The organism is Noviherbaspirillum galbum (assembly GCF_010974945.1).
Classification (GTDB): Bacteria; Pseudomonadota; Gammaproteobacteria; order Burkholderiales; family Burkholderiaceae_D; genus Noviherbaspirillum; species Noviherbaspirillum galbum.
In genome coordinates this window covers 166880-223546 of the sequence record NZ_JAAIVB010000079.1, presented here as the reverse complement: position 1 = coordinate 223546, position 56667 = coordinate 166880, and the positions used below count along the sequence as shown (strand labels likewise).

The 56667-nt window shown below is 64.7% G+C and carries 51 protein-coding genes and 1 tRNA gene (2 of these 52 only partly in view); 27 read left to right on the top strand and 25 right to left on the bottom strand.

Annotation, left to right across the window (positions count from 1 at the left end):
- The 5 genes from accC to G3574_RS25465 all read left to right on the top strand — a co-directional run.
- Nucleotides 1-1010, top strand: partial view of an acetyl-CoA carboxylase biotin carboxylase subunit gene (gene accC, locus G3574_RS25485; RefSeq protein ID WP_163968369.1) — the 3' portion only. Its footprint begins 361 nt before the window's first position; the window shows 1010 of its 1371 coding nt (coding positions 362-1371); the start codon falls outside the window, past its left edge; it ends in the stop codon at nt 1008-1010.
- Between the two features lie 100 nt (nt 1011-1110).
- Nucleotides 1111-2034, top strand: a complete 924-nt coding sequence (prmA, locus tag G3574_RS25480; protein WP_163968368.1) for a 50S ribosomal protein L11 methyltransferase — start codon at nt 1111-1113, stop codon at nt 2032-2034.
- Between the two features lie 3 nt (nt 2035-2037).
- Entirely contained in the window at nt 2038-3378 is a 1341-nt protein-coding gene (locus tag G3574_RS25475) for a DUF3426 domain-containing protein (protein WP_163968367.1), read from the top strand.
- Between the two features lie 59 nt (nt 3379-3437).
- Nucleotides 3438-4370 carry a carbohydrate kinase family protein gene (locus G3574_RS25470; RefSeq protein ID WP_163968366.1) on the top strand — a complete coding sequence of 311 codons (933 nt, stop codon included), beginning with the start codon at nt 3438-3440 and terminating at the stop codon, nt 4368-4370.
- A 36-nt stretch (nt 4371-4406) separates the two neighbouring features.
- Nucleotides 4407-4865 (top strand): glycine zipper 2TM domain-containing protein, encoded by a 459-nt coding sequence (locus tag G3574_RS25465; protein WP_163968365.1) that lies wholly within the window; start codon nt 4407-4409, stop codon nt 4863-4865.
- Nucleotides 4866-4877: 12 nt separating this feature from the next.
- On the opposite strand, the gene G3574_RS25460 is transcribed toward G3574_RS25465, so the two are convergent.
- From G3574_RS25460 to G3574_RS25415, 10 genes are all read right to left on the bottom strand, one after another.
- Nucleotides 4878-5189, bottom strand: coding sequence for a DUF167 domain-containing protein (locus G3574_RS25460; RefSeq protein WP_163968364.1), 312 nt, complete (start codon nt 5187-5189; stop codon nt 4878-4880).
- Complete coding sequence (locus tag G3574_RS25455; protein WP_163968363.1) at nt 5186-5728, bottom strand: YggT family protein; 543 nt, start codon at nt 5726-5728, stop codon at nt 5186-5188. Before G3574_RS25455 ends, G3574_RS25460 begins: the two co-directional genes overlap by 4 nt.
- 102 nt (nt 5729-5830) lie before the next feature.
- Nucleotides 5831-6481, bottom strand: a complete 651-nt coding sequence (locus G3574_RS25450) for a histone H1-like DNA-binding protein (RefSeq protein ID WP_163968362.1) — start codon at nt 6479-6481, stop codon at nt 5831-5833.
- Between the two features lie 652 nt (nt 6482-7133).
- Nucleotides 7134-8327 carry a ribonucleotide-diphosphate reductase subunit beta gene (locus G3574_RS25445; protein WP_163968361.1) on the bottom strand — a complete coding sequence of 398 codons (1194 nt, stop codon included), beginning with the start codon at nt 8325-8327 and terminating at the stop codon, nt 7134-7136.
- Between the two features lie 90 nt (nt 8328-8417).
- Nucleotides 8418-11246 (bottom strand): ribonucleoside-diphosphate reductase subunit alpha, encoded by a 2829-nt coding sequence (locus G3574_RS25440; RefSeq protein WP_407941705.1) that lies wholly within the window; start codon nt 11244-11246, stop codon nt 8418-8420.
- 496 nt (nt 11247-11742) lie between these two features.
- Nucleotides 11743-12360 carry a 1,6-anhydro-N-acetylmuramyl-L-alanine amidase AmpD gene (gene ampD / locus G3574_RS25435; RefSeq protein ID WP_163968359.1) on the bottom strand — a complete coding sequence of 206 codons (618 nt, stop codon included), beginning with the start codon at nt 12358-12360 and terminating at the stop codon, nt 11743-11745.
- Between the two features lie 146 nt (nt 12361-12506).
- On the bottom strand, nt 12507-13979 hold the full coding sequence (locus G3574_RS25430; protein WP_163968358.1) for a sigma-54-dependent transcriptional regulator: 1473 nt from the start codon (nt 13977-13979) through the stop codon (nt 12507-12509).
- 22 nt (nt 13980-14001) lie between these two features.
- Nucleotides 14002-15660: a sensor histidine kinase gene (locus G3574_RS25425; RefSeq protein WP_163968357.1), complete on the bottom strand. Its 1659-nt coding sequence runs from the start codon at nt 15658-15660 to the stop codon at nt 14002-14004.
- Between the two features lie 27 nt (nt 15661-15687).
- A complete protein-coding gene (locus G3574_RS25420; RefSeq protein WP_163968356.1) occupies nt 15688-15909 on the bottom strand; it encodes a PP0621 family protein in 222 nt (73 codons plus the stop codon).
- Nucleotides 15906-16718 (bottom strand): cytochrome C assembly family protein, encoded by an 813-nt coding sequence (locus G3574_RS25415; protein WP_163968355.1) that lies wholly within the window; start codon nt 16716-16718, stop codon nt 15906-15908. The genes G3574_RS25420 and G3574_RS25415 overlap by 4 nt, the downstream gene beginning before the upstream one ends.
- Nucleotides 16719-16961: 243 nt before the next feature.
- On the opposite strand from G3574_RS25415, the gene ffh reads away from it, so the two are divergent.
- The gene (gene ffh, locus G3574_RS25410) at nt 16962-18329 is read left to right on the top strand and encodes a signal recognition particle protein (protein WP_163968354.1); all 1368 of its coding nucleotides are present in this window, start codon (nt 16962-16964) and stop codon (nt 18327-18329) included.
- Between the two features lie 411 nt (nt 18330-18740).
- Nucleotides 18741-19235: an SWIB/MDM2 domain-containing protein gene (locus G3574_RS25405; RefSeq protein WP_163968353.1), complete on the top strand. Its 495-nt coding sequence runs from the start codon at nt 18741-18743 to the stop codon at nt 19233-19235.
- A gap of 78 nt (nt 19236-19313) precedes the next feature.
- On the opposite strand, the gene G3574_RS25400 is transcribed toward G3574_RS25405, so the two are convergent.
- Nucleotides 19314-19931: a lytic transglycosylase domain-containing protein gene (locus G3574_RS25400; RefSeq protein WP_407941702.1), complete on the bottom strand. Its 618-nt coding sequence runs from the start codon at nt 19929-19931 to the stop codon at nt 19314-19316.
- Nucleotides 19932-19941: 10 nt separating this feature from the next.
- Nucleotides 19942-21663: a proline--tRNA ligase gene (locus G3574_RS25395; RefSeq protein WP_163968352.1), complete on the bottom strand. Its 1722-nt coding sequence runs from the start codon at nt 21661-21663 to the stop codon at nt 19942-19944.
- 198 nt (nt 21664-21861) lie between these two features.
- Between G3574_RS25395 and G3574_RS25390 the strand changes: the two genes are divergently transcribed.
- On the top strand, nt 21862-22464 hold the full coding sequence (locus G3574_RS25390; protein WP_163968351.1) for an RNA pyrophosphohydrolase: 603 nt from the start codon (nt 21862-21864) through the stop codon (nt 22462-22464).
- An 8-nt stretch (nt 22465-22472) separates the two neighbouring features.
- Entirely contained in the window at nt 22473-23033 is a 561-nt protein-coding gene (locus tag G3574_RS25385; protein ID WP_163968350.1) for a CNP1-like family protein, read from the top strand.
- Between the two features lie 48 nt (nt 23034-23081).
- On the opposite strand, the gene proB is transcribed toward G3574_RS25385, so the two are convergent.
- From proB to rplU, 4 genes are all read right to left on the bottom strand, one after another.
- Entirely contained in the window at nt 23082-24200 is a 1119-nt protein-coding gene (gene proB, locus G3574_RS25380; RefSeq protein WP_163968349.1) for a glutamate 5-kinase, read from the bottom strand.
- Between the two features lie 132 nt (nt 24201-24332).
- The gene (gene cgtA / locus G3574_RS25375; protein ID WP_163968348.1) at nt 24333-25442 is read right to left on the bottom strand and encodes an Obg family GTPase CgtA; all 1110 of its coding nucleotides are present in this window, start codon (nt 25440-25442) and stop codon (nt 24333-24335) included.
- Nucleotides 25443-25593: 151 nt separating this feature from the next.
- Nucleotides 25594-25851, bottom strand: coding sequence for a 50S ribosomal protein L27 (rpmA, locus tag G3574_RS25370; RefSeq protein ID WP_163968347.1), 258 nt, complete (start codon nt 25849-25851; stop codon nt 25594-25596).
- 40 nt (nt 25852-25891) lie between these two features.
- Nucleotides 25892-26203, bottom strand: coding sequence for a 50S ribosomal protein L21 (rplU, locus tag G3574_RS25365; protein WP_040040654.1), 312 nt, complete (start codon nt 26201-26203; stop codon nt 25892-25894).
- 248 nt (nt 26204-26451) lie between these two features.
- On the opposite strand from rplU, the gene ispB reads away from it, so the two are divergent.
- The 9 genes from ispB to yacG all read left to right on the top strand — a co-directional run bounded on the left by ispB (nt 26452) and on the right by yacG (nt 34566).
- A complete protein-coding gene (gene ispB / locus G3574_RS25360) occupies nt 26452-27441 on the top strand; it encodes an octaprenyl diphosphate synthase (RefSeq protein WP_163968346.1) in 990 nt (329 codons plus the stop codon).
- Between the two features lie 29 nt (nt 27442-27470).
- Nucleotides 27471-27547: transfer RNA gene (locus tag G3574_RS25355), tRNA-Pro, on the top strand.
- A gap of 39 nt (nt 27548-27586) precedes the next feature.
- On the top strand, nt 27587-28885 hold the full coding sequence (locus G3574_RS25350) for an HlyC/CorC family transporter (RefSeq protein ID WP_163968345.1): 1299 nt from the start codon (nt 27587-27589) through the stop codon (nt 28883-28885).
- A 126-nt stretch (nt 28886-29011) separates the two neighbouring features.
- Nucleotides 29012-30742, top strand: a complete 1731-nt coding sequence (gene pilB, locus G3574_RS25345; protein WP_163968344.1) for a type IV-A pilus assembly ATPase PilB — start codon at nt 29012-29014, stop codon at nt 30740-30742.
- Between the two features lie 12 nt (nt 30743-30754).
- Nucleotides 30755-31978, top strand: coding sequence for a type II secretion system F family protein (locus G3574_RS25340; RefSeq protein WP_163968343.1), 1224 nt, complete (start codon nt 30755-30757; stop codon nt 31976-31978).
- Entirely contained in the window at nt 31978-32844 is an 867-nt protein-coding gene (locus tag G3574_RS25335; RefSeq protein WP_163968342.1) for a prepilin peptidase, read from the top strand. The genes G3574_RS25340 and G3574_RS25335 overlap by 1 nt, the downstream gene beginning before the upstream one ends.
- Before the next feature lie 10 nt (nt 32845-32854).
- Nucleotides 32855-33481: a dephospho-CoA kinase gene (coaE, locus tag G3574_RS25330; protein ID WP_163968341.1), complete on the top strand. Its 627-nt coding sequence runs from the start codon at nt 32855-32857 to the stop codon at nt 33479-33481.
- A gap of 135 nt (nt 33482-33616) precedes the next feature.
- Complete coding sequence (gene zapD, locus G3574_RS25325; RefSeq protein ID WP_163968340.1) at nt 33617-34372, top strand: cell division protein ZapD; 756 nt, start codon at nt 33617-33619, stop codon at nt 34370-34372.
- A gap of 17 nt (nt 34373-34389) precedes the next feature.
- The gene (yacG, locus tag G3574_RS25320; protein ID WP_163968339.1) at nt 34390-34566 is read left to right on the top strand and encodes a DNA gyrase inhibitor YacG; all 177 of its coding nucleotides are present in this window, start codon (nt 34390-34392) and stop codon (nt 34564-34566) included.
- 143 nt (nt 34567-34709) lie between these two features.
- On the opposite strand, the gene G3574_RS25315 is transcribed toward yacG, so the two are convergent.
- The 5 genes from G3574_RS25315 to G3574_RS25295 all read right to left on the bottom strand — a co-directional run bounded on the left by G3574_RS25315 (nt 34710) and on the right by G3574_RS25295 (nt 39198).
- The gene (locus G3574_RS25315) at nt 34710-34946 is read right to left on the bottom strand and encodes a hypothetical protein (RefSeq protein ID WP_163968338.1); all 237 of its coding nucleotides are present in this window, start codon (nt 34944-34946) and stop codon (nt 34710-34712) included.
- A gap of 160 nt (nt 34947-35106) precedes the next feature.
- Nucleotides 35107-35526, bottom strand: a complete 420-nt coding sequence (locus tag G3574_RS25310; protein ID WP_163968337.1) for a hypothetical protein — start codon at nt 35524-35526, stop codon at nt 35107-35109.
- Nucleotides 35527-35687: 161 nt separating this feature from the next.
- Nucleotides 35688-36602 (bottom strand): ABC transporter permease, encoded by a 915-nt coding sequence (locus G3574_RS25305; RefSeq protein ID WP_163968336.1) that lies wholly within the window; start codon nt 36600-36602, stop codon nt 35688-35690.
- A complete protein-coding gene (locus G3574_RS25300; protein WP_163968335.1) occupies nt 36603-37664 on the bottom strand; it encodes an ABC transporter permease in 1062 nt (353 codons plus the stop codon).
- On the bottom strand, nt 37657-39198 hold the full coding sequence (locus G3574_RS25295) for an ABC transporter ATP-binding protein (protein WP_163968334.1): 1542 nt from the start codon (nt 39196-39198) through the stop codon (nt 37657-37659). Before G3574_RS25295 ends, G3574_RS25300 begins: the two co-directional genes overlap by 8 nt.
- Before the next feature lie 472 nt (nt 39199-39670).
- On the opposite strand from G3574_RS25295, the gene G3574_RS25290 reads away from it, so the two are divergent.
- Complete coding sequence (locus tag G3574_RS25290) at nt 39671-40972, top strand: NCS2 family permease (RefSeq protein ID WP_205609914.1); 1302 nt, start codon at nt 39671-39673, stop codon at nt 40970-40972.
- 15 nt (nt 40973-40987) lie between these two features.
- Here G3574_RS25290 and G3574_RS25285 read toward each other — a convergent pair whose 3' ends face one another.
- On the bottom strand, nt 40988-42142 hold the full coding sequence (locus G3574_RS25285; protein ID WP_163968332.1) for an ankyrin repeat domain-containing protein: 1155 nt from the start codon (nt 42140-42142) through the stop codon (nt 40988-40990).
- 328 nt (nt 42143-42470) lie between these two features.
- Between G3574_RS25285 and xdhA the strand changes: the two genes are divergently transcribed.
- The 5 genes from xdhA (at nt 42471) to G3574_RS25260 (ending at nt 50022) form a co-directional block, all read left to right on the top strand.
- Nucleotides 42471-43973: a xanthine dehydrogenase small subunit gene (gene xdhA / locus G3574_RS25280; RefSeq protein WP_163968331.1), complete on the top strand. Its 1503-nt coding sequence runs from the start codon at nt 42471-42473 to the stop codon at nt 43971-43973.
- A 37-nt stretch (nt 43974-44010) separates the two neighbouring features.
- A complete protein-coding gene (gene xdhB, locus G3574_RS25275) occupies nt 44011-46374 on the top strand; it encodes a xanthine dehydrogenase molybdopterin binding subunit (protein WP_163968330.1) in 2364 nt (787 codons plus the stop codon).
- 1 nt (nt 46375) lies between these two features.
- Complete coding sequence (gene xdhC, locus G3574_RS25270; protein ID WP_163968329.1) at nt 46376-47404, top strand: xanthine dehydrogenase accessory protein XdhC; 1029 nt, start codon at nt 46376-46378, stop codon at nt 47402-47404.
- Between the two features lie 55 nt (nt 47405-47459).
- Complete coding sequence (guaD, locus tag G3574_RS25265) at nt 47460-48797, top strand: guanine deaminase (RefSeq protein WP_163968328.1); 1338 nt, start codon at nt 47460-47462, stop codon at nt 48795-48797.
- 127 nt (nt 48798-48924) lie between these two features.
- Nucleotides 48925-50022 carry a porin gene (locus G3574_RS25260; protein ID WP_163968327.1) on the top strand — a complete coding sequence of 366 codons (1098 nt, stop codon included), beginning with the start codon at nt 48925-48927 and terminating at the stop codon, nt 50020-50022.
- Nucleotides 50023-50107: 85 nt separating this feature from the next.
- Here the strand turns inward: G3574_RS25260 and G3574_RS25255 are convergent, their stop codons facing one another.
- The 3 genes from G3574_RS25255 to G3574_RS28985 form a co-directional block, all read right to left on the bottom strand.
- Nucleotides 50108-50578, bottom strand: a complete 471-nt coding sequence (locus G3574_RS25255; RefSeq protein WP_163968326.1) for a hypothetical protein — start codon at nt 50576-50578, stop codon at nt 50108-50110.
- A gap of 31 nt (nt 50579-50609) precedes the next feature.
- Nucleotides 50610-51239, bottom strand: coding sequence for an FABP family protein (locus G3574_RS25250; protein WP_163968325.1), 630 nt, complete (start codon nt 51237-51239; stop codon nt 50610-50612).
- Between the two features lie 118 nt (nt 51240-51357).
- A complete protein-coding gene (locus G3574_RS28985; RefSeq protein ID WP_163968324.1) occupies nt 51358-51651 on the bottom strand; it encodes a DUF2269 family protein in 294 nt (97 codons plus the stop codon).
- 346 nt (nt 51652-51997) lie between these two features.
- Here G3574_RS28985 and G3574_RS25240 point away from each other — a divergent pair, with 346 nt between their 5' ends.
- The 3 genes from G3574_RS25240 to G3574_RS25230 all read left to right on the top strand — a co-directional run.
- The gene (locus G3574_RS25240) at nt 51998-52936 is read left to right on the top strand and encodes a LysR family transcriptional regulator (RefSeq protein ID WP_163968323.1); all 939 of its coding nucleotides are present in this window, start codon (nt 51998-52000) and stop codon (nt 52934-52936) included.
- Nucleotides 52937-53065: 129 nt separating this feature from the next.
- Nucleotides 53066-54835, top strand: a complete 1770-nt coding sequence (locus tag G3574_RS25235) for an allantoate amidohydrolase (protein WP_163968322.1) — start codon at nt 53066-53068, stop codon at nt 54833-54835.
- Between the two features lie 293 nt (nt 54836-55128).
- Nucleotides 55129-56667, top strand: the 5' portion of a protein-coding gene (locus G3574_RS25230; protein WP_163968321.1) for a type IV pilus assembly protein FimV. It continues 471 nt past the right edge of the window; 1539 of the gene's 2010 nt are visible here — the first part of the coding sequence; it begins with the start codon at nt 55129-55131; its stop codon lies off the right edge, out of view.

The window sequence follows — 56667 nt, the reverse complement described above, 5'->3', positions numbered from 1 at the left end:
ACGCCATGATCAAGGCCGGCGTGCCCTGCGTTCCCGGCTCCGAAGGCGCCCTTCCCGACGACCCCAAGGAAATCGTGCGCATCGCGCGCAAGATCGGCTACCCGGTCATCATCAAGGCGGCCGGCGGCGGCGGCGGACGCGGCATGCGCGTGGTGCATACCGAAGCGGCCCTGCTCAACGCCGTGACCATGACAAAGTCGGAAGCCGGTGCAGCCTTCGGCAATCCCGAGGTCTACATGGAGAAGTTCCTGGAAAATCCGCGGCACGTGGAGATCCAGGTCCTCGCCGACGAATTCAAGAACGCCGTCTGGCTGGGCGAACGCGACTGCTCCATGCAGCGCCGCCACCAGAAGGTCATCGAAGAGGCGCCGGCGCCCGGCATCCCGCGCAAGCTGATCGAGCGCATCGGCGACCGCTGCGCCGAAGCCTGCCGCAAGATCGGCTACCGCGGCGCGGGCACCTTCGAGTTTCTGTATGAAAACGGCGAGTTTTACTTCATCGAGATGAACACCCGCATCCAGGTCGAGCATCCGGTGACCGAGATGATCACCGGCGTCGACCTCGTGCAGGAACAGATCCGCGTGGCGGCCGGCGAAAAGCTGCGCTTCCGCCAGCGCGACATCGAACTCGCGGGCCACGCCATCGAGTGCCGCATCAACGCGGAAGACCCGTTCAAGTTCACGCCCTCCCCCGGCCGCATCGTGTCATGGCATCCGCCCGGCGGCCCCGGGATCCGCGTGGACTCGCACGCCTACGCCGGCTACTTCGTGCCGCCGACCTACGACTCCATGGTCGGCAAGGTCATTGCCTACGGCGCCACGCGCGAGCAGGCGATCCGCCGCATGCAGATTGCCCTGTCGGAAATGGTGGTCGAAGGCATCCAGACCAACATTCCCCTGCACCGGGAGCTGATGGTCGACGCCCGCTTCATCGAAGGCGGCACCAACATCCATTATCTCGAGCATAAGCTGGCCGCCATGCCGGACATGGCCAAGAAATCGGCCAAGTAAGCCGGTCGGGCCAAGTACAATAGGCACGTTTCCCTGCTGCGCCGGAATGCATCCGGCGCAGCAGGGCGTCAGCACGCTGCCACCGACCAAGCACCTAATCATGAGCTGGACTGAAATCGTTATCGAAGTCGCGCGCGAACAGGCGGAAGCCTTGTCCGACGCCCTGATGGAAGCGGGCGCCCTGTCCGTTTCCGTGGAAGACGCCGATGAAGGCACCGACGCCGAGCGCCCGCTGTTCGGCGAGCCCGGAATGGAACCGACCGAAGCGGCGTGGGACCACAGCCGCGTGATCGCGCTGGCCGACACCGGCGCCGACCATGCCGCTCTGGTGGGCGAAGCGGCGCAAGCCTGCGGCATCGCCACACCCACGTTCAGCCTGCGCGCCGTCGCCGAGCAAGACTGGGTGCGCCTGACCCAGTCGCAATTCGAGCCCATCCACATCGGCAAGAACATCTGGGTGGTGCCGAGCTGGCATGACGCGCCGGATCCCGACGCCCTCATCCTCGAACTCGACCCGGGCCTTGCCTTCGGCACCGGCAGCCATCCCACCACCCGACTCTGCATGGAATGGCTGGAGTCGCATCCGCCCGCCGGCAAGACGGTGCTCGACTACGGCTGCGGCTCGGGCATCCTGGCGATGGTCGCCAGCAAGCTCGGCGCGGACGCGGTGGCGGGCGTGGACATCGACCCGCAAGCCATCGAATCCGCGCGCTACAACGGTGAGCGCAACCGCTGCGAGATCGCCTACTTCCTGCCCGAGGCATTCGGCGACGCCCATCCCGACGACCGCTTCGACCTGGTGGTGGCCAACATCCTGTCCAGTCCGCTGAAGCTGATGGCGCCGATGCTGGCGTCGCGCGTCTCGCCCGGCGGCGCGCTGGTACTGTCCGGCATCCTCGAGCGCCAGGCCGACGAAGTCATCGCCGCCTATGCGCCCTTCATCGACATGCAGGTCTGGGCTCGGCACGAAGGCTGGGTCTGCATCGCCGGACAGGCGCGGCAGCAGCCTGGCGCGACGGGCTGACCCATGGCGCTCGCCACCCAGTGTCCGCATTGCCAGACGACATTCCGGGTCGCGCACGACCAATTGAAGCTTCGCGCCGGCCTGGTCCGGTGCGGCGCCTGCAAGCAGATCTTCAACGGCATCGAGAATCTCCTGCGCCCGGAACAGGTCGAGCAAGTCTTGCCTTCCGCCGTGCCGATCGCCGTATCCTCAACCGACGCCGCCTGGACAGGCGGCACGCAATTCCCTGATACCCGCTCGCACGCGCCGGCCGAATCGGCGCTCGCGGAGCCGCCTCCTCCGGTGCGCCCTGCCAACGATCCGCTCCTGCGCATGACCTTGCTGGACGTGGCGCAACGCGGATCGGCGCAAGCCATCGACGCGGCCCGGCAAGCTCCCGCGCACACCGAAGACATGGCGCTCGCGGAAGAAAGTGCGCATCCGCCGGCAGAGGCTGGCGACGCCTCATCCGCCACGCCGGAAAGCACGTACGCCGACGCGCCCGCGGATGAGCAGGCGGTCGAAAATGCGGCGCTGGTCGATGGACCGTCGGCACCGGAACGCACGCAAGAACCTGCCCAGGAACGTGAGCACGAACCCGAGATGCCGGCGCTGGCCGGCGAGCCCGACGTGCCATCACAGGTGCAACCGGCGCCGGAAGCCCCGCGCGACGTCCCCCCGGCCAGCGACGAGGCGACGCCTGACTCGAACGCTTCCGGCGACGACCAGCTCGAACAGACCATCGACGATCTGCGCGCGAAGCCCTGGCGCAATCCGGAAGCGCAGGTCGATGCCGCCGACCACGACGCCCTCGACGAAGCCGACATCCGCGAATACGAAGAACCGGCGTTCGTCCGCCAGGGACGGCGCAGGCAGAGGCTGGGCAAGGCTGGCCGCATCCTGATGCTGGTCCTGACGCCGCTGCTGCTGCTGGCCCTGCTGCTGCAGGCGGCCTACGTTTTCCGCGCGCAGATCGCGGCGCGCTGGCCCCAGGCCCGCCCCCTGCTCGCGGCCGCATGCCAGCCGCTCGGCTGCCGGGTCGGCCTGCCGGCGCAGATCGACCAGGTCGCCCTGGAATCGCCCGAGCTGCAGACGGCCGCCGACGAAAACGGCGCGCTGAGCCTGACCGCCCTGCTGCGCAACCAGTCGGCCCTGCCGCAGACCTGGCCGCACATCGAACTGACGCTTAATGATGCGAACGAGAAACCGATCGCGCGGCGCGTGTTCACGCCATCCGACTACCTGCCCGCAGGCGCCGACGCCGGCAAGGGCTTTCCCGCCAGGTCCGAGCAGGTGGTGAAGATGCGGCTGGCGCTGGCCGGGCTGAAGGCCTCGGGATACCGCGTGTATGTGTTTTATCCGTAGTCCTTTTGCCGGCACGCCCGGCGTCATTCCAACCCGACTTACTTGACTGGCAGGCCTTCATGACTTCTCTTATTTGCGGCTCCATCGCGTTCGATACCATCATGCTGTTTCAGGGGCGCTTTTCCGAAGCCCTGCTGGCCGACCAGCTGCACAAGATCAATGTCGCTTTCCTGGTGCCGGAAATCCGCCGGGAGTTTGGCGGCTGCGCGGGCAACATCGCCTACAACCTGAAGCTGCTGGACGGGGATCCGCTCATCATGGCGACGATCGGCATGGATGGCGCGCCCTACTTCGAGCGCCTGGACCGGCTGGGCATTTCGCGCCGCTGCATCCGCACGATGGACGACTCGTACACCGCGCAGGCTTTCATCACCACCGACGCGGGCAACAACCAGATCACCGCCTTCCATCCGGGCGCGATGACCTACTCCCATGAGAACAAGATCGCCGACGCTGGGCCGGTCAAGCTGGCGATCGTCGCGCCCGACGGCCGGGACGGCATGCTGCAGCACGCAGAGGATTGCGCCAGGCTGAAGGTGCCGTTCATCTTCGATCCGGGCCAGGGCCTGCCGATGTTCAACGGCACGGAGCTGGAGCACTTCATTGAACTCGCGACATACGTGGCGGTCAATGATTATGAAGCGGAATTGTTGACCCAGCGCACCGGGTTGAGCCTCGCGCAGATCGCGCAGCGCGTGTCGGCGCTGATCGTGACCCGCGGCGAACAGGGCGCCGACATTTTCACCGGCGGCAAGACGCTGCAGATTCCCTGCGTGCCGGCCGACCGCGTGGTCGACCCGACCGGTTGCGGCGACGCCTTCCGCGCCGGCCTGCTCCACGGCCTGACCACCGGCATGGACTGGGAAACCACCGGCCGGCTGTCCAGCCTGATGGGTTCGATCAAGATCGCGCACCAGGGAGCGCAGAATCATGCGCCGGCCCGCGCCGAGATCGAGGACCGCTTCCAGAAGGCTTTCGGTTATCGTCTATAAACCTGATCCATCTGATTCACTGATCCACAGCCCGCCATGCGCAACCGGTTCCTGATCATGACGCTCGCCTCTTCCCTGCTCGCCGCCTGCGCCAGCCAGCAAGCTGCCCAAGCGCCCGCGCAGGGCGTCACCATGTCGACGCAGGGGGCGACGCTGGTGCAGGGCGGCGTCGTCACCGACGTGCGCGACGTGACGGTGCGCGGCGGCGGCTCCGGGCTGGGATCGGTGGTGGGCGGCATCCTCGGCGGCATCGCGGGCAGCCAGATCGGCGGCGGCACCGGCAGCGCGGTTGCCAGCGTGGGCGGCGCGCTCGCCGGCGGCGTGGCGGGGCAGCGGGTCGAGCAGGACCGGGTCCAGAACACCGCCACCGAGGTCACCGTCCGCCTCGACAGCGGCGAGGAACGCAACTACCGCACCGAACCGGGCGACACCTTCCGCATCGGCGAACCCGTGAGGATCGTCACTTCCCAAGGCATCGCGCGCGTCACGCGCTGACCCGCCTTCCTCCTACCCTTCCAGGTTGATGCCCAGCATGTGGGCAGCCTGCTCCGCGCTCAGCGATGTCGAACGCACGTCGACGGTCTTGCGCCGGCTGGACTGGCCGTGGGTGATCGTGATCGCGCTGCGCGGCACCTGCAGGGTGTCGGCGAGGAAGCGCAGCAAGGCATCGTTGGCGCGGCCCTCGATCGGCTGCGCCTGCAGCCGGATCTTGATCGCGTCCTGCACCAGGCCCATTGCCTCGCTGCGCCGGGCGTTGGGCGCCACCTGCACCGTCAGGCGCAGGCCGTGCGGCAGGACGCCGCACCATGGATGGTTCATGCCAGGGACAGGATGATGGAACGGATGACCTGCAGGCCGATCTGCAGCAGCAGGAGCACCACCAGGGGGCTCAGGTCGATGTTGCCGACCAGGGGAATGATCCGGCGGACCGGCCGCATCAGCGGATCGTTAAGCGCATGGACGAAGGGCGCGAGCGGCGCATTCGGATTGACCCAGCTGAAGATGACTTCGATGATGATGAAGCCGATGAAGCCGTAGATCACCCATTCGAAGAAGCGCAGCAGCGAGAGCACCACGAGATGGTGCACGTTGAATCCGGACAGCAGGGCGAGGTCGAGCGATACGGCGGCAACGATGACCAGGATGGCGCCGATCATGCTGGCCCAGTCGTAGCCGGCGATGCCGGGGAGGATGCGGCGCAGGGGCTTCACCAGCCAGTCGGTGAGCTGGAAGGTGAACTGCCCGATGGAGGACGGCGGCCGGACGCGGACGACCTGCATCCAGAATCGCAGCAGAAGCACGCCGCCCAGGACCGCTGCCACGGTATCGATAATCAAGGTAAGTATGCTGGTCAGCACTATCCAATCTCCAAAAGAAATGCCCGTTGCGCGAGCGATTCGCACAACGGGCATTTTGCCTGAGTTTAATCAGGCGTCCAAGCCAGGTTGACTGGCGACTGCTTACGGACGGCTGCCGGTCGGAAACGGCCAGGCCGCTGCCGGGTTCAGCACGGTCTTGACAGCAGGGGCAGGCGAAGAGGCGGCAGCGGCAGGCGCAGCGGCTGCAGCAGCGGCAGGCTTGGATGCTGCCTTCTTGGCGCTGGCCTTCTTGGGAGCGGCAGCCTTCTTCGGAGCTGCAGCTTTCTTGGGGGCTGCTGCTTTCTTGGCAGAGGCCTTCTTAGGAGCTGCAGCCTTCTTGGCGGCTGCCTTCTTCGGAGCTGCAGCTTTCTTGGCGACGGTCTTCTTGGCGGCTGCCTTCTTCGGAGCTGCAGCTTTCTTGGCGACGGTCTTCTTGGCGGCTGCCTTCTTCGGAGCTGCAGCTTTCTTGGCGACGGTCTTCTTGGCGGCTGCCTTCTTCGGAGCTGCGGCTTTCTTGGCGACGGTCTTCTTGGCGGCTGCCTTCTTCGGAGCTGCAGCTTTCTTGGCGACGGTCTTCTTGGCGGCTGCCTTCTTCGGAGCTGCGGCTTTCTTGGCTGCCGGCTTGGCGGCCTTCTTCGCCGGAGCTGCCTTCTTGGCGGCGGCTGCCTTCTTCGGTGCCGCTTCCTTCTTCGCAGCGGCGGCCTTCTTCGCCGGAGCTGCCTTCTTAGCAGCTGCTTTCTTTGCTGTTGCCATTTGTTTCTCCTTCACGTGATGAGAAAGTTCAAAACTACGAGGTTGGAAACCCGCATGGGCCATCGCGATGACTCAGGCGGATTATTCATCGGCGCAAGCAAGCTTCTGCTTGCGCTAATGAATACGGCACCAGCTGAACTGCTGCATCACCTCTTCATGCAGCACTTCAGCCTCATCTGGCTGCGCCTCTCTTGTTCGGATCACGCCGGCGCGGGCATGGCGCGCGCCGGGAGTGACGGAGGTCGTTTGTCGCGCGCTCAAGCGGCAGCGCGATTTCCGCAGCCAAAAAAAACGCCGGCAACAATGCCGGCGTCGGAATGCAGTTTCCCAAAAACCAACAGGTTTTTCAGGGAATACGCTGCCTTGCCCGACTTTGTCGGGTTCGGCAGCAACAACAGTGATGATCTGTACGTTCGTCTACTGTCCATTAACTTGGGTGTTCAACCTTCAGTGTTACGGTCTTTCGCATCGTGTCGGCGGGTGACTGGCTGGTCGCCTGGTCCGCTTCTGGATGAGTGGCGAACCGCCTGTCTCTCCATCTTCACCTGGCATGCGTCGCGATGTTCGCCACGCGCATGCCGCTGTTTGATTCGCTTTTGGATCGCCGGGCTCGAGGCACCTGAAGCCATCCATCTACTTGATCGTTCCTGCTTCAGTCCCAGCTCAATGCGCCGCCGGTCTGGTATTCGATCACGCGAGTCTCGAAGAAGTTGCGTTCTTTTTTCAGATCGATCATTTCGCTCATCCACGGGAAGGGATTTTCTTCCTGGGGGAACAGCGGCTCGAGACCGATCTGCTGCGCGCGGCGGTTAGCGATGAATCGCAGGTAGCCTTTGAACATCGGCGCATTCAATCCGAGTACTCCACGCGGCATTGTATCTTCTGCATAACGATATTCCAACTCTACCGCACGCAAAAACAACGATTTAATCTCTTCGCGGAATTCGGCGGTCCACAGATGCGGGTTCTCGAGCTTGATCGTGTTGATGAGATCGATCCCGAAATTGCAGTGCATGGACTCGTCGCGCAGGATGTACTGGTACTGCTCGGCCGCGCCCATCATCTTGTTCTGGCGGCCCAGCGCGAGGATCTGCGTGAAGCCGACGTAGAAGAACAAACCTTCCATCAGGCATGCAAACACGATCAGCGAACGCAGCAGCGTCTGGTCCGCTTCCATCGTGCCGGTCTTGAACTCGGGATTGGTCAGCACGTCGATGAAGGGGATGAGGAACTCGTCCTTGTCGCGGATGGAAGCGACCTCGTGGTACGCGTTGAAGATCTCTCCCTCGTCCAGGCCGAGCGACTCCACGATGTACTGGTAGGCGTGGGTGTGGATCGCTTCCTCGAAGGCCTGGCGCAGCAGGTACTGGCGGCACTCCGGCGCGGTGATGTGGCGATAGGTGCCGAGCACGATGTTGTTGGCGGCGAGCGAATCGGCGGTGACGAAGAAGCCGAGGTTGCGCTTGATGAGGCGGCGCTCGTCCTCGGTCAGGCCGTTGGGATTCTTCCACAGCTCGATGTCGCGCTGCATGTTGATTTCCTGCGGCATCCAGTGGTTGGCGCAGCCGGCGAGGTATTTGTCCCAGGCCCACTTGTACTTGAAGGGCACGAGCTGGTTGACGTCGGTCTGGCCGTTGATGATGCGCTTGTCGGCGACGTTCACGCGGCGCGCTTCGCCGCCCTCGTCTGCTGCGGCGGCATTCGCGGAAGCGGTAGCCGCCTTGAGGCCCATGTCGCCGAATTGTGCGTGGAGGGAACGGCCCGCAGGCATGGCGGGAGCGATTCCCGGTTGAGGCATCGGTGCGGGTTTCGCGGCAGGAGTCACATCGTCGTCCCAGCTGAGCATATCGGTCTTCCTTTATTGCTTGTCGTTGTCGTCATGCACTGTACGCGCTATCGCAGCGGAAATCGCTGCGATAGCTCAGTGCTCATCTTCTTATTGGCAGGCTTCGCATTCATCGAAGCCCGGATCGCCCGGACGGAGCATGCAGGCCGGTCCGGCCGGCTCTTCGGCGGCGGGCATCGCTGCCACCGGCGACGCTGCGCTGGCGGCGGCAACGTTCATCGCATTGGCGGAGACCGCGTTGAGGGCGCCGGCCTTGGTGGTCGACTTCTCGGCATGCGTCGCGCCGATGGTGCGCAGGTAGTAGGTGGTCTTCAGGCCGCGCAGCCAGGCCAGCTTGTAGGTCTCGTCGAGCTTCTTGCCCGAGGCGCCGGCCATGTAGATGTTGAGCGATTGCGCCTGGTCAATCCACTTCTGGCGGCGCGACGCGGCTTCGACCAGCCACTTCGGCTCGACCTCGAAGGCGGTGGCGTAGAGTTCGCGCAGGTCCTGCGGGATGCGGTCGATCTTCGCCAGGCTGCCGTCGAAGTACTTCAGGTCGGCGACCATCACTTCGTCCCACAGGCCGCGGGCCTTCAGGTCGCGCACCAGGTGCTCGTTGATTTCCGTAAATTCGCCCGACAGGTTCGACTTCACGTAGAGGTTCTGGTAGGTCGGCTCGATGCAGGCGGAGACGTCGATGATGTTGGAGATCGTCGCCGTCGGCGCGATCGCCACGCAGTTCGAGTTGCGCATGCCGTGGCTCTTGATGCGGTCGCGCAGCGAAGCCCAGTCCATGGACTCGGAGGCGTCGACTTCCAGGTAGCCGCCGCGCTCCTCGGCCAGCAGGCGCAGGGAATCCTGGGGCAGAATGCCGCGGTCCCACAGCGAACCCTTGTAGGAGCTGTAGCGGCCGCGTTCCTCGGCCAGCTCGGTCGAGGCCCAGTAGGCGTAGTAGCAGACCGCTTCCATGGAACGGTCGGCGAATTCCACCGCTTCCATCGAGGCGTAGGGCACGCGCATCATGTGCAGGCAGTCCTGGAAGCCCATGATGCCCATGCCGACCGGACGGTGGCGCAGGTTGGAGTCGCGGGCCTTCTTGACGGCGTAATAGTTGATGTCGATCACGTTGTCCAGCATGCGCATCGCGGTGCGGATGGTCTTTTGCAGCTTGGCGTGGTCGAGCTTGCCGTCCTTCATGTGGGCCGGCAGGTTGACCGAGCCGAGGTTGCAGACCGCGATCTCCGAGTCATTGGTGTTGAGCGTGATCTCGGTGCACAGGTTGGAGCTGTGGACGACGCCGACGTGCTGCTGCGGAGAACGGATGTTGCAGGGATCCTTGAAGGTGATCCAGGGATGGCCAGTCTCGAACAGCATGGACAGCATCTTGCGCCACAGGTCCATGGCCTGCACTTTCTTGAACAGCTTGAGCTCGCCGCGGGCGGCGCGGGCTTCGTAGCCTGTGTAGGCTTCCTCGAAGGCGCGGCCGAACTTGTCGTGCAGGTCGGGCACGTCGGACGGCGAGAACAGGGTCCACTCGCCCTTTTCCATCACGCGCTTCATGAACAGGTCGGGAATCCAGTTCGCGGTGTTCATGTCGTGGGTGCGGCGGCGGTCGTCGCCGGTGTTCTTGCGCAGGTCGAGGAATTCCTCGATGTCCATGTGCCAGGTTTCCAGGTAGGCACAGACCGCGCCCTTGCGCTTGCCGCCCTGATTGACCGCGACGGCGGTATCGTTGACCACCTTCAGGAAGGGCACCACGCCCTGTGACTTGCCGTTCGTGCCCTTGATGTGGGCGCCAAGCGCGCGCACCGGGGTCCAGTCGTTGCCCAGGCCGCCGGCGAACTTCGCCAGCAGGGCGTTTTCCTTGATCGCCTCGTAGATGCCATCGAGGTCATCGGAGACCGTGGTCAGGTAGCAGGACGAGAGCTGGGAACGCTGGGTGCCGGAGTTGAACAGCGTCGGCGTCGAGCTCATGAAGTCGAAGGACGACAGCAGGTTGTAGAACTCGATGGCGCGGGCTTCGCGGTTGATCTCGTTGAGCGCCAGGCCCATGGCCACGCGCATGTAGAAAGCCTGCGGCATCTCGATGCGGGTGCCGTCGATGTGCAGGAAGTAGCGGTCATACAGGGTCTGCAGGCCGAGGTAGCCGAACTGCAGGTCGCGCTCGGGCACGAGGGCCTCGCCCAGCTTCTCCAGGTCGAACTGGGCCAGCTTGGGGTCGAGCAGGTCGGCCTCGATGCCCTTCTTGATGAAGCGCGGGAAATAATCGATGTAGTGCTGGCGCGCCTCGGCCTGGGCGACTTCGGTGCCGAACACTTCCTTGCGGATGGTGTGCATCAGCAGGCGGGCGGTGACCTTGGAATAGGCCGGATCCTTTTCCATGAGCGCGCGCGCGGCGAGGATCACAGACTTGTGCAGCTCGTCGACCGGCACGCCGTCGTACAGGTTCTTGACGGTTTCGGTCAGGATGGCTTCGGCGTCGACATGCTTCTCGAGGCCGACGCAGGCGGCGGTGATGAGGGCGCGCACCTGCTCGATGTCGAGCAGGCGGAGCTGGCCGTTGTCGTTCACGTGCAGCTGGGGGGCATCGACCTGGCGGGAGGCGGCCTGCTGCGCGCGCTCTTCCATGCGCTTGGCGCGGTAGAGCACGTAGGCGCGTGCTACGTCGTGTTCGCCGGAGCGCATCAGGGCGAGCTCGACCTGGTCCTGCACGTCTTCGATATGGAAGGTGCCGCCGGCCGGCTGGCGGCGCATCAGCGCGCCCACCACGCCCGCGGTCAGCTGCTCGACCAATTCGCGCACGCGCGCGGAGGCGGCGCCCTGGCCGCCGTTGACCGCGAGGAATGCCTTGGTCATGGCGATGGAAATCTTCGACGGCTCAAAGTTCACCACTGCGCCGTTGCGGCGGATGACCTTGTAGTCGGAGAGGCCGACCGTCATCCCGGTGGTGGTCGAGGCGGATGCCTCGGCGCGCGGCGTGATGGCGCCGATCTGGCCGGGGTTGTTCAAAGAGAGTTCCTGAGGTGATTGCAATCTAGCCTCCTAAGACTTGTTGACCGCAGCTTCGCTGCTTGTGGTTATGAATGACGAACCCTGCTCGTGGCCCGGTTCGCTTTCCTTGATTTGCCCTGCCGAAGGACGCCCTCTCCTGCGTCCTGCCTCGTCTCCATCCTGGCGCGCTCGGCGCGGCCTGCGGGACGGATCGGATGAGGCACGGGACCTTGCTGCCCTCCGCGCTCGCGGCTTCGAGAGGTTCCCTTCAAAATGCACGATTTTTGAGGAGAATCACGTCTATTTCCGTCAAGCTAAACCCTCAAAGGGAAAATCGCGCACCACTATATGTAGTGGTTTGTCGCGCGATCTGAACTAATTCTAGTGGAGAGCTAGTCGGGTTTGCAACAGCTTTTTTATGATCAACCTCAGTTGACAAGCGTGTTCAAATGTGAGGAAAAATGAGGCTTGAAACGGTCCCGGACGAAGAGGAGCCGGGGGCGTTGTTTTGAATCAATGACTTGCGGAAATGTGCCCAGTCGAAATGCGGTCCGGGGTCGGTCTTGCGGCCGGGGGCGATGTGTTCATGCCCTGCCACGGCAACGATCGGGTAGCGTGCAACGAGGGCGCGCGTGAGTGCGCCGAGCACGGTGTACTGCGCCGGTTCGAAGGGGTCGAAGTCGGTCCCTTCGAGTTCGACGCCGACTGAAAAATCATTGCAGCGCTCGCGCCCGCAATGGTTCGACACGCCCGCATGCCACGCCCGGTCGTTCGCCGAGACGAACTGCATGAGGTGGCCATCGCGCCGGACCAGGAAGTGCGCGGAGACGCGCAGCTCGCGCAACTGATCGAAATAGGGATGCGCGTCGCAGTCCAGTGTATTAGTAAACAGGTTGGCGATCTCGGGACCGCCGAACTGCGATGGCGGCAGGCTGATGTTGTGAATGACGAGCAGGTCGATCGCCATGCCCGGCGCACGGGGATCGAAGTTCGGCGATGGCAGTTTCTCGGCCTGGAGGCACCAGCCGTTGGCGTCGATCTGGAAGTCGGGAATGTGATGCATGGTTGGTCCTAAAGTGGCTGGGCCTTCGCTCGTACCTGTCCTTCCCGCGCAGGCGGGAATGCCATCGGGAGCCGCGAGAACGACATGCTGGAACACATGCTGGAACTCAAGGCCCGTTGACGATGGCGGTTTGCATCGGCTCCCGCCTAGTCCGCGAGCTTCAGGCGACGCAGGCGGAAGGCAAGCTGGCGCGGCGTCAGCCCGAGAGCGCGCGCCGCGTCTTCCCGGCTGCCGGTGGACAGCGCGGCGGCGAGCATCTCGCGTTCGACGCGATCGAGAAAATCCGTGAAACATGCCGTGGCGGCGGGACTGACCTCCTCGGCTGTCGCTTGCGCTGGCGCTGCCGGCGATGTCGATGCCGCCGTCACCGGCCCGGCTGCTGCAGGAGTGACCGGCACCGCCGTTGCCGGCTCAGGCGCGTGGGAAGGCACCGCCGGCTGAGCGTCTGCAAGGCCGGGCGCCACCGGCTTGAGCGCGAGGTCGGGGACGTCGATCAGGCCGTCCGCGGCAAAGGCGAGCGCGCGCTCGAGGATGTTTTCCAGCTCGCGCACGTTGCCGGGGAAGGAATAGGATTGCAGCGCCTGCTCGGCCGTCGGCGTCAGTTCCGCCCGCTGTCCCGGCGGCGAGAGCTTGTCGAGCAGCGCGCGGCTGAGCAGGCCGATGTCGTCGCGCCGCTCGCGCAGGGGCGGCAGGCGAAGCTCGATCACGTTCAGGCGGTAATACAGATCCTGGCGGAAGCGGCCCTTCTCGACGCATTCGGCGAGATTCTGGTGGGTCGCGCTGACCAGGCGCACGTCGACCGGTTCTTCCACCGTGGCGCCCACCTTGCGCACCCGCCGTTCCTGGATCGCGCGCAGCAGCTTCACCTGCATGGGCAGCGGCAGGTCGGCCACCTCGTCGAGCAGGAGCGTTCCGCCGTTGGCGGCCTGGAAGAAGCCGTCGCGGTCATCGCTCGCGCCGGTGAACGCGCCTTTCCGGTAACCGAAGAATTCGGCCTCCATCAGCGCCTCGGGAATCGCGCCGCAGTTGACGGCAATGAAGGGCTTGTCGGCGCGGGCGCTGTGGGCATGAATGTCGCGGGCGGCGAGTTCCTTGCCGCTGCCCGACTCGCCGGTGATCGCCACCGGGGCCATGCTGCGCGCCAGGCGGGCGATCTGCGCGCGGAGATCGCGCATGGCTGCGGATTCGCCGATGAGGCGAGGCACCGGCCTCCCGGCCTGCACGCTCGGCTGGGAAGAATCCGGCGCCGGCCGCTGGATGCGCAGCGCGGACTGCACCATCAGGCGGAGCTGGTCGAGTCCGACCGGCTTGGACAGGTAGTCGAAGGCGCCGGCTTTCAGGGCGGCAACCGCGTTGTCGGCGCTGCCGTAGGCGGTGATCACCGCGATCGGCGTGTTGCGCTGCGCTGCATTCACCTCGCGCACGAGCTCGATGCCCATGCCGTCCGGCAGCCGCATGTCGGTGAGGACCAGGTCGTACTCGCGCGCCGCGAGGCAGTCGCGCGCCGCCCCGACGGATGCCGCGCAGTCGACGTCGAGCCCCATCTTCAGGAGCGTGATTTCCAGCAGTTCCCTCAGGTCGGCTTCGTCGTCGACAACCAGGATTCTTGGGGCGGTCATGGCGGGTCAGTGATGTCGTGAATCAGGATTGCTCGGTTGCCGCGAAGCTGATGACGAAGCGGCCGCTGCGGGCGCCGCCGGCCGCCGGATCGGCGCGGTATTCATAGTCCAGCATCGCGCCATTATTGAGACACAATTCCCGCGCCACGTACAGTCCCAGGCCGGTGCCCTTGCTGGACGTGGTGTAGAACGGTTCGAACAGGTGGGCGCGCACCGCCGGCGTGATGGCCGGCCCGTCGTCGCGGACGTGCAGTTCGAGCATCCCCGGCTTGGGCGCCTGCACCAGCAGCTGGATGGAACCGTCGCGGCCGCTGGCGTAGCGCAGGGCGTTGGACAGCAGGTTGACTACCACCTCGCGCAGATGCAGGGGATCGAAGCGCGCCGCCTGTCCGGCCGCCACCTGCAAGGCGATCCTTGCCGGTGCGACCTGGTGGGTGCCGGTGAATTCTTCCAGCAGTTCCCGCAGGAAGGGTTCGAGCTGGAGCGGTTCGGCATTGGCATGCGCCTTGCGCGACAGCTTCAGGATGTCTTCGATCATGCGGTTCAGGCGCACCACGTTGTCGCCGACGATGTCGAGCAGGCGGACCTGCGTGCGCTCGGTGGCATCTTCCTTCAAGAGGGAAGCCGCATGGCCGATGGCGGACAAGGGATTGCGCACCTCGTGCGCGATGCTCGCCGTCAGCCGTCCCATGGAGGCGAGCTTCAGCTGCTGGGCGCGGTTCTCGATCTCGGTGACGTCCTGCACGAAGATGACGGTACGTTCCGCGCCGGGCTCGCCGGTGTCCACCGGCACGAAGCGCAGCTTCAGGTGAGCCACGACGTGGCGCTCCTCGACGTCCGGGCCGGCATCTTCGTCGGCCTTGAGCATCACGTAGCCCGACGCCGACGCCTGGGTGCGCTCGCTCGACCAGCGCTGGAAGGCCTCGGCGATCGGCGCGAGCAGCGGCGCCTCGGTCAGGCGAATCGCGGCGTCGTTTTCCGGCAGGGCCAGCCCCAGCATGCGCGCGGCCGCCGGATTGCTGGCCAGCACCTCCGCCGCCGGATTCACCACTAGGATGCCGTCGCCCATGTCGGCGATCACCAGCCGGTTGATGGCTTCCTGCATCAGCAGGTCCCGTCCGCGCTGGGCGGCGAGCTCTTCCTGGCGGATCAGCTTGGCGGCCAGGCGGTTGACGACGAAACTCGCCGCGAAGAAGGACGCCCCGTACAGACCCGCCCGCGACAGCGAGGCGTCCGGCAGGAAATGCAGCAGCTGGTAGCCGCTTTCTCCGAGCATGAACAGCGTGACCATGGCATCGAAGAACAGGGCCGACACCATCGGCAGCAGGATGGCCGATCCGGCGAGCGGGAAGAGGTACAGGATGGCAATCCCGCTGCGCACGCCGCCCGAGTCGATGTACAAGAGCGAAATGGCAAGCAGGTCGATCACGATCTGCGCCAGCAGCTGCAACTTGAAATGGCGCTTGGCGTAGACGGAAAGCAAGGCGAAGCCGGCCGCGCTGATCAGGTAGACCAGGCAGTTTCGCCAATCCGCCGCGAGGATGTCCGCGCCCTTCTCCCACAGCAGGTTGATGAAGAGATAGCCGAGGATGACGAAGGCGATGGCGACGCGGGTGACGGCGAAGGTCTGCAGGGAACGCCAGAAGGTTTCCCGCGTACCCGGCGCTGGTTGTGCGTTCATGAGCGGATCGGGGTGGAGCGGGCGCGCTCAGCCGGCATGCCGGAGGCGGTGCTCGTCGCTGCAGAAGCAGGCGCCGCCGGGTCCGGCCACCGATTCGGAGACCGGCACGTGCACACCGCAGTGCCGGCACTGCACCATGCTTTCGATGGCATTGGCGCCGGGCGCGGCGCGCCTGCCCGGCACCGCCTTTTTGCCGCGCATCATCCAGATGATCAGCAGGATGAACAGTGCCCAGAGCGCGAACTTCATGCGATTCCCCTGTGGAGCACCACTTCCAGGACGAACCGGGTGCCGACATAGGCCAGCAGCAGGGTGGCGAATCCGGTCAGGGTGAAGCGCAGCGCCAGCTTGCCGCGCCAGCCGCGCCAGAAGCGTCCCGCGAGCAGCGCCCCGAAGAGCACCCAGGACAGCAGCGTGAAGACCGTCTTGTGGTCCCACTTGATGGGCTTGCCGAACAAATATTCAGAGAACACGATGCCGGACAGGACGGTCAGCGTCAGCAGGATGAAGCCGAAGCTGATCAGGCGGAAAAGCAGGCGTTCCATGGTGAGCAGGGCCGGCAGGCGGTCGATGGCGGCGTTGAGCCAGCCGGCGGAACGCAATGAATCATGCGGCGAATGCAGCCGCGATTCCTGCAGCGCCATCAGCACCGCGTGGAAGGCGGCGATGGTGAGGGTGCTGTAGGCGAGGATGGCGATCGCGACATGCCAGGGAAACAAGGCGGTCTGTCCCTGCAGCGGCACCAGCACGCCGGGGAACGCCATCGGCAGCAAGGCGGCCAGCGCCGCGCTCGGCAGGACCAGCACGCGCAGGCCGTCGAGGGTGAGGTTGCGGTTTTCCAGCCAGTAGGCCGCGACCGAGATCCAGAGCGTGGCCGACAGCACGCTGGCAAAGCCGATGCGCAGGCTGTCGCTCCCGACCATGTCCGCGGCAAGCGCGCTGCCATGCAGCAGCCAGGCAACGGCGGTCGCGACCGCGCTGGCCGTGCGCTGCGTGAGGGGCAGGCAGGCGGACACCAGGTAGAGCGCAGCGGCGAGCAGGGAAAGGATGATGAACATCGAGGTCGAGGGTAAACGCCGGATCCCTGAGTTTACACCATGTCGACCGGCAATCGGGCCGCCGTGAAGCAGGAATGGACAAGGTGAAAACGCGCCGGGCCGGCGGGCGGGCTTGCCTGCCGACACCGTCCCGGCGGAGCGTGCCCGCGGGCCGGAGCGCCGGTGCACATCGGGTAGAATGGGGGCTTGTTCCGGGCGCCCCCCCGCTCCGCGCCCCTCCTCCTTCTAGATACCGGTCCATCCATGCTCGACAACCTGACCCAACGGCTTGCCAAAGTCGTCAAAACCATGCGCGGGGAAGCCCGCCTGACCGAGTCCAACACCGCCGAGATGCTGCGTGAAGTGCGTCTCGCGCTGCTGGAGGCGGACGTCGCCCTGCCGGCGGTACGCGAATTCATTGCCAAGGTGAAGGAAAAGGCCCTCGGCGAAGAAGTCATTTCCTCTCTCACGCCCGGCCAGGCGCTGGTCGGCGTGGTGCAGCGCGAGCTCGCCGCCATCATGGGCGCGGACCTCGGCCCCGAGGCCTACGAACTCAATTTCGCCACCCAGCCGCCGGCGATCATCCTCATGGCCGGCCTGCAGGGCGCCGGCAAGACCACCACCGTCGGCAAGCTGGCCAAGTACCTGAAGGAAGAGAAGCGCAAGAAGGTGCTGACGGTGTCGGCCGACGTCTACCGCCCGGCGGCGATCGGCCAGCTCGAGACCGTCACCAAGCAGGTCGGCGCCGACTTCTTCCCCTCGTCGGCCAACGACAAGCCGGTGGACATCGCCCTGGCCGCCGTCGACTACGCGAAGAAGCATTACCACGACGTCCTGATCATCGATACCGCCGGCCGGCTTGGCATCGACGAAGCGATGATGCAGGAAATCGCCGCCCTGCACGCCGCGGTCAAGCCAATCGAGACGCTGTTCGTGGTCGACGCGATGCTCGGCCAGGATGCGATCAACACCGCCAAGGCCTTCAATGACGCCTTGCCCCTGACGGGCGTGGTGCTGACCAAGCTCGACGGCGATTCGCGCGGCGGCGCCGCCCTCTCGGTGCGCCACATCACCGGCAAGCCGGTGAAGTTCGCCGGCGTGGCGGAGAAGCTCGATGGCCTCGAAGCCTTCGACCCGAACCGCATGGCCAACCGCATCCTCGGCATGGGCGACATCCTCGCCCTCGTGGAGGAAGCGCGCAAGGGCGTCGACGTTGCTGCCGCGAAAGACCTCGCCGACAAGATCAAGGGCGGCGGCAAGTTCGACCTGAACGACTTCAAGGCCCAGATCTCGCAGATGAAGAAGATGGGCGGACTCTCCGGCCTGCTCGACAAGCTGCCGGCGCAATTCCAGCAGGCGGCCGGCAGCGCCGACATGGGCCAGGCCGAGAAGCAGGTGCGCCGCATGGAAGGCATCATCAATGCGATGACCCCGCAGGAGCGGGCCAAGCCGGAGCTGATCAAGGCGTCGCGCAAGCGCCGCATCGCCACCGGCGCCGGCGTGCAGGTGCAGGAAGTGAACCGCATGCTGTCCCAGTTCGAACAGATGCAGTCCATGATGAAGAAGCTCAAGGGCGGCGGCATGATGAAAATGATGCGCAGCATGAAGGGCATGATGCCCGGGATGCGATAGACCTCATCGTTACCTGACACGCAGTCCCCGCCATGTCCGGGCGGGGACGATTCTCCCCGGCGGATGCGGCGGCACGCCGCTCCCTCCCCCTCTTCCTTCTCCTCCATTCCCCAAACACCCAGTCGTGGCGCGGCCCTGCGCGGATTGGCGCTTGCCGGAAGGCGCGCTTCGGGCGGACCGGCGGCTCGCAGCCGCGCGTCCCCTCATGCACCAAGGAGGCGCACGCTCCGCGCGGGATGCGCTTTAATCCGCCTCAACGCCGTTTTCTCCTCTGGCGATCGGGCCGCATCCCTCGTGCGAAAACGTGCAAAAACGATCAAAAAACACTTGCGTCGCCCGAAAAACCGCACCACTATTAGCGTTGCGTGACATTGCGCATTTCCCAACACATTTCGTGAAGGAGGCTTGAAGATGGCAACAGCCAAGAAATCCGCGGCCAAGACAGCCGCCAAGAAGGCAGCCCCTGCAAAGAAGGCGGCAGCCAAACCCGCAGCAAAGAAGGCAGCTCCGGCGAAGAAGGCCGCGGCTCCTGCGAAGAAGGCAGCAGCAAAGCCGGCAGCGAAGAAGGCAGCGGCTCCGGCGAAGAAGGCCGCAGCTCCCGCCAAGAAGGCAGCCGCCAAGCCCGCAGCAAAGAAGACCGCGGCCAAGACCACGCGCGCTCCGAATGCCGCATTCATGAAACCCATGACGCCTTCCGAAACCCTGGGCGCCGTGATCGGTTCCAGCCCCCTGCCCCGCACCGAAGTCACCAAGAAGGTCTGGGACTACATCAAGAAGAACAATCTGCAGGATGCCGCCAACAAGCGCATGATCAATGCAGACGACAAGCTGAAAGCCGTGTTTGGCGGGAAGAAGCAAGTGTCCATGTTCGAGATGACCAAGCTCATCGCCGGCCACCTGCAATAATCTCTCTTTCCAGAGGCCAAACAAAAACGCCCGCATCGCGCGGGCGTTTTTGTTGGCGGCCTCATCCTCCGAGGGAGATCAGCCCTTGAATTCCCATTGCCGCCACGCGGACAGCACCGCGTTCGGATACTCCTTCTGTCCGCGGCTGCCGTTGTAGCGCCCCAGCGCGAGAAACAGGTCGCCGCCTTCCATGTCGATGTACATGCGCAGGATGGAGCAGCCATAGCGCAGGTTGGTCTGCATGTTGAACAGGCGGGACCGCTCGCCATCGCCGATCACCCGCGTCCAGAACGGCATCACCTGCATGTAGCCGTGCGCGCCGACCGGCGACACCGCGTACTTGCGGAAGCCTGATTCGACCTGGATCAATCCCAGGACCATCGACGGATCGAGGCCGGCGCGCTTCGCCTCGTACCAGACCGTCTCGACGAATTCCCGCCGGACCTGCCAGTCGGGCAGCTTGCGCCTGAGCCGGTCGGCCATTTCTCCGACCCAGCTCAGGTAGGCGATGCGATCCTCGATGCGCACGTATTGCACCCGGGGCGGACGGGAATCGTTGATCGCGCGCGCCAGCGCCAGGCGCACGCTGTCGGCGAGCGCCTCCTCCTTCTGGTTGCCGGCCCAGGCCGACATCGCCAGCGACCCGGCGACGACGCCAAGGCAAGCCCCGCGCCGCATCGATTGCCAGAACCGCATGCCAGCCAGCTCAGGCCGCCAGGCGGGACTTGAGGAAGGCCGGCATCTCGCCGACGTTCACGGCGGTGGCAGCGGCATCCCGCCGGCCCTGGTATTCCAGCTTGCCTTCCTTCAAGCCGCGGTCGCCGATCACGACGCGATGCGGCACGCCGATCAGTTCCCAGTCGGCGAACATCACGCCCGGGCGTTCGCCGCGGTCGTCGAGGATCACGTCGACGCCGGCCGCCTGCAGGTCGCCGTAAAGCTTGTCGGTTTCCGCCTTCACGGTCTCGTTGCGGTCGTAGCCCATGGGGCAAAGCACCACCTCGAACGGCGCGATCGCCGCCGGCCAGATGATGCCCTTGTCGTCGAAGTTCTGTTCGATTGCCGCGCCCAGGATGCGGGTCACGCCGATGCCGTAGCAGCCCATCTGCATCAGCTGCGGCTTGCCGTTTTCATCGAGGTAGGTGGCCTTCATGTCTTCCGAGTAGCGGGTGCCGAGCTGGAAGACGTGGCCGACTTCGATGCCGCGCTGGATAGCCAGGGTGCCGCGGCCGTCCGGGGAGGGGTCGCCGGACACCACGTTGCGCAAGTCGACGACGAGGGGTTCGGGCAGGTCGCGCCCCCAGTTGACGCCGGTGTAGTGGAAGTCTTCCTCGTTGGCGCCGCAGACGAAATCCGCCATGTTGGCCACCGTGCGGTCGGCCACCACCTTGACCGGCTTCTTCGTGCCGACCGGTCCCAGGTAGCCCGGCTTCGTGCCGAAGGCATCGACGATCTCGGCTTCCGAGGCAAAGCGGAAGGCGCCCAGCCCGGGGATCTTGGCGGCCTTCACCTCGTTGAGGCTGTGGTCGCCGCGCAGCATGAGCAGCCAGATCTCGGTCTCCGCGCCTTCCTTGTCGACCGCCAGCACGATGGACTTGATGGTGCGTTCCAGCGGCAGGTTCAGCAGCTCGGCGACGTGCTCGCACTTGGCCTTGCCCGGCGTGGGCGTCTTGGTCAGCGGCTCGGCGGCGGGTCCGCGGTTGCCCAGGGCGACAGCCTCGGCGGCTTCCATGTTGGCGGCGTAGTCGGACTCGGGCGAGTAGACCAGCGCATCCTCGCCGGTGTCGGCGATGACGTGGAATTCATGCGAGCCGGAGCCTCCGATGGCGCCGTTGTCGGCCGCCACCGCGCGGAACTGCAGGCCGAAGCGGTTGAAGATGGCCACGTAGGCGTCGTACATGATCTTGTAGGATTTCTGCATGCCCTCGACGTCGCGGTCGAAGGAATAGGCATCCTTCATGGTGAATTCGCGGCCGCGCATCAGGCCGAAGCGCGGGCGGCGCTCGTCGCGGAACTTGGTCTGGATGTGGTAGAAGTTGATCGGCAGCTGGCGGTACGACTTGATGTCGCTGCGCACCACGTCGGTGATGACTTCCTCGGAGGTCGGCTGGATGGCGTAGTCGCGGCCGTGGCGATCCTTGACGCGCATCAGTTCCGGGCCCATCTTGTCCCAGCGGTTGGTTTCCTGCCACAGCTCGGCGGGTTGCACGACCGGCATCAGCAGCTCGATGGCGCCGGCGCGGTTCATTTCTTCGCGGATGATGTTTTCCACCTTGCGGATCACCCGCAGGCCCATCGGCATGTAGGTATAGATGCCGGAACCCAGACGTTTGATCATCCCCGCGCGCATCATCAGCTTGTGGCTGACGATTTCTGCATCGGAGGGGGCTTCTTTAAGCGTAGAAATAAAAAATCGGGATGCGCGCATGGCGGTAATTCTTTTTAAAAAGAGAGAGTTATAATCGACTCAATTTTAAAGGATTAGCTGGCTGATGCATCCATTACCGACACTTTTGATTCATGCTGCGCGCGCGGGACGGCAACCGCCCTTTCCGCGCCACTGCCCGCACGTGCAACATCTGTAACGATGAGGATGATCTAGCCGCAGAAAGTTTTGAGGTGCAACATGCTGGACCGTGAAGGCTTTCGCCCGAACGTCGGCATCATCCTGCTGAACTCGCACAACGAGGTCTGGTGGGGAAAACGCGTACGCGAGCATTCGTGGCAATTTCCGCAAGGCGGCATCAAGTTCGGCGAAACGCCGGAGCAGGCGATGTACCGCGAACTGGAGGAAGAAGTCGGCCTGAAGCCGGAGCACGTCAAGATCATCGGACGTACCCGCGACTGGCTGCGATACGAGGTGCCGGACCGCTTCATCAAGCGCGAGATCCGGGGTCATTATCGCGGCCAGAAGCAGATCTGGTTCCTGCTCAGGATGACCGGCCGCGATTGCGACATCAACCTGCGCGGAACCGACCATCCCGAATTCGACGCGTGGCGCTGGCACGACTACTGGGTGCCGCTCGACGTGGTGATCGAGTTCAAGCGCGAGGTTTACCAGAAGGCGCTGCAGGAACTGTCGCGTTTCCTGAACCGCTCGTCCGGACAAAGCCCGCATCGCCATGGCGCCCGCTATCTCCGGCAACATCATGCGTCCACGCGCCAGGCCGTGGATGCCGCCGAGGCCGCGCCCGAACTGATCGTGGTCAAGACCAACAACAAGGAATAAGCCGCTTCATGATCGATCGCCTGCCGGCCGCCGCTTCGGCGATGGCCCTTTTCATTCTTGCTCTTGCCGCGTCCGCCGCATCAAGCGGCGCTGCGGCGCAATCCTCCCGCTTCGAGGAAGACTTCGACGATCAAAACCGCCCGTGGCAGGAAATCGCCGTGCAGCTGCCGGGTCCGCCGCAGGACCGCCAGCTCCTGCCCTTCTACGTCAGCCCGACAGCGACGCAAAAATTCGCGGTCGACGCGGAGTCGATCAGCGTCGGCCAGGACGGCGTGGTCCGCTACACGATCGTGGTCACCAGCGAGGGCGGCGCCCGCAACGTCAGCTACGAAGGCATACGCTGCGCCACCTACGAGCGCAAGTTTTACGCTTTCGGACGCCCGGACGGCGGCTGGTCCCGCTCGCGCCGCGACCAGTGGGAAAAGATCGACGGGCATGCGGTGAACCGCCAGCAGGATGCCTTGTTCAGGGATTATTTCTGCGATTCGAAGACGGTGGCCGGATCGGCCAAGGACATGCTGGAGCGACTGCGCTACCAGCGCACGCTGTCGCCGCAGCGCGGACAGTGATTCAAGCCGGCCGCGCCGGCCGGCCCGGCGCGCGCTTCACTTTTCACTTCAGATCAACACCATGTTGTCGCGGTGAATGAGTTCCGGCTCTTCCACGAAACCAAGGATGGACTCGATCTCGGCGGACGGCTTGCGCATGATGCGCCGGGCTTCCGAGCTGGCATAGTTGCTGATGCCGCGCGCAACGGGGCGGCCCGCCTGGTCGGTGCAGGTGATGACGTCGCCGCGGCCGAAATCCCCGCTTACCTCGATGACGCCGATTGGCAGGAGCGACTTGCCTTCCGCCGTGAGCTTTTGCACGGCGCCCGCGTCCAGCACGACCTTGCCCGCCGTCTGCAGATGATCGGCCATCCATTGCTTGCGCGCCGTCAGGTGCGCCGTCTGCGCCACGAGCTGGGTGCCGATGGCTTCGCCGGATGCAAGCCGGGTAAGCACCCGATCCTCCCTGCCCCAGGCAATGACGGTATGGGCGCCCGATGCGGCCGCGCGGCGCGCGGCGAGGATCTTGGTCAGCATGCCGCCGCGTCCGATGCCGGTTCCGGCGCCACCGGCCATCGCTTCCAGCGACGGATCGCCCGCCTTGGCTTCATGCACGAATTCCGCCTGCGGATTGCTGCGCGGATCCGCGGTGTACAAGCCTTTCTGGTCGGTGAGGATGATCAGCGCGTCGCCTTCGATGAGGTTGGCGACCAGCGCCCCGAGCGTGTCGTTGTCGCCGAACTTGATCTCGTCGGTGACCACGGTATCGTTCTCGTTGATGATGGGAACCACGCCGAAGCGCAGCAGGGTGAACAGGGTAGAACGGGCATTCAGGTAACGTTCGCGGTCGGCGAGGTCGGCGTGGGTGAGCAATACCTGCGCCGTGCCGATGCTGTGGCGGCGGAAGCTGGTTTCGTAGATCTGCGCGAGGCCCATCTGGCCGACGGCCGCGCAGGCCTGCAACTCATGGATGCCAGTCGGCCGCTTGTCGAAGCCGAGGCGCTGCATGCCTTCGGCGATCGCGCCGGAACTGACGAGGACGACTTCCTTGCCCATGTCGCGCAACTGGGCGATCTGCTCGGCCCATTTCGCGATTGCCGTGGTGTCGAGCCCCTTGCCGTCGTTGGTGACGAGCGAGGAACCGACCTTGATGATGAGACGCTTGGCTTTCTGGATGACGGAATTCATGTTCTGATCTTCTGCCGCCGCCCTGCGGGAGCGCCATGCGGCGTGGTGACATTGTTGCCAACGGGGGCCGCACCTCCTCCTGCACGGCCCGTTTCCCGGATCTTACTCCATCCGCGCGGATGGCTTATTGGCTTACTCGATGCTCTTGAAGCGCGGGTCGTCGGGTTCGATCGAGGCAATGCTGCGCGCCTCTTCCACCACCCGGGTTTCCGCCGCGCGATGCTCCTTCTGGCGCTGCTCGGCGATGAATTCGTAGATCGCATTGATCAGGTCTTCGCAGCCGTCGCGGGTCAGCGCCGAGATTTCGAAGACCGGGCCTTTCCAGGCAAAGCGCTTGACGAAGTCCTTGACGCGCTTGGCGCGTTCGTCGCCGGGAACCATGTCCAGCTTGTTGAGCACCAGCCAGCGCGGCTTGGCATGCAGTTCCTCGTCGTATTTCTTCAATTCCTTGACGATGGCCTTGGCTTCCTTCACCGGGTCGACCGCGTCGTCGAAGGGCGCTAGGTCGACGATGTGCAGCAGCAGCGTTGTGCGCTGGAGATGCCGCAGGAACTGGTGGCCCAGGCCCGCGCCTTCGGCCGCGCCCTCGATCAGGCCGGGAATGTCGGCGATGACGAAGCTGCGTTCGTGGCTGACGCGCACCACGCCGAGATTCGGATGCAGCGTGGTGAAGGGATAGTCCGCGATCTTGGGACGGGCATTGGACACGGCGGTGATGAATGTCGACTTGCCGGCGTTGGGCATGCCGAGCAGGCCGACGTCGGCCAGGACCTTCAGCTCGAGCTTGAGCTCGCGCTGCTCGCCCGGCTTGCCATCGGTTTTCTGGCGCGGCGCGCGATTGGTGGACGACTTGAAATGGATGTTGCCCCAGCCGCCCTCGCCGCCTTTTGCCAGCAGCACGACCTGTTCGTGCTCGGTGAGGTCGGCGATGATTTCGCCGGAATTGGGGTCGCTGATCAGTGTGCCGACCGGCATGCGCAGGAAGACGTCTTCCGCGCCCTTGCCATAGCAGTCGGACCCACGGCCGTTTTCGCCGTCCTTGGCGCGGTGCAGCTTGGCGTAGCGGTAATCGACCAGGGTGTTGATGTTGCGGTCGGCCACGGCAAAGATGCTGCCGCCCTTGCCGCCGTCGCCGCCATCGGGGCCGCCGAAAGGCCGGAATTTCTCACGGCAGAACGAGGCAACGCCGTTGCCGCCGTCGCCGGCAATGACTTCGATTTTTGCTTCGTCGATGAACTTCATGATTTGCCGTCAGGAATGCCGCCTTGATGTGCAAGGCCGCTGATTTGAAAGAGGTGAATCGCAAGTGGGGATAGCCCACAAATTAAAAAGGCCCCACCAGCGGCAGAGCCTTTCCTTGCGTTGCTTGACTGCCCGGAAATGACTGGGCAGATTAAGCAGGAACCACCATTACGGTGTGGCGCTTCAACGCGCCCTTGGTCGTGAACTGCACCTTGCCGTCGATCAGGGCGAACAGGGTGTGGTCCTTGCCGATGCCGACGTTCTCGCCGGGATGGACGCGGGTGCCGCGCTGACGAATGATGATGCCGCCGGCGTTGATCGCCTGGCCGCCGTAGACCTTGACGCCCAGTCGTTTCGACTCGGAATCACGGCCGTTGCGCGTAGTGCCGCCGCCTTTTTTGTGTGCCATGTGAAGCTCCTTGGTTTCCGGTTAGTTCGATCGCCGAAAATTAAGCGTTGATCGAGACGATTTGCAGTTCGGTGTAATTTTGGCGATGGCCCTGGCGCTTCTGGTAGTGCTTGCGGCGGCGCATCTTGAAAATTCGTACCTTGTCGTGGCGACCGTGCGCCACTACCGTAGCCTGGACCTTGGCACCTTCGACCAGCGGCGCACCAAACTTGATGGTGTCACCAGCGCCCACTGCGAGCACTTGATCAAGGGTGATTTCGGAACCAATGTCAGCCGGTATCTGTTCTACTTTGAGTTTTTCGCCAGCAGCAACCTTATACTGTTTGCCGCCGGTTTTTATGACCGCGTACATGTGAAACCTCTATCAAAAATTGTTAATCACGCTTCTGTTTTCCCGCTTCTGGTTGAGAATGCCTGGCCGAATCGGGAAAACCCGTGATTATACATAGACTTAGCACCGCGGTCAAAAGGGTTTCTGTATGCCTTGGGGAAGGATTCGGCCGAAGTCAAGAATCATGTGTTCTTGGCATGCCGGGCCGGGTGGTCCGGGCGGTTGTCGTCGTATAATTCACGCAATTCAAGAATTCAGCGGGTCCCATCTTGTCTGCCGCACGTCAACCAGCCACCCAGAACACCATCATCCAGCCGATCTCAGCCGACATGGATGCCGTCAACGACGTCATCCGCCGCCAGCTGTATTCCGAGGTCCCCCTCGTCAACCAGATCGCCGAATACATCATCAGCGCCGGCGGCAAGCGCATCCGCCCGGTGCTGGTGCTGCTCATGGCCAACGCCCACGGCTATCGCGGCACGCATCACCACGACCTCGCCGCGGTGGTGGAATTCATCCATACCGCCACCCTGCTGCACGACGACGTGGTTGATGAATCTTCCCTGCGGCGCGGACGCAAGACCGCCAACGCGCTGTTCGGCAACGCCGCCTCGGTGCTGGTCGGCGACTTCGTCTACTCCCGGGCGTTCCAGATGATGGTGAACGTCGGGAACATGCGGGTGATGCAGATCCTCGCCGACGCCACCAACGTCATCGCCGAAGGCGAGGTGCTGCAGCTGCTCAACATGCATGACCCCGACGTCACGGAAGAGCGCTACCTCCAGGTGATACGCTCCAAGACAGCCAAGCTGTTCGAAGCCGCCACCCAGCTCGGGGCGCTCATCGCCGGCGCGTCCGACCCCGTAATCGACGCCGCCGCCGAATACGGCCGCTCGCTGGGCACGGCGTTCCAGCTCATCGACGACGTACTCGACTATTCCGGCAACGCCTCCGACATCGGCAAGAACGTCGGCGACGATTTGCGGGAAGGCAAGCCGACGTTGCCGCTCATCTACCTGATGCAGCACGGCACGCCAGGGCAGCGCGAACTCGTGCGCGCCTGCATCGAAACCGGCGACGAGCAGCATTTCGACGAGATACTCAGCGCGATCACCGGGTCCGGTGCCCTCGACTACACGCGCCGCGAGGCTGAAAAAAATGCTCAGCAGGCAGCGAATGCAATCCAGGGCCTACCAGCTGGTGATTTCAAGGATTCTCTGCTACAATTGTGCGCTTTCGCAGTCGACCGGAATCATTGAGCGCAAGCGGGTTCCATCGGCTTGAAATTCGGGGTGTAGCTTAGCCTGGTAGAGCGCTACGTTCGGGACGTAGAGGCCGGAGGTTCGAATCCTCTCACCCCGACCATTATTGCATCATCTATGCAAATCATTCTGCGGTGACCCTTTGGATGCCGTACCCTTATGGGCGCAAATTCTCGCGCTCTTCTTCCTGATTTTCCTTTCCGCGTTTTTTGCGATGGCCGAGACGGCGCTGATGGCGGCCAACCGGCACAAGCTGCGGCATCTCGCCCAGCGCGGCAACAAGGGAGCCGCCACGTCGCTCTGGCTCCTGGGCCGCACGGACAAGCTCCTGTCCCTCATCCTCATCGTCAACACCCTGCTCAATGCGCTTGCCACGGCGCTGGTGACCGCCATCGCGATCTCGATGTTCGGCAACGAGGAAACCATCATCACCATCGCCACGGCGGTCGTGGCCTTCCTGCTGATCGTGTTCGCGGAAATCTCGCCGAAGGTCATCGGCGCGACCTACCCGGAACGGCTGTCGGTCATCATCAGCTTCATCCTCAAGCCCCTGATGTCGCTGGCGAAGCCGGTGATCTGGTTCGTCAACCTCTTCGTTTCCGCCTTCCTGCGCATCCTGTTCATCAAGACCGGCCATTCCGGCCATGAGCAGCGCCTGTCTCCGGAAGAGCTGCGCTCCATGGTGCTCGAGGGCGGCAATTTCATCCCCCAGAAGCACAAGAGCATCCTGCTGAATCTTTTCGACCTCGAGAAGATCTCGGTGGAAGACGTCATGACGCCGCGCGCCCAGATCGAGGCGCTGAACCTGTCGGTGCCGGTCGAGGAAATCAAGGGCCAGCTCACGACCTGCTATCACAACAAGCTGCCCGTCTACGAGGGCGAGATCAACCGCATCGTCGGCATCCTGCACGTGCGCAAGGCCATGTCCCTGCTGAACCAGAATGAGCTGACCGTCGAGCATTTCCGCGAACTGCTGACCGCGCCGTACTTCATCCCCGAGGACACCGACGTCTTCACCCAGCTCCAGTATTTTCAGGAAAATCACGAGCGGCTCGGCATCATCGTCGATGAATACGGCGAAGTGCAGGGACTGGTGACCCTGGAAGACATCATCGAGGAAATGATCGGCGAATTCACCACCTCTATGCCAGGCACCGCGCGCACCGAAGGCTTCGGCTGGGACAAGAATGGGGAATGCCTGCTGGAAGGCGCCACCACCCTGCGCGACATCAACAAGCAGCTCAAGCTCGACCTGCCGGTGGACGGCCCCAAGACCATGAACGGCCTGCTGCTCGAGGTGCTGCGCGACATCCCGGAAGCCAGCGTCGGCGTGAAGCTGCCCGGCTGCGCGGTTGAAATCATCCAGGTGCAGAACCAGGCCATCAAGGTGGTCAAACTGATCAGGATGGACGACCCGGACCAGGAACGCCAGGCGGCCTGAACCGACCGCCCGTCGGCGCAGGCGTTCCGCCAAGGTAACAGTCAATGACATTACCTTTACAAATCAGATGCCTATAGGCATTATCTAACGTTACTTGAGTGCATTTTCTAGGTTCACCCATACTGTATGGCGGCAGTTCTACCCAGTCAGGCGGCAGCTTCCGGCGTTTCGGGACTTGCCCGCGCATTGGTGCAGGCCGGACGCGTGTCCGCCCAGCAGGCCGAGGCTTTGCTGAAACAATGCCAGACCGACAAAACGCCCTTCATCGACGCCCTGCTGGCCAGCAATCTCCTGACCCACAAGGCGCTCGCGGCGTTCTGCTCCGAAACCTTCGGCTACCCCGTCCTCGATCTCGCCTCGTTCAATCACGCCTATTTCCCCGAAAAGCTGCTTGACCACAAGCTGATGGAGAAGGAAAGGGTCGTGGCCCTCGGCAAGCGCGGCAACAAGCTGTCGGTGGCCACGTCCGATCCCACGAACATCCATGCTCTGGACCAGATCAAGTTCCAGACCGAACTGACGGTGGAACCGGTCATCGTCGAGCATGGCGCCCTGCTGAAGCTGATCGAGAAATTCGGCCAGACCTCCGAGCAGAGCCTCAACGAGCTGATCGGCAACGAACTGGAAGCGGACTTTCCGGAAGAAGACCTGGGCAACGCGCCGGCCAGCGACAACATCACCGCCGATGTCGACGACGCCCCGGTGGTGCGTTTCCTGCAAAAGATCCTGACCGACGCCATCAACATGGGCGCCTCGGATCTTCACTTCGAACCCTTCGAAAAGTTCTACCGTATCCGCTTCCGCGTCGACGGCGTGCTGCGCGAGATCGCCCAGCCGCCGATCGCCATCAAGGAAAAGCTGGCGTCGCGCATCAAGGTGATTTCCAAGCTCGACATTTCAGAGAAGCGGGTGCCGCAGGACGGCCGCATGAAGCTGGTGCTGACCAAGAACCGCGCCATCGACTTCCGCGTCAGCACCCTGCCCACGCTGTTCGGCGAAAAGATCGTGATGCGTATCCTCGATCCCAGCCAGGCGCAGCTCGGCATCGACGCGCTCGGCTACGATCCCGACCAGAAGGAATTGCTGCTGAACGCGATCCAGCGGCCCTACGGCATGGTGCTGGTGACCGGCCCGACCGGCTCGGGCAAGACGGTGTCGCTCTACACCTGCCTGAACATCCTGAACAAGCCGGGCATCAACATCTCCACCGCCGAAGACCCTGCGGAAATCAACCTCCCGGGCGTCAACCAGGTCAACGTCAACGACCGCGCCGGCCTGACCTTCGCGGCCGCCCTGAAAGCCTTCCTGCGGCAGGATCCGGACATCATCATGGTCGGCGAAATCCGCGACCTCGAAACCGCCGACATCGCGATCAAGGCCGCGCAGACAGGCCACATGGTTTTCTCGACGCTGCACACCAACGACGCGCCGTCGACCCTGACGCGCCTGATGAACATGGGCGTGGCGCCGTTCAACATCGCGTCCTCGGTCATCATGATTACCGCGCAACGCCTGGCGCGCCGGCTTTGCACCTGCAAGCAGCCCACCATCATTCCTGACGAAGCGCTGCTCGAAGCCGGCTTCACCGAGGACGAACTCGACGGCAGCTGGGTCACGTACAAGCCGGTCGGCTGCGAGCGCTGCACAGGCAGCGGCTACAAGGGGCGCGTCGGCATCTACCAGATCATGCCCATTTCCGAGGAAATCGAACGCATCATCCTGTCGCATGGCACGGCGATGGAAATCGAAGCCCAGTCCAAGCGGGAAGGCGTGAAGACCTTGCGCCAGGCGGGCCTGGTGAAGGTCAGGCAAGGCCTCACCAGCCTGGAAGAAGTGCTGGGCTGCACCAACGAATAAAGAGAGGACATCATGGCAACAGCCGCAGGCAAGGGTTCAGGCGCGAATGAAATCGTGTTTGCCTGGGAAGGCAAGGACAAGTCGGGCAAGTCGGTCAAGGGCGAACTGCGCGCGGTGAGCGAAACCGTGGTCAACGTCACGCTGCGACGCCAGGGCATCCTGGTGACCAAGATCAAGAAGCGGAGCTTCAAGAGCGGCAAGAAGATCACCGACAAGGACATCACCCTGTTCACCCGCCAGCTTGCCACCATGATGAAGGCCGGCGTGCCGCTGTTGCAGTCCTTCGACATCGTCGCCAAGGGGCATTCCAATCCGTCGGTGGCCAAGCTGATCCAGGACATCCGCACCGACATCGAGACCGGTTCCAGCCTGAACCAGGCCTTCCGCAAGTATCCGCTCTATTTCGACAACCTCTTCTGCAACCTGGTCGCGGCCGGCGAGCAGGCGGGTATCCTCGAGGACCTGCTGACCCGCCTTGCCATCTACAAGGAAAAGACGCAGGCCATCAAGGGCAAGATCAAGTCGGCCCTGTTCTATCCGATCTCCATCATCGTGGTCGCCTTCGTCGTGACCTCGGTGATCATGATCTGGGTGGTTCCCGCCTTCAAGGACGTGTTCAAGAGCTTCGGCGCCGACCTGCCTGCGCCCACGCTGATGGTGATGGCGATATCGGATTTCTTCGTGAAGTTCTGGTACATCATCTTCGGCACCATCGGCGGCGGCATCTACATGTTCCTGCAGGCCTGGAAGCGATCCCCGAAAGTGCAGCGGGTCATGGACCGCGTGCTGCTGCAGCTTCCGATCTTCGGAGAAGTGATCCGCAAGGCCACCATCGCGCGCTGGACCCGCACCTTGGCGACTATGTTCGCCGCCGGCGTGCCGCTGGTGGAATCGCTCGACTCGGTCGGCGGCGCCTCGGGCAATTCGATCTACGTCGACGCCACCAAGAGGATACAGGTCGAGGTCAGCACCGGCACCAGCCTGACGTCCGCCATGCAGAACGCCGACGTCTTCCCCAACATGGTGACGCAGATGGTCGCGATCGGCGAGGAATCCGGCGCCCTCGACCAGATGCTGAGCAAGGTCGCCGACTTCTACGAAAGCGAAGTCGATGAAGCGGTGGATTCGCTGTCGTCGCTGATGGAGCCATTCATCATGGCCTTCCTCGGCGTGGTCATCGGCGGGCTAGTGGTGTCGATGTACCTGCCGATCTTCAAGCTGGGCGCGGTGGTTTGATGCTGGAGCTGCTCTTTTCCCAGCCTCCGGGCTCGGTGTTTCCCGCGGTCGTGGCCGGCATCTTCGGCCTGATCGTCGGCAGCTTCCTGAACGTGGTGATCCATCGCATGCCGCGCATGATGCAGCGCGAATGGGACAACCACGTGGCCGAAGAACGCGGCGAGCCGCCGCCCCACGCCGACCGCTACGACCTGTTCCTGCCGCGCTCGGCCTGCCCGCATTGCGGCCACAAGATCACTGCTCTCGAGAACATTCCCGTCATCAGCTATCTTTTCCTGCGGGGCAAATGCGCTGGCTGCGGCGCGCCGATCTCGGCCCGCTATCCCGCGGTGGAAGCCTTGACCGGCATCGCCTCGGCGGGGCTGATCTGGCATTTCGGCTCCGGCCTGGCGGGCGTGTCGACGCTGCTGCTGCTGTTCATGCTGATCGCCATGACCTTCATCGATCTCGACACCCAGCTGTTGCCCGACGACCTGACCCTGCCCTTGATGTGGGCGGGCCTGCTGCTCAACCTGAACGCCACCTTCGTGCCGCTGCAGGACGCTGTCATCGGCGCGGCGGCCGGCTACCTGGTGCTGTGGTCGGTGTATTGGCTGTTCAGACTGACGACGGGCAAGGAAGGCATGGGCTTCGGCGACTTCAAGCTGCTCGCGGCCCTGGGTGCCTGGATGGGCTGGAAAATGCTCCCGGCGATCATCATGCTGTCGTCGGTGGTCGGCGCGGCGGTCGGCCTCGGTCTCATCCTGTTCGCCAGGCATGGCCGGGACAAGCCGATCCCCTTCGGCCCCTATCTTGCCGGGGCGGGCTTCATCGCGCTCGTCTGGGGCCAGGCGATCGTCGACGCCTACCTGAGCCATTTCGCCTGAGGTGAGCGCGATGGCGACCGGCACGCAAGGCGCACGTTTTTCCGTCGGCCTCACCGGCGGCATCGGAAGCGGCAAGTCCACCGTGGCCGACATGTTCGCCGCGCGCGGCGCTGCCATCATCGACACCGACCAGATCGCCCATGCCCTGACCACGCCCGGGGGCGCGGCGATTCCCGCCATCCGCGCGGAATTCGGCGAACCCTTCCTGACGCCCGAGGGAGCCATGGACCGCGCGAAGATGCGCGCCTACGTCTTCCATGAACCGAGCGCCAAGCTGCGCCTCGAAGCGATCCTGCATCCCCTGATCCGCATCGAGACCGAACGCGCCGCGGCCGCCGCGCAGGGCGACTACCTGATGTTCGCCGTTCCCCTGCTCGTGGAGTCGCGCAACTGGAAGGAGCGGGTCTCGCGCGTGCTGGTCGTGGACTGCAGCGAAGAGACGCAGATCCGCCGCGTCATCAGCCGCAGCGGCCTCCCCGAATCGCAGGTCCGGGCCATCATGCAGGCCCAGGCCACGCGCGCCGAGCGCCTTGCCGCCGCCGACGACGTCATCCGCAACGACGGCGACGTGATCGACCTCGTGCCGCAGGTGGATCGCCTGCATGCGATGTATCTTGGCGCCGCGCGCTCCGCATGACCCGACCGGCATCATCCATTGTGCCGGGCCATCCGGCGCGCGCGAAATGACGCCATCCGCTATTTGTATTTTTTCATGGCTTCGTTCAGAATCACGTAATTCACAGCCCAACCTCCAGAGTCAAGGGACGTCATTTTGATCATCTACGAATACCCTTTCAACGAGCGTATTCGCACGCTATTGCGGCTGGAAGATCTTTACGAAAAATTCATTTTCTTTCTGCACCAGGAACACCCGCAGCAGCATCACGTCGCCCTGTCGACCATCTTTGAAATCCTGGAGGTGGCGGGTCGAGCCGACCTGAAGTCGGACCTGCTGCAGGAACTCGAGCGCCAGAAGCAGACCCTGCTCGGCTTCCGCTCCAATCCGGCGGTCGAGGCGGAGCGGCTCGACGCCGTCATCGCCGAGGTCGACCGCTGCAGCGCGGCCCTCATGTCCGCCCAGGGCAAGACCGGGCAGAACGTGCGCGACAACGAATGGCTGATGAGCATACGCGGCCGCACCATCATCCCGGGCGGCGCCTGCGAATTCGATCTCCCTTCCTATTACGCCTGGCAGCACCGATCGGCGGAACAGCGCTTCAACGACATCTCTGGCTGGTTCGCGCCGCTCGTTCCCCTGTTCGATGCGATCGCCCTCGTGCTTCGCCTGCTGCGCGAATCCGGACGTTCGACGAACACCATCGCGACGGGCGGCAGCTACCAGCAGATGCTCCAGGGAAAGGTGTACCAGATGCTGCGCCTTGCGATCGACGATCAGCTTGGCGCCATTCCTGAAATGTCCGCAAATAAGTATATGCTTTGGGTTCGATTCACCTCGCAGGATGGGGACATGAAACCCAAGTCCTTCGACAGCGACGTGAGTTTCGAATTAACCCTCTGCAACTTTTAAACTGGACAAGGTGACACATGGCGACCCTGGTGGATTGCCCCACCTGCGGCAAGAAGGTGGAATGGACGGAGCAGAACAAGTTTCGGCCGTTCTGCTCGGAGCGCTGCAAGCAGATCGATCTTGGGGCCTGGGCGGAAGAAAAGTACACGATCCCGGCGGTGAACCCGCCCAAGGAATTTGACGAGGACGTCTGAGGGCTGGCCCTCCCCGTTTTCGCAGCATGTCACCCGAGCGGTGAATGCCTGGAGACCTACAAGGCCCGGTAATCCACGACCAGGGCTTTCTCCACCTAAGGCTGCGGCCTTTCCATGAATTTCACTAGTTCCGGCGCTCGGTATCAGCGGCGCCAGTCGAGCCGCGCCTGGCGGCGGGGCACTACCTGAACCGGCCGCATCACGCGGCATGCCTGCTGGAACGCATGGCGGTCGCACATCGCTGCCCACTCTCGTTTTCCGGCACGGAGGACGCCGGTGAGGCCCCAGAACAGCGAGCTGGCCAGATCGAACAGCCGGAACACGGCCTGGAAGAACAGTTCGCTCAGGGATTCGTAAAGTGCGGCGAGGATGGCATTCATGACCGTGACAGCGGCGGTTCAGGCGGCTGCGAGTTGTGTATCAGATGGCAAGATGGTAACAGCGCGATTGGAGGAACCTACCTAAATTAGTCCCGCCTAATAGATTTCCATCTGGGAATAGCCGCGCGAAATTCACCGCCCAGCCCCCGCGCCAGCAACGTCAGGCGAAGCTGAGGTGCTTCTGCTTTTCAGGCAGGAATTCCCGGATGTCGCGCTGGCGGCGGCGGCGCGGATGTTCGATCTGGTCGAGCCGCATGGCCTTGGCGGCGCGCCACAGGATCACGTCTTCGTCGTAGGGCCGCAGGCTGTCCGTGCGCTCCCAGAATACCCGGCGGTGCGTATCGAAGTCCCACAGCACCGGCGTGAGGCCGTCCAGCCTGCCTTCCGCCTTCAGCTTGAGCGCATGCCCCATGACCGCGCCCGCATGCGGCACGTCCTCCGGAAAATCGATGCTGTTGGCCCAGGCCCTCACGTCGCAGAAGTCGAGCACCTGCCCGGACACCGGCTTGAGCCAGTGGTCGGGATGGGCATTCTGGTTTGGCCAGCGGCTTCGTCCCACCAGGGAACCAGGCTTCATCATGGCAGATCTCCTCGTCGCGTTCCGGGACCGGCGCCACCCGCGGCAGCGTCCGGCATGGGTCCTTGGACCACGAAATCCCGATACTGTTCATGCATACAGTATAAAATTTTTCAGCCTTTGTCCATGGGCTGAATCGAGAAATCTGCGAAAAATCGCCGGGTTCAGCCGGGATTGAAGTTCTTGCCCAGCGAGGCCGGCATGTTGAGCTTGATCCAGTTGGCGTTGGTCGAGATGAGCACCAGAACGACGATCGTTGCCAGGTAAGGCAGCATCGACAGCAGCTGGGAATCGATCGCCACGCCGAGGCCCTGCACGTGGAAGGTGAGGATGGTGACGCCGCCGAAGAGATAGGCGCCGATCAGCACCCGCGCCGGCCGCCAGGTGGCGAAGGTGGTCAGCGCGAGCGCGATCCAGCCGCGTCCGGCGACCATGCCTTCCACCCACAGGGGCGTGTAGACCAGCGACAGGAAGGCGCCGGCCAGGCCGCAGCAGGCGCCGCCGAACAGCAGCGCGCCGAGGCGGATCAGGCGCACGTCGTACCCCAGCGAATGGGCCGAGGTCGGCGATTCCCCGACCGCGCGCAGCACCAGGCCGGCGCGGGTGCGGTACAGGAACCAGATGATGGCGCCGCACAGCAGGATAGAGAAATACACCATGGGATGCTGGCGGAAGAAGGCAGTGCCGACGAAGGGAATGTCCGACAGGAAAGGCACGGCGAACCTCGGGTTTTCGAGGCTGTTGCCGACGTACTTGATGCCGATGTAGGCCGACGCGCCGCCGCCGAACAGCGACAGGGCCAGCCCGGTCGCATACTGGTTGGTGCCGAGCCAGACGGTGAGCAGGGCGAAGAAGCCGGCGAGCAGCATGCCTGCCAGCGCGCCGCACACGAAACCCAGCGTCACGCTGCCGGTGGTGACCGTGGTGGCGAAGCCGACGACGGCCGCCACCAGCATCATGCCTTCCGCGCCGAGGTTCACCACGCCGGATTTTTCATTGATGAGCAGGCCGAGCGCGGCCAGCATGAGCGGCGTGCCGGCATTGATGGACGACGCGATCAGGGGAGCGAGGGAATCCATTTATTTTCTCCAGCTCAATTTGTAGTGGATGAGCACGTCGCAGGCCAGCAGCGAGAACAGCAGGATGCCCTGGAACACGCCGGTGATGGCGCTGGGCATGCCGAGGCGGGACTGCGAGAGCTCGCCGCCGATGTAGAACAGCGCCATGATGAAGCTGGAAAAGATCACGCCCACCGGATGCAGCCGCCCGACATACGCGACGATGATCGCGGCGAAGCCGTAACCCGGCGAGACCGAGGGCGTGAGCTGGCCGATGGGACCGAGAACTTCAGCCGTGCCGGCGATTCCCGCGAGTGCGCCGCAAATCAGCATCGAGGTCCAGAGCGCCTTGCGCGAGGAAAAGCCGGCGTAGCGTGCCGCCGCCGGCGCCATGCCGCCGACCTGCAGGCGGTAGCCGCCGAAGCTGCGCGAGAGGTACACCCAGCCCAGCAGCGATGCCAGGAGCGCGAACACGATGCCGAGGTGCAGGCGGGTGCCGGCGATGATGTTGGGCAGCAGGAAGCCGTCGGACAGCATGCGCGACTGCGGGAAATTGAAGCCCTTCGGGTCGCGCAGCACGCCGTGCACCAGCAGCGACAGCAGCAGCTGCGCGACATACACCAGCATCAGGGAAACGAGGATCTCGTTGGCGTTGAAGCGGTCGCGCAGGAAGGCGGTGATCGCCGCCCATGCCATCCCGCCTGCCGCGCCGGCCAGCAGGATCAGCGTGATCATGCCGGCCCCGCCGCCCTGGCCGTGGTCGAGGTAGAGGCCGACGGCGCCGCCGCAAATCGCGCCGACCACCAGCTGCCCTTCGGCGCCGATGTTGAACACGTTGGCCCGGAAGCAGATAGCGAGGCCGACGGCGATGAGCAGCAGCGGCGCGACCTTCAGGCCCACCTCGGACCAGCCGCGCAATCCCTTGATCGGTTCGATGAAGAACACCGACAGGCCGGTGACCGGGTTCTTTCCCAGCGCGAGGAAAAGCAGGACGCCGCAGAGGACGGTCAGCAGCACCGCCAGCACGGGCGACAGCCAAGACATCAGGACCGACGGCGCCGGCCGTCTTTCGAGCTTAAGCATGTGCCGCCTCCTGTTGCGGGGAAGAACCGCCCGGGCCGTCCTTCCACAATCCGCTCATCCATTGCCCGATGAGGTTGATGTCCGCTTCCGCGCGCGGAATCGAGGGCGACATGCGCCCCTTGGCGATCACCAGCAGGCGGTCGGAGATTTCGAAGAGCTCGTCCAGTTCCTCGGAAATGACGAGCAGCGCGCAGCCGGCGTCGCGCAGCGCCACCAGCTCGGCGCGGATCTGCGCGGCCGCGCCGACGTCCACGCCCCAGGTCGGCTGGGCGACGATGAGCACCTTGGGATGGCGCATCACTTCGCGGCCGACGATGTACTTCTGCAGGTTGCCGCCGGACAGGCTGCCCGCGGTGGCGTTCGGGCCGGCCGCCTTGACCTTGAAGCGGTTGATGATGGACGACGCGAGGTGGTTGATGACCTCGAACCGGATCATGCCGAATTTGACCGTGGCGCTGTCCTGGTGCGAGAGCAGGATGTTCTGGCCGAGCGACATGTCGGGCACCGCGCCGCGCCCGAGGCGTTCCTCGGGCACGAAGCCGAGGCCGCTGCGGCGGCGCGCGGCCGCGTTCTTGCGCCCGATCGGCCGGTCGTCTAGCAGGATCATGTCCGGCGCGGCGCGCGGATCCTCGCCCGACAGCGCGGCAAGGAGTTCCTGCTGGCCGTTGCCGGACACCCCGGCGATGCCGACGATTTCCCCGGCGCGCAGCTCGAAACTGATGTCGGCGAGCGTGGTGCCGAAGGGATGGCTCTTTTCCAGGGACAGGTGGCGCACCGCCATCACCGTCCTGCCGGGATGGTGCTCGCCCGACATGATGGTGGGCGGCTCGCTGCCGATCATCATGCGCGACAGGCTCGCCGCGGTTTCATTGCGCGGATCGCAGACGCCGGTGACCTTGCCGGAACGCATCACCGTGCAGGTGTGGCAGAGGGCGCGGATCTCGTCGAGCTTGTGGCTGATGTAGAGGATGCTGCAGCCTTCGGCCGCGAGCTGGCGCAAGGTCTCGAACAGCTTTTCCACCGCCTGCGGCGTCAGCACCGAGGTCGGTTCGTCGAGGATGAGGAGCTGCGGCCGGGCGAGCAGCGCGCGCACGATTTCCACGCGCTGGCATTCGCCCACCGACAGCGTGTGCACGTGCCGCTGCGGCTCGAGGTCGAGGCCGTATTGCCGGGCCGTCGTCTCGATGCGGCGGCTGAGCTCGTCCAGCTTCGTGTCCTTCGGCAAGCCTAGCGCGATGTTCTCGGCGACGGTGAGCGTATCGAAGAGCGAGAAATGCTGGAACACCATCGCGATGCCGAGCTGGCGTGCGGCGGCGGGGTTGGCGATGTGGACTTCCTTGCCGTTCCAGAAGACCGTGCCGGCATCGGGCTTGACCGAGCCGTAGATGATCTTCATGAGAGTCGATTTTCCGGCGCCGTTCTCGCCGAGGATCGCATGGATTTCTCCAGGACGAACGCTGAGGTCGACCCCGTCATTCGCCACGACCGACGGATAGCGCTTCGTGATCTGGCTCAGGGTAAGACGCGTCTCCATGGGCTCACTCTTGAAATGTGATGTCGTCGACTTCGTTATTTTGCGGACAACTTACAGGAAGTCGCCTGGTCACAATATACCGATGGCTTGATGGGAAATATAGGATGCCGGATATAGACATTGGTGCAGAACAGGAATCGGCGCCGCAAACCGGCGGGGAGACGGGTGCGTAGTATGCCGTCATGCATGCAATCTAGCAATTGCCGGGCCAGCAAAATGCCCGGGCCGTGCCGCCAATCCGGTCATTCCCGCACCGGGACGCGGAACGATGGCCGCGAAGGCAGACCGTTTTGGTGCGCCGCTGCGTGTCCGGTGCCCGGCGCCCGCGGCGGGGAATATCGGCCGCCCGATATGCCGGCTATCAGCGAAGCGCTATCCGGAATCCTTCGCTTCTGTAGGACATTACAACTCGCGGCCGATGACCGCCGGACCGGGACGCGCTTCGTCCCGGCAAAAAAACGAGGAGAAGACAATGCAATTCATGGAGAAGTGGTTCCGGCTCAAGGAACAGGGGACGGACGTAAAGACCGAGTTGCTGGCGGGCCTGACGACCTTCCTGACGATGGCCTACATCATCTTCGTCAACCCGGCGATCCTGGGCGACGCCGGGATGCCCAAGGACGCGGTATTCGTCGCCACCTGCCTGGCGGCCGCGCTCGGCACGCTGGTCATGGGCCTGTATGCGAACTACCCGATCGCGCTGGCCCCCGGCATGGGCCTGAACGCGTATTTCGCCTATGGGGTGGTCAAGGGCATGGGATACACCTGGGAAGCGGCGCTGGGCGCGGTCTTCATCTCGGGCATGCTGTTCATCGCCATCAGCCTGCTGCGCATCCGCGAGATGATCGTCAACGGCATACCGCACTCGATACGCACGGCGATCACGGCGGGCATCGGCCTCTTCCTGGCCATCATTTCACTGAAGAACGCCGGCATCATCGCCGCCCACCCGGCCACCTTCATCACGCTGGGCGACCTGCACAAGGCGCCCGCCCTGCTGGCCATCACCGGCTTTTTCGTGATCGTGGCGCTCGACCGGCTGAAGGTCCGCGGCGCCATCCTGATCGGCATCATGGCGGTCACCGTGCTGAGCTTCTTCCTTGGCGGCAATCGATTCGGCGGCGTGTTTTCGGCGCCGCCCTCCATTGCGCCGACCTTCCTCAAGCTGGACATTTCCGCCGCCCTGTCGATCGGCATCCTCAACGTGGTGCTGGTGCTGTTCCTGGTGGAGCTGTTTGATGCGACCGGCACGCTGATGGGCGTGGCCAACCGCGCCGGCCTGCTCAAGAACGGAAAGATGGACCGGCTCAACCGCGCCCTGCTGGCGGACAGCACCGCCATCGCCGCCGGATCCTTCCTGGGCACGTCCAGTACCACCGCCTACATCGAAAGCGCCGCCGGCGTGCAGGCCGGCGGCCGCACCGGGCTGACGGCGATCGCGGTCGCCGTGCTGTTCCTCGCCTGCCTGTTCATCGCGCCGCTGGCCGGCGCGGTGCCCGGCTATGCGACGGCGCCGGCGCTTTTCTACGTGTCCTGCCTGATGCTGCGCGAACTGGCCGACCTGAACTGGGACGACACCACGGAAAGCGTGCCGGCGGTCATCACCGCGCTGCTCATGCCGTTCACCTATTCCATCGCCAATGGCGTGGCCTTCGGCTTCATTTCGTACGCCGGACTCAAGCTGCTGACCGGACAGGCGAGGAAAGTCCCTGCCATCGTGTGGATCATTGCGGCGGTATTCGTGTTCCGCTACTTCTATCTCGGGGCGGAATAGGCGGCGCGGCGGCGCTCAGCCAAGGGAAGCCGGGCTGGCCGGACGGGGCGTCGCCATTGCGCTCGGCGGACGCCTGCCTTCATTGTCGGAAGTGACGCTCCCGGGGAGCGACGAGACGCTGGAATCGGTGGCATGCGTGAATCGCGAGGACGGCCTCGCGCCAAGGCAGAGCACCCGCGCGTCGAAGAACTGCATGACCGCCAGGCGAAAGCGTTCGGGTGACGCCTCGCTGGGTGCCATCAACCGGCCCCGTGCCGTCACGCCATGCCGGTTCGGAAGCATGAAGTCGGCGCCATGACGGCCGAGCACCATCAGTACGTCGACATTGCGCCTTGCCGCCGCGATGTGGCCGGCGGTATTGCCGTCCGCGTCTTCGAGGTTTACGTTCGCGCCCTGATGCAGCAGTTCGTCGGCGACACGGGCAAGATTGGCCCGCGCAGCCATCGCGAGCGGCGAAATGCGCCCCTGTCCCGCCTGACGGTTGGGATCGGCGCCCAGGGTGACGAGGTCGCGCACCACCTGCGGCGTCACCCTGTCCCGGTACACCGTCAGCGCAAGATGGAGCGCGGCGTCGGGCACGTCGGCGAAACGGGTGTGGGAAGACACCGAGTTCAGCAGTTCGCGCAGCAGCCGCGCATCCGATGCCCTTGGGGACATGCCGGCGGACGGATCGTTGCGTTTTCCCTCGCATTCGGCCCGCCACATCAGCATGTCGAGCATATCCAGCTCGGATGCCGAGATGCAGGGCATCGACTGGTCGAAGACACGGTCCATGAGCCTGACGAGCACCGTGCGGCCGTTGCGCATGGCGTGGACATCCGCCCCCAGTTCCAGCAGCGTCGACATTGCCGGCGCGCACTTGCCGTCGAGCGCGGCGAACATGGCGTCGGAAAGCATCTCCCGCCGCCTCCCGGAAGGAATTGCCATGGCATGCATGCGCAGCAGGGTCAGGCGTCCCAGGCTGGCGGCGGCATTCAGGTCGTATTGGGTCGGCGCGGGCAACAGGCCGGTCATCCATACCGGAGCGTCAAGTTGGACAATTCCCGTAAACTCGCCGCGTTGCCCGCCCTCTTCCAGCCGGGAATCGCGTCGCGATGGGCCATTCCCGGGATCGACGCCTCTCACGGCATCGCCGGCGCAGCAGGCGGCGAGGGTAGAAAAAATCTTCATGGCTTGCCTTTACGAGTGGAGGGAGACGGGCACGGCGCCGGGATCGCACCCAGCCTCGCGCAAGAACCGGCATCTCTGTTTCAATGACGGCCGGAAAGTTCAGCGAGCCGGGGTGGCAGGTGCGTATATGCGGCGGCATATATCGGGTATTGCCCGGCCGGGAATCCCTTTTGGCAGGTTTCTTGCATGATCTGCAAGGAGGCGAGCCGCCGGCACCGGAAAGATGCATATTCCGCCCACCGGATACCGTCCATCACGTTTGACGTATAGCCTTCCCGGGAGCCGGTGCTAAAGTGCGTCCACAGTGATAAGCAATGGCGGAGTGAGCATGTCCCAACCCATACGTTTCTTTTATCGTGGCGAAGTCCGGACCGTCGACGACGCCCATCCCACCCGCACCATCCTGCAGCACCTGCGCGAAGACCGGCACTGCACCGGCACCAAGGAAGGATGCGCGGAGGGCGACTGCGGCGCCTGCACCGTCGTGGTCGGCGAACTCAAGGGCGATGGCGTCGAATTCAAGGCGGTCAATTCCTGCATCCAGTTCCTGCCGACGCTCGACGGCCGCGCGCTGTTCACCGTCGAAGACCTGCAGCGGGACGGCGAACTTCACCCGGTCCAGCAAGCCATGGTGGAATGCCACGGCTCGCAATGCGGTTTCTGCACCCCCGGCTTCGTCATGTCGCTCTGGGGCCTGTACCTGAAGAAGGATGCGGAAGCCAGCGCTTGCGGCGACCTCGCTGGCCACAAGCCCGCAAGGCGCGAGATCGACGACGCGCTGTCCGGCAACCTGTGCCGCTGCACCGGCTACCGGCCGATCATCGACGCCGCCGGCCGCATGATGGAAATGCCGCGTGCCGCCTTCGACCGCGCCGCGCTGGCGGAGACGCTCAAAGGCATCCAGCGCGACGGCATGCTGCGCTATACCCGCGACGATGCCTCCTTCCTGGTGCCGCTCACGCTCGAACAACTGCTCCAGGCGCGCGCCGACCATCCCCAGGCCACCATCCTGTCGGGCTCCACCGACGTCGGCCTGTGGGTCACCAAGCAGATGCGCGATCTCGGCGACGTCCTGTACATCAACCAGGTGGCCGAACTGCAGCGCGTCAGCGAAGCGGACGGCATGCTCGAGATCGGCGCGGCGGTGACCCTAGAGGATGCCTACGCGGCGGCCTGCCGGCACTACGGCAAGGAGCTCTCGGAACTGCGCCAGCGCTTCGCTTCCCTGCCCATCCGCAACGCCGGTACCCTGGTCGGCAACGTCGCCAACGGCTCGCCCATCGGCGACTCCGCGCCCTGGCTGATCGCCCTGGGCGCGCGCATCGTCCTCGCCAGCAAGGATGGCCAGCGCGTCATGCCGCTGGAAGACTTCTACCTGGATTACCAGAAGAAGGACCTGGGACCCGCTGAAATCGTGCAGGCGGTGCGCGTGCCCCTGCCCGCGCCGGAACTGCGCTTCCGTACCTACAAGCTGGCGAAGCGATTCGACCAGGACATCTCCGCCGTCTGCGCCGCCTTTGCCCTGACGATGGAGGCAGACGGCCGCCAGGTGCGGGAAGCGCGCATCGCCTTCGGCGGCATGGCCGCGACCTCGCGCCGCGCGCCGCTTGCCGAAGCCGCGCTGGCCGGCCGCGAATGGAACGAGGACGCCCTCAATGCGGCCGTTGCCGCCCTGGCGCAGGATTACACCCCGCTGAGCGACATGCGCGCCTCCAGCGGTTACCGCATGAAGACAGCACAAAACCTGCTGCGCCGCTTCTGGTTCGAAACCCGTCCCGACGCGCCGCTCGCTGCGGACGCCGTGAATGCCTTTGCGCTCAACGTTGCCTGAGGCGGTTGCCCGACGTGCCGAGAATAGTGAAAACATCATGAATACCCAGACAGAATCCTTCCTGCAGCAAGGCGCCGAGACCGGAACCGGTTCGTGGACCGAGGTCGGCCTGCCGCGCCCGCATGAATCCGCCGTGCTGCACGTGCTCGGCGAAGCGACGTACACCGACGACATTCCCGAACTGCAAGGCACCCTGCATGCGGCGCTCGGCCTGTCGCAGCGCGCCCACGCGCGCATCCGCGGCATCGGCTTCGACGCCGTCAGGGCGTCGCCTGGCGTAGTCGCGGTGTATGCCGCCGCCGACATCCCGGGCGTCAACGATTGCGGCCCCATCATCCACGACGATCCTATCTTCGCCGACGGCCTGGTGCAGTACGTTGGCCAGCCGATGTTCATCGTCGTCGCCGACACGCATGACAACGCCCGCCGCGCCGCGCGGATGGCAACGATAGACTATGAGGACCTGCCGGCCATCCTGACGCCGCAGGCTGCGAAGCAGGCGCAGTCCTTCGTGCTGCCGCCGATGCGCTTGGCGCGCGGCCGGTTCAAGGATGCCTTCGACGCCGCGCCGCGCAAGTTCAAGGGCGAACTCTACGTCGGCGGACAGGAACAGTTTTACCTCGAGGGGCAAATCTCCTATGCGGTGCCCAAGGAAGGGCAAGGCATGCACGTGTTCTGCTCGACCCAGCATCCCTCCGAAATGCAGCACGTGGTGGCGCACGCGCTCGGGCTGCATTCGCACAACGTGGTGGTGGAATGCCGGCGCATGGGCGGCGGCTTCGGCGGCAAGGAATCGCAGTCCGCGCTGTGGGCCGCCGCGGCCTCGATCGCGGCCGCCCGGCTCAAGCGTCCGGTCAAGCTGCGGGCCGACCGCGACGACGACATGTTGGTCACCGGCAAGCGGCACTGCTTCCATTACGAATACGAGATCGGCTACGACGACACCGGCCGCATTCTCGCCGCCAGGGTGGAGATGGTTTCCCGCGCGGGCTATTCCGCCGACCTGTCCGGCCCGGTCGCAACGCGCGCCGTCTGCCACTTCGACAATGCCTATTACCTGTCGGACGTGGACATCATGGCCATGTGCGGCAAGACCAATACCCAGTCCAATACCGCCTTCCGCGGCTTCGGCGGACCGCAGGGCGCGATTGCCATCGAATACGTGCTCGACAACATCGCGCGCGACCTCGGCACGGATGCGCTCGACGTTCGCAAGGCCAACTTCTATGGCCGCGACGACGCCGAGGGACGCAACGTCACGCCCTATGGCCAGAAGGTCGAGGACAACGTCATCCATGAACTCGTGGCCGAACTCGAGGCCAGCAGCGAATACCGCCGCCGCCGCGCGCAGGTGCAGGCATACAACGCCGCAAGCCCGGTGCTGAAGAAGGGCCTGGCGCTGACGCCGGTGAAGTTCGGCATCGCCTTCAACGTCAGCCACCTCAACCAGGCCGGCGCCCTGGTGCATGTCTACGTGGATGGCTCGGTGCTGGTCAACCATGGCGGCACCGAGATGGGCCAGGGCATCAATACCAAGGTGGCCCAGGTGGTGGCGCATGAGCTCGGCGTCGATCTGTCCGCGGTGCGCGTGACCGCCACTGACACCAGCAAGGTCGCCAATACCTCGGCCACCGCGGCCTCGACCGGCGCCGACCTGAACGGCAAGGCGGCGCAGGATGCCGCGCGCAAGGTGCGCGACCGGCTTGCTGCCTTCGTCGCCCAGCGCCACGACGTGCCCGTCTCTTCGGTGACGTTCGCCGGCGGCATGGTCCATGCCGGCGGGCAGACGCTGGAATTTCCAAAAGTGGTGCAGGAAGCCTACCTCGCCCGCGCCCAGCTCTGGTCGGACGGCTTCTATGCCACGCCCGGCCTGCACTGGGACGCGAAGACCATGACCGGCCATCCCTTCTTCTACTATGCCTACGGCGCGGCGGTGTCCGAAGTGGTGGTGGATACGCTGACCGGAGAATGGAAGCTGCTGCGCGCCGACGCGCTCTACGACGCCGGCAATTCGCTGAACCCGGCGATCGACATCGGCCAGGTGGAAGGCGGCTTCATCCAGGGCATGGGCTGGCTCACCACCGAAGAACTGTGGTGGAACAAGCAGGGCAAGCTGATGACGCATGCGCCCTCCACCTACAAGATCCCCGGCGTGTCGGACTGCCCGCAAGACTTTCGTGTCCGCCTGTTCAAGAACAGCAATGCCTCGGACAGCATCCACCGCTCCAAGGCGGTCGGCGAGCCGCCGCTGCTGCTGCCCTTCTCGGTCTTCTTCGCCATCCGCGACGCGATCGCCGCAGTCGGCGGCAACCGGGTCGACCCGCCGCTTCAGGCCCCGGCCACCAGCGAAGCCATCCTCGACGCCGTCGACGCGGTGCGCTCCCGCGCCGCCGGAGCCTGACATGCACTGGCTTTCCGCCCTCCAGGCGCTCGCGCCGCACGGCACGCCGGCCATCCTCGTGACTGTCGCCGCGGTGCAAGGCTCGGGTCCGCGCGAGCCGGGCGCGAAGATGGTGGTGACCGAGGTCGCGCAGTTCGACACCATCGGCGGCGGCCATCTCGAGATGCGGGCATGCGAGATCGCGCGCGACATGCTGGCCGGCGGCACGCCGCGCCGGCTCGAGCGCTTTCCGCTCGGACCCAGCCTCGGGCAATGCTGCGGCGGCGTGGTGCAACTCGCCTTCGAACGCGTCGGCAAACCGGAGCATGCGGCCTTTTCCACGCTGGCGGGCCGTTGGCGCGCACGGGAAGACAGCTGGCGGCTGGTGCCGCTCGACACGCCGGAAACGTTCTCCTTGCTGGACGCAAGCGGCGCCCTGCAGCCGGGAACGCGACCGCTAGGCTTTGACGACATCGAGCGGGACGCGCCCTGCCGCCTGCTCAAGGATGGGGCGGGCCAGCGCTGGCTGGTCGACCCCTGCCTCGCCTACCGGCCCCACCTCATCCTGTTCGGCGCGGGCCATGTCGGGGCGGCCATCGTGCAGGCGCTCGCCGGCCTGCCCTGCCATGTCACCTGGGTCGATGAGCGCGAGGAAGAATTTCCGGTCACGTTGCCCGCCAACGTGACGGTCGAGGCGACCGACACGCCGGAGGCCGTGGTCGCCTCCGCCCGCGACGGCGCCAGCTATCTCGTCATGACTCACAGCCATGCGCTGGACCAGGCGCTGGCGGAAGCCATCCTGCGCCGCCGCGGCGTGGCGTGGTTCGGCCTGATCGGCTCGAAGACCAAGCGCATGCAGTTCGAGCATCGCCTGCGCGAGCGCGGCATCGACAGCCTGCGCCTGCAAGACATGGTTTGCCCGATCGGCCTGCCCGGCATCGCCGGCAAGCAGCCGGCAGTGATCGCCGCCTCGGTGACGGCGCAACTGCTGATGGTCTGGGAGGCCGCTGCCAGCGCGACCGAACGCACGCAAATCGAGGCGCACGCATAGCGCCTCCCCTTCCTTCCAGACGGGGAAGAGGAAGTTGAAACACCAGGAAAAAGGAATGAACTTGACGTCCGCAACATCATCGCCGCAGGACTGCCAGGCCTATCGCGCCAGCATCCTGCACTTTACCGCCGACCCGGCGTTCGAGGAGCGCGCCCATGCCTGGCATGAAGATGGCCTGCTGATCGTGCGGGAAGGCCGCGTGCTGGCAGCCGGCGATTACGCCGTCCTGCGCGCCAGCGTGCCGGAGGGCGTGTCCATCGAGGACCATCGCGGCCGGCTCATCGTGCCCGGCTTCATCGACACGCACATCCATTATCCGCAGACGGACATGATCGCCTCGCCGGCGCCCGGGCTGCTGCCATGGCTGGAGACCTACACCTTTCCCACCGAACGCAAGTTCCTCGACGAGGAACACGCGGCCGAGGTGGCGCGCTTCTTCCTCGACGAGCTGCTCCGCTGCGGCACAACGACCGCCATGGTGTACTGCACCGTCCACCCCTCGTCCGTCAATGCCTTCTTCGCGGAGAGCGAGAAGCGCAACCTGCGCATGGTGGCGGGGAAGATCCTGATGGACCGCAACTGCCCCGAGTTCCTGCGCGATACGGCCGAAGGCGGCATACGCGAATCGGAGGAATTGATCAAGAAGTGGCACAACAACGGACGGCAGCTGTATGCGATCACGCCACGCTTCGCGCCGACGTCGACGGAAAAACAACTCCGGCTTGCCGGGGAACTTGCTCGCGAGTATCCTGACACCTTCCTCCAGACGCACGTCGCGGAAAACACCGACGAGGTCGCCTGGGTCAAGTCCCTGTTTCCGGAATCTCGCAGCTATCTTGATGTTTACGACCACTATGGCATGATGCGTCCCCGCGCGATGTACGCGCACTGCATCTGGCTCGACGATGCCGATCGCAGGCGCATGCGCGAAACCGCGTCCGCGGCGTCGATCTGCCCCACATCGAATCTTTTCCTCGGCAGCGGCCTGTTCGACTTCGCGAAAGCGGATGCCATGCAGGTCCCGATGGCGCTGGCGACCGATGTCGGAGGCGGCACCTCGTTCTCGATGCTGCAGACCATGAACGAGGTGTACAAGGTGGCGCGGCTCGGGGGGACTTACCTGCCGGCGCTGCGCATGTTCCACATGGCGACGCTGGGAGGCGCGCGCAGCATGCAGCTGGAGGGAACGATAGGCAATTTCGCGCCTGGCGCGGAAGCCGACTTCGTGATGCTCGATCCGAAAGCCACGCCCTTGCTGGCGCGGCGCACCGGGCGTTGCGAGAGCCTGGAAGAGCTGCTGTTCGCGTTCGCGCTGCTGGGCGACGACCGCGCAGTGGCGTCGACCTACAGCGCGGGCAGGCAGGTGCATGCGCGCGCGGGGCAGCAGGCATGAATGCGGGAGGTCCGCGGGCGCCGGGTTGGACCGGCAACGAGGCGCTTGCGGGCAGGAGAGGGATAACAGGTTCATCAACGCACGGGGAAGCTTCCCGATCAACAACACCATCAACTTAGGAGCCGTCATGCAATCGAAGGGGAAACATTTGAAGAAGGTCTTGACCGCCGCCGCACTGGCCGGCGCGTTCGCCGCGCCGGCCATGGCGCAAACCAACGTCACCGTCAGCGGCCTGGTCGACAACTACGTCGGCTCCATGCGCATGGCGGGCGACGCGTCCAGCAGCCGCGTGCTCAACAGCGGCGGCATGACGACCTCGTGGTTCGGCTTCAAGGGCACGGAGGACCTCGGCGGCGGACTGAAGGCCAACTTCAAGCTGACCAGCTTCATCCAGGCCGACACTGGCCGCCAGGGCCGCTTCCCCGGCGACACGCTGTTCTCGCGCGACGCCAACGTCGGCCTCACCGGCAGCTTCGGCGGCATTTCCATCGGCCGCGACCTCGCGCCCAACTTCCTGCCGACCATCCTGTTCAATCCCTTCGGCGACTCCTTCACCTTCGCGCCGCTGATCCTGCACGCGGACGTGCCGCTGTTCAACGCCTCGGGCTGGACCAACTCGCTCGCCGGCGACACCGGCTGGAGCAACGAGATCATCTACACCACGCCGAACTTCGGCGGCTTCAGCGCGAACATCCATTACCAGCTCGGCGAAGTCCCTGGCGACAACAGCAAGCGCAACGTCGGCGCCAACTTCCTGTACTTTGCCGGCCCGCTGGCACTGACCGGCTTCTACCACAACGTCAAGGTCAACAACCCGCTGAACGTCCCGGCCAACAACGTCCAGCCCGCGGGCAACATTCCCCTGCCCACCGGCCTGACCGCCACCGAGCAGAAGGCCTGGATGCTGGGCGGCACCTACGACCTGAGCGTGGTCAAGCTGTTCGCGACCTATGGCCAGACCTCGCATGACATCGCGCTCGACGACAAGACCCTGTCGCTCGGCCTGTCCGCGCCCGTGGGCGCCGGCAAGGTGCTCGCTTCCTGGGCGAACACCAAGCGCACCGGCTCGGCGATCGGCGCCGACCAGAAGCGCAACACCACGTCGATCGGCTACGACTACGACATGTCCAAGCGTACCGACCTCTACGCGATCGTCATGAACGACCGCATCACCAACCGCGACAGCGGCAACAGCTTCGGCCTCGGCATCCGCCACCGCTTCTAAGCCTGCCCGCGACGCAAAAAACCCGGCAAATGCCGGGTTTTTTCATTTGTGGCCGGTGTTGTGCCCAGTGTACCGGGCGGCCGGGTCACTCCTCTTCGTCGCTTTCGACCAGCCTCAGGGAACTGACGCTGTTGGCGAAATACCGCTGGGATGTCGCGTAGTCCGCGCAGCCGTAGTCGTGGAAGGCGGCGCGCACCACGATCGGCGGCGCGGCAATGATCTTGCTGATGGCGCGATAGGATTTGTCGCGCGCGTGGCAGTCGGTCATCATCAGCCAGCTCTTGTCATCCCCTTCGCTCGCTTCGGCGACGACCTGCCAGGCGTAGCCCGGCATGGAGAACAGGTGGCGCAGGTCGTTGGACTTGAACGCCCCCGCCACCTGCACCGCGCTGCGCCTGTCCTCGCCTCCAAGCTGCCAGGCATTGATGTACAAGCCCTTGGCCCCATCGGCCGCTTCGAAGTACAGCGAGCTGGTGTCCTTCGATTCTTTCTGGGTCCAGTCATCCGGCAGCGCCATGACCCAGAAGTCGGTGCGGACGATGAGGTAGTTTTCCATGCTGCTCTCCCGGGAGCCTGTGCCTTGAATGTCAGCGCGCCAGCGGATTCGGCGTCGCTTCCGCGACCTTGTGCAAGAGGTTGCGGTCGAGGTGGTGGAAGGGTTCTTCCTTGCCGCGGATCATCATCACCGTGTCTTCCTCGTAGCCCCAGGTGCCATCCTCGTTGATCGTGACCTTGATGCGGTATTCCACCGTATTGAACGCATGGTCGAGGAAGGGATTGGAACGGATGCCCCAGTGTTCCGATTCGCGGCGCGCGACGAGCTCGAAGCTCTTGTCGTCCGGCCCGGCCTGGCCGACCGCCATGGCGATCTGGCCGCGCGGAATGGCAAGCGTCTGGATGATGTTGCCCGTGGCCGGTTCCCACAGCCAGTATCCCAGCTGCTCGTGGTAGGTCTTCACCTGGTTGGGCTTGGTGATGAAGATGTTGTAGCGCAGGCCGTAGAAAAGCTGCGGACCGTTGGTGACGGGATCGATGGGTTGCAGTTCGATGCGCTCGTGGAAGGCCTGCTTGCGCGGGCCGTCCGCCTTGGGCTTGATGTCCAGCCCTCGCGTGCCTTCCCACACGCCGGCCATGGGGCCCAGCGGGCCGAGGTTGTTCAGGGTGCGGACGTCGACGTTCGACGGCTCGGTATAAATATCCTTGGGAAAATCGCTCATCGTTGCGCGGGGTATTGAATGAATGTAATCGCCTATGTCGGCGCGGCAACAATGATTGTAGTGGGAAATTCCCGCGCTGGCGCGACGCCGGACGGGAGGCGCGACGCCGACGTTGTTTTCAGGCTGGCCTGGTCGCCATCAGCCAGAAGATGGCAACGAAGGCAAGGAAGGCTAGAATGCCGAGCGAGATGCAGAAACGCAGGAAAGTCGAGTACTTCGCGGGCAGGTCATGGTCGCGGCGGTCCGCATGAAGGGCATGGGAATCGGCAGGAAATGCGCGCGTGGATGTCCTGCAAGGTTCGCGCGCCTTGCTCCCGACATGAAGATGCCCACGCGGTCTCCCGGTGAAAGGCCTCGAGAAATTCGAGCCATCGCATCGAAAGACTGCATCGCCGCAACGCGGTTCAGTCATCGAACAACTTGGACGCAAGTTAATTGCGCGCAAAAAAAGGGCGGGAAACTTTCCCGCCCAAATCACTTACCTCAGGAGGCTGGTCACCCAGGAACAGACGCCAGACAGGGCGCTGTGCGGGAAACCTGCCTGTTGGATGCGCATTTCACCGCTTCGTTCTGCCGCTGCCCGCGTTTTTGCCGGGCGCGGACGGGCATCTCTCCGGACCGCCCGGAAGGGAAATAACCCGCGGAAAATTTGCGCGGATCCGTTGTAAGGCAAGGCCGTTACGCGATAGACTTTTTTGACCACCGGAATATTGAACGGTGGATATGAGCGTCATCATCCATCCCTTATAGAGGTCGCCATGGCTGGCTTGCCCGATCACCTCGACATCCATCTCATCCGCATCCTTTACCTGCTGCTGTCGGAAAAGAACGTGTCGCGCGTTGCGCTCAAACTCAACCAGCCGCAACCTTCCATCTCGGCCTCGCTGCGCAAGCTGCGCGAACTGACGGGCGATCCGCTGCTGGTGCGCGGCGCGCGCGGCATGGTGCCGACCCAGCATGGCGAAAGCCTGCTCAAGCCCGCCAAGCGCGTGCTCGAAGAGACGGAGCGCCTGTTCGCGCAGAAGAGCGCCTTCGCGCCGCAGCAAGAGGCGCGGACCTTCCACATCGCCGCGCCGGATTATCTCGACAGCCAGTTCCTGCCGAACATCGTCGCCGGCGTGCGGCGCGAATCGCCGAAGAGCCGCGTGGTGATCCATGGCCTCGGGCCCGAGATCGACTACCTCAGGCTGCTGTCCGATGGCGACCTCGACCTGGTGATTGCCAACTGGGAAGAGCCGCCCGCTCACCTCCACATGTCGAAGCTGTTCGAGGACGAGATCGCCTGCATCATGCGCGCCGACTGCGCCTATGCCTTGCGCACCGGGCCCGACGACATGACGGTGGAAGACTATCTTTCCCTGCCCCACGTCGCGCCCTCGCAGATGATGGCGGGCTACTACGGCGTGATCGAATCCTTCCTGGCGCGCCAGAACTTGCATCGCAATGTCGTGGCGGAATCGGCCTATTTCGGCCTCATTCCCTACATGCTGACGCGCACCGACCTGGTCCTCACCACCGGCCGGCAATTCATGAAGTTCTATGAAAAGAACCTGCCGCTGAAGGTGTTCCGCGTGCCCCTGCCCTTCCCGGCGATGCGGTTCTACCAGCTGTGGCACGAGCGCGTGCATCATGCCCCGGAGCACAAGTGGCTGCGCGAACTGATCGCGGCCACCGCGAAATCGCTCGTGGTGCGATGATGGGCCGCCCGCCCGGGCGTGCCCCGGGGGGAGCGATATATGCGGGAATGCAGGCGGCATATTCGCACCGGCTTATATCACCCCGCCTGCCTGACCTTACCATGCTGGACAACCACGAGAAGCCGCGCCATGAACGACATCCAAGCCAGCACGCTCACCCTGGAGCAACTCAACGCCTGCCCGGAACTTCAATTCGCCCGCCTGCTCGGCGGCATCTACGAGCACTCGCCATGGATACCTGAGCGCGCCGCCGCCTGCAGGCCTTTCCTTTCCCTGGAGACGCTCAAGCTCGCGCTTCAGCAAGCGGTAAGCGCCGCCACGCGCGAAGAGCAGCTGGCGCTCGTCCGCGCCCATCCGGAACTTGCCGGCAAGGCAGCCATTGCCGGCAAGCTGACCCGCGAATCCACCGGCGAACAGGCGCAGGCGGGACTTCACCAATGCACGCCGGAAGAATTCGCGACGCTGCAACGCCTGAACGCCCAGTACAACGCCAGGTTCGGATTTCCCTTCATCCTCGCCGTCAAGGGTCCGACGGGCAAGGGCCTCGCCCGGCAGGAGATCATTGCCGCCTTCGGCCGCCGGCTGAAGAACCGGCCCGATGACGAGCTTGCCGAGAACCTGCGGCAGGTCCATCGCATCGCCGAGCTGCGGCTGAACGACCTGCTGGGCCACGTGCCGGCGCTGGGCCTGGCGGTGATGGAATGGGCGGAAGAGATCGGCCAGTGGAGCGACGACGGCGACGGGCTGACCTGCGCCTACATGACGATGGCCCACCGCAAGACGGCGGTGCAGCTCGCGACCTGGATGCGCGAATCCGGCATGGAAGTCGGCATCGACGCCGTCGGCAACGTGGTCGGCCGCTACCTGTCCCCCGATCCGCAGGCGAAGACCCTGATGACCGGCTCGCACTACGACACGGTGCACAACGGCGGCAGGTACGATGGACGCGCAGGCATCCTGCTGCCGATCGCCATCGTGCGCCACCTGCATGCGCGCGGCGAACGCCTGCCCTACCACCTCGAGATCGTCGGGTTTTCGGAAGAGGAAGGCGTGCGCTACAAGAGCACCTTCCTGGGCAGCAATGCCGTCTCCGGGCGCTTCGACATGGACTTGCTCGACAAGACGGACGCGGAAGGCATCACCATGCGCGCCGCGCTGCTCGACGCCGGCCATGACGTCGATGCCATCGCCGCCATCGCGCGCGATCCCGGCGACCTGCTCGGTTTCGTCGAGATCCACATTGAACAGGGCCCGGTCCTGCTGGAGCGCAACCTGCCGGTCGGCGTGGTCACCTCCATCGCCGGCAGCCGGCGCTATCTCATCGAACTGGAGGGCGTGGCCAGCCACGCGGGCACCACGCCCATGTCGATGCGCAAGGATGCGGCAGCCGCCGCCGCGGAAATCGTGCTGTTCGTGGAAAGGCGCTGCAACGCGGGCGGCTCGCTGGTCGGCACGGTGGGACAGTTGCAGGTGCCGCAGGGTTCGGTCAACGTGATTCCGGGCAGCTGCAGGCTGTCGCTCGACGTCCGCGCGGCGGACGATGCCGCCCGGGACGCGGCGGCCGACGACATCCTGCGCGAGATCGACGCCATCTGCGCGCGGCGCAACATCGAATCGCGCATCGAGCTGCTGCTGTCGGCGCCGGCGGTTCCATGCTCGCCCCGGCTGATGCGCCAGCTTGCCGGCGCCACGGCGCGCGCGGGCGTGCCGCCATTCGAGCTGACCTCGGGCGCGGGCCACGATGCCATGTCGATGGCGGCGATCACGGACGTGGCGATGCTGTTCACCCGCTGCGGCAACGGCGGCATCAGCCACAATCCCCTGGAAACCATGACGGCGGACGACGCCGACGTCGCGGCCCGCATCTTCCTCGATTTCCTGCGCGGGTTCGCGCCCTGACGATGGTGCGACGTACGGAGGAACTTGCCCTTCCTGCAAGCTCCTCCGCATGTCAGCCCCCTGTCCGTTTCTTTCCCGCGGCTTGAACAAAAGTCGCGCCGCAAGCACAAAACGCCGTTTTCCAGGCTTTTTCCGGCGCAGTCCGGCAAGAGAATTTGACGGCACCGCTGTTGCTTCGTAGCATAGTCCCTATTCCTCGGCTTTCCCGACCCAACATTCCCTCTGACGTCCGTTCCGCGCCTGCGAGGCACTCTCCTCGCGGCGGGCGACGGATGCAAAAGAAACATCCAGTCATGCCTTTTCCAATTCGTTCCCGGGTCCGTCCCTTCCGCCTCCACAAGATCGGCGTCGCCGTCGCTTCCCTCCTGCTGCTGTGCGACGCGCGCGCCGTCGGGCTGGGCAACATGACCGTTTCGTCGGCGCTGGGCCAGCCCTTGCAGGCCGAGATCGAACTGCTCAGCACCGGCGCCCAGGACGAGGGCGCGCTGCTGGCCCGCATCGCCGGCCCGGACGCCTTCCGGCAAGCGGGAATCGACTTCCATCCGCTGCTGCCCTCGCTGCGCTTCGCCATCGTCGCGCGTGGCGATCGCCGGGTCATCCGCGTCACGTCGGCGCAACCGGTCAACGAACCCTTCGTCGACATGCTGCTCGAATTGCGCAGCGCCGACGGCCGGCTGATGCGGGAATACGTGTTCCTGCTCGATCCGCCGGCCGATGGCGTCCAGGCCGGGTCGTCCTCCAGCGTTCCGAATGCCGGCACGGCGTCCTACACGCCGGCCGTTCCCGCCGGCCTTGGCGCCGCGGAAAAGCGGCTCGGCGGCGAGCAGCCGCCGAGCCGCAAGGCGACCGCAGTGTCGCCGGCAGCGAAGAAACCGGCCGCGGCGGCACAGGCCGGCAAGCCGCGCCTGAGCCTCACCGACCTGAGCGTGGCGCCGGGCACGAGTCCGGTGTTCGCCGCCGACGACAACGCGGCGATGGAAAAGGCCGTGAGCGAAGCCAACGACCGCGTCAAGGCGCTGGAGCAGAAGGTCGAGACCTTGCAGAAGCTGCTGACCGCGACCAACAGCCTGCTGACGGAAATGCAGAAGCGGAACGAACTGCTGAAGCAGACCGATGCCGACGGCACGCGGAGCGTCGCAGGCGCGGCGGCTTCGATGACATCTTCGGTAGCGCCTTCGGTGGCGCCTTCGATGACGTCATCAGCGGCTTCTTCCGCCGCGCCGGAGAAGCCCACCGGCGCGCCACTCAAGGTGACCACCACCCTCGCCCAGCCCCATCCCGCTCCTGGCCCTGCCCCTGCCTTCTCATCCAGCCTGCCCGGCGACATCCTCCTGCCTTCGATCGCCGGCCTCGGCGTACTGGGCCTGGGCGGCCTGGCGGCGTGGATCTTGCGCCGCCGCCGGGCCGGCGCGCGCCGGACGGAGCCGGCCACCGCCAGCGCCGAACTCGCGACCGATGGCCTGCCCACCCTGACGGATGCCGGCAACAGCATGTTCGTGCCCGCATTCGCGACCACCACGTCCATGCAGATCAGCGCCGACGATCCCGTGGCCGAAGCCGACATCTACATCGCCTACGGCCGCGACAAGCAGGCAGAGGACATCCTCAAGGACGCCTTGCGCGTGCGGCCGGAAAATCCGGCCATTCATCTCAAGCTGCTGTCGATCTACGCTTCCCGCGAGGAACGCGACAGCTTCCAAGCCCAGGCCACGGAACTGCATGCCAGGACGCACGGCGAAGGCGAGGAATGGCGGCAGGCGGCGGCAATGGGACTGGCGCTGGATCCCGGCAACCCGCTGTACGCGGCGGGAGCCGGCGAGACGGAAATCATC

What these genes read in the sequence shown, in the direction of transcription:
- G3574_RS25400 (WP_407941702.1), bottom strand. Translation starts at nt 19,931, where the DNA reads ATGCGGTTCTGGCAATCGATGCGGCGCGGGGCTTGCCTTGGCGTCGTC.
- G3574_RS25255 (WP_163968326.1), bottom strand. Translation starts at nt 50,578, where the DNA reads ATGGAAAACTACCTCATCGTCCGCACCGACTTCTGGGTCATGGCGCTG.
- G3574_RS25470 (WP_163968366.1), top strand. Translation starts at nt 3,438, where the DNA reads ATGACTTCTCTTATTTGCGGCTCCATCGCGTTCGATACCATCATGCTG.
- G3574_RS25450 (WP_163968362.1), bottom strand. Translation starts at nt 6,481, where the DNA reads ATGGCAACAGCAAAGAAAGCAGCTGCTAAGAAGGCAGCTCCGGCGAAG.
- G3574_RS25340 (WP_163968343.1), top strand. Translation starts at nt 30,755, where the DNA reads ATGGCAACAGCCGCAGGCAAGGGTTCAGGCGCGAATGAAATCGTGTTT.
- G3574_RS25315 (WP_163968338.1), bottom strand. Translation starts at nt 34,946, where the DNA reads ATGAATGCCATCCTCGCCGCACTTTACGAATCCCTGAGCGAACTGTTC.
- G3574_RS25465 (WP_163968365.1), top strand. Translation starts at nt 4,407, where the DNA reads ATGCGCAACCGGTTCCTGATCATGACGCTCGCCTCTTCCCTGCTCGCC.
- yacG (WP_163968339.1), top strand. Translation starts at nt 34,390, where the DNA reads ATGGCGACCCTGGTGGATTGCCCCACCTGCGGCAAGAAGGTGGAATGG.
- G3574_RS25430 (WP_163968358.1), bottom strand. Translation starts at nt 13,979, where the DNA reads ATGACCGCCCCAAGAATCCTGGTTGTCGACGACGAAGCCGACCTGAGG.
- xdhB (WP_163968330.1), top strand. Translation starts at nt 44,011, where the DNA reads ATGAATACCCAGACAGAATCCTTCCTGCAGCAAGGCGCCGAGACCGGA.
- guaD (WP_163968328.1), top strand. Translation starts at nt 47,460, where the DNA reads ATGAACTTGACGTCCGCAACATCATCGCCGCAGGACTGCCAGGCCTAT.
- G3574_RS25295 (WP_163968334.1), bottom strand. Translation starts at nt 39,198, where the DNA reads ATGGAGACGCGTCTTACCCTGAGCCAGATCACGAAGCGCTATCCGTCG.
- G3574_RS25420 (WP_163968356.1), bottom strand. Translation starts at nt 15,909, where the DNA reads ATGAAGTTCGCGCTCTGGGCACTGTTCATCCTGCTGATCATCTGGATG.
- cgtA (WP_163968348.1), bottom strand. Translation starts at nt 25,442, where the DNA reads ATGAAGTTCATCGACGAAGCAAAAATCGAAGTCATTGCCGGCGACGGC.
- G3574_RS25235 (WP_163968322.1), top strand. Translation starts at nt 53,066, where the DNA reads ATGAACGACATCCAAGCCAGCACGCTCACCCTGGAGCAACTCAACGCC.
- G3574_RS25310 (WP_163968337.1), bottom strand. Translation starts at nt 35,526, where the DNA reads ATGATGAAGCCTGGTTCCCTGGTGGGACGAAGCCGCTGGCCAAACCAG.
- G3574_RS25300 (WP_163968335.1), bottom strand. Translation starts at nt 37,664, where the DNA reads ATGCTTAAGCTCGAAAGACGGCCGGCGCCGTCGGTCCTGATGTCTTGG.
- G3574_RS25335 (WP_163968342.1), top strand. Translation starts at nt 31,978, where the DNA reads ATGCTGGAGCTGCTCTTTTCCCAGCCTCCGGGCTCGGTGTTTCCCGCG.
- xdhA (WP_163968331.1), top strand. Translation starts at nt 42,471, where the DNA reads ATGTCCCAACCCATACGTTTCTTTTATCGTGGCGAAGTCCGGACCGTC.
- rpmA (WP_163968347.1), bottom strand. Translation starts at nt 25,851, where the DNA reads ATGGCACACAAAAAAGGCGGCGGCACTACGCGCAACGGCCGTGATTCC.
- G3574_RS25260 (WP_163968327.1), top strand. Translation starts at nt 48,925, where the DNA reads ATGCAATCGAAGGGGAAACATTTGAAGAAGGTCTTGACCGCCGCCGCA.
- G3574_RS28985 (WP_163968324.1), bottom strand. Translation starts at nt 51,651, where the DNA reads ATGACTGAACCGCGTTGCGGCGATGCAGTCTTTCGATGCGATGGCTCG.
- G3574_RS25445 (WP_163968361.1), bottom strand. Translation starts at nt 8,327, where the DNA reads ATGCTCAGCTGGGACGACGATGTGACTCCTGCCGCGAAACCCGCACCG.
- G3574_RS25250 (WP_163968325.1), bottom strand. Translation starts at nt 51,239, where the DNA reads ATGAGCGATTTTCCCAAGGATATTTATACCGAGCCGTCGAACGTCGAC.
- G3574_RS25240 (WP_163968323.1), top strand. Translation starts at nt 51,998, where the DNA reads ATGGCTGGCTTGCCCGATCACCTCGACATCCATCTCATCCGCATCCTT.
- G3574_RS25425 (WP_163968357.1), bottom strand. Translation starts at nt 15,660, where the DNA reads ATGAACGCACAACCAGCGCCGGGTACGCGGGAAACCTTCTGGCGTTCC.
- G3574_RS25305 (WP_163968336.1), bottom strand. Translation starts at nt 36,602, where the DNA reads ATGGATTCCCTCGCTCCCCTGATCGCGTCGTCCATCAATGCCGGCACG.
- G3574_RS25415 (WP_163968355.1), bottom strand. Translation starts at nt 16,718, where the DNA reads ATGTTCATCATCCTTTCCCTGCTCGCCGCTGCGCTCTACCTGGTGTCC.
- G3574_RS25390 (WP_163968351.1), top strand. Translation starts at nt 21,862, where the DNA reads ATGCTGGACCGTGAAGGCTTTCGCCCGAACGTCGGCATCATCCTGCTG.
- coaE (WP_163968341.1), top strand. Translation starts at nt 32,855, where the DNA reads ATGGCGACCGGCACGCAAGGCGCACGTTTTTCCGTCGGCCTCACCGGC.
- pilB (WP_163968344.1), top strand. Translation starts at nt 29,012, where the DNA reads ATGGCGGCAGTTCTACCCAGTCAGGCGGCAGCTTCCGGCGTTTCGGGA.
- G3574_RS25290 (WP_205609914.1), top strand. Translation starts at nt 39,671, where the DNA reads ATGCAATTCATGGAGAAGTGGTTCCGGCTCAAGGAACAGGGGACGGAC.
- ffh (WP_163968354.1), top strand. Translation starts at nt 16,962, where the DNA reads ATGCTCGACAACCTGACCCAACGGCTTGCCAAAGTCGTCAAAACCATG.
- G3574_RS25395 (WP_163968352.1), bottom strand. Translation starts at nt 21,663, where the DNA reads ATGCGCGCATCCCGATTTTTTATTTCTACGCTTAAAGAAGCCCCCTCC.
- prmA (WP_163968368.1), top strand. Translation starts at nt 1,111, where the DNA reads ATGAGCTGGACTGAAATCGTTATCGAAGTCGCGCGCGAACAGGCGGAA.
- G3574_RS25285 (WP_163968332.1), bottom strand. Translation starts at nt 42,142, where the DNA reads ATGAAGATTTTTTCTACCCTCGCCGCCTGCTGCGCCGGCGATGCCGTG.
- rplU (WP_040040654.1), bottom strand. Translation starts at nt 26,203, where the DNA reads ATGTACGCGGTCATAAAAACCGGCGGCAAACAGTATAAGGTTGCTGCT.
- G3574_RS25385 (WP_163968350.1), top strand. Translation starts at nt 22,473, where the DNA reads ATGATCGATCGCCTGCCGGCCGCCGCTTCGGCGATGGCCCTTTTCATT.
- G3574_RS25440 (WP_407941705.1), bottom strand. Translation starts at nt 11,246, where the DNA reads ATGACGGTCGGCCTCTCCGACTACAAGGTCATCCGCCGCAACGGCGCA.
- proB (WP_163968349.1), bottom strand. Translation starts at nt 24,200, where the DNA reads ATGAATTCCGTCATCCAGAAAGCCAAGCGTCTCATCATCAAGGTCGGT.
- xdhC (WP_163968329.1), top strand. Translation starts at nt 46,376, where the DNA reads ATGCACTGGCTTTCCGCCCTCCAGGCGCTCGCGCCGCACGGCACGCCG.
- G3574_RS25405 (WP_163968353.1), top strand. Translation starts at nt 18,741, where the DNA reads ATGGCAACAGCCAAGAAATCCGCGGCCAAGACAGCCGCCAAGAAGGCA.
- ampD (WP_163968359.1), bottom strand. Translation starts at nt 12,360, where the DNA reads ATGCATCACATTCCCGACTTCCAGATCGACGCCAACGGCTGGTGCCTC.
- G3574_RS25475 (WP_163968367.1), top strand. Translation starts at nt 2,038, where the DNA reads ATGGCGCTCGCCACCCAGTGTCCGCATTGCCAGACGACATTCCGGGTC.
- G3574_RS25460 (WP_163968364.1), bottom strand. Translation starts at nt 5,189, where the DNA reads ATGAACCATCCATGGTGCGGCGTCCTGCCGCACGGCCTGCGCCTGACG.